We start from the raw sequence: 56,577 nt of genomic DNA, 5'->3' as shown, positions 1-56,577 counted from the left end.
GGCGGTCCGGACGGGCGCCAGCGGTTCTTCGAGCGCATGCCGCTGCGCAACCACGTCGCCGGGGTCCTCGTGCTCTCGCTCGCCCTCAGCGAGAAGGAACGCGCCCAGCTCGCCCAGATGCGCGTCCCCCTGGTCACGGTGGGGCATGACGCCCCGGGGGCCAGCTCGGTGATGATCGACGACAGGGCGGCGGCGTCCACGGCCGTCCAGCACCTCCTCAACCTCGGGCATCGGCGCATCGGTCTGATCGGCGGGCTTCCCGAGGACCCGATGCACTTCACGTCCTCGGCGCTGCGCGCGAGGGGCTACCGGGAGGCGTTGACCGCCGCCGGGGCGCCGGTGGACGAGACGCTCATCGTCCCTTCTGACTACACGATCGACGGGGGCAGGCGGGCTGCCGTCCGCCTGCTCGCCCTTCCGACCCCTCCGACGGCGGTCTTCGCCATGAGCGACGAGATGGCGATCGGGGCCATCGACGCCGCGCGCTCGATGGGGGTGCGGGTTCCGGAGGACCTCTCGATCGTCGGCTTCGACGACCACGACCTGGCGGCCTTCTTCCATCTGACGACGATCCGGCAGCCGGTCCAGGAGGAGGGACGCGAGGCCGCCCGGATCCTGCTGCGGATGCTGTCCGCACCCGACGAGGCGGAGACGGCCCACGCCGTGCTGGACACCGAGCTCATCCTGCGGGCGAGCACCGCGCCGCTGCGGCGGTGACGCCCCCGCCGGGCACGTCTACGTCTAGACGACGAGCCCGCCGTGACATAGGAGGCGGTAGACCAGACGGCCTCCGGCGAGGATCTGCTCCTCCCCGCTGAATTGGGCGAGGTCTCCCTGCGCGGTGAAGGTGTAGCGCCAGTCCCCGACGTCGAGGACCGCGGGGCCGCGCACGGGGACGGCGGCGTCGGGGTCGAGCAGAGCGGGGCGGAGCACGCGCTCGTACACCTCCGCCGCGGTCCCGGGAACCAGCGAGACGCCCAGGTAGTTCATCGCCCACACGGGCCGCTCGTCTCCGCTCTGCTCGCGGCGGTGGACGACCTCCTCCCCGATGAATCGGAGTTGGCCGATGTAGGTGTCGTGGTAGATCCAGGGCCCGTCGCCGTAGTCGTAGTCGTGGGAGCCGGGGCGCAGCGGCGGCGCCTGGGCGGCGCCCGGGTCCGCGTAGGTGGCTCGCTTGGCGCGGACGAGGAACCGCCGGAGGCCGTCGATGTCGACGCTGGTCATGACGGACAGTGTAGAAGGCGGGCGGCGTCCCCTAGGGTGGGCGTATGAGCGATGATCAGCGCCGGGACCCCGCGCCCGACGGCGCCTGCTCCTGAGCGCTGGGTGAGAACCGGGCGAACTGGGACGACCGCGCCGAGGTGCACGCGGCCTCCCGGTTCTACGACGTCGACGGGTTCGTCGCCGATCCACATCGGATCAGCGATGTGGTCCGGCGCGATCTCGCTGTGCTGTCGCCGCACCTTCCGGGCGGGTCGGTGAGGGGAGCGAGCCTGCTGCACCTCCAGTGCCACATCGGCACCGACACCGTGTCGTGGTGGCGTCTGGGCGCGCGCGACGTCCACGGTCTGGATTTCTCGCCGAACTCGCTGCGGCATGCCCGCGGGATCGCGGCGCGCGCCGGCGCGACGCCGGGGACCATCACCTTCGTCGAAGGCGACGCGCGCTTCGCCTCCCGCGTCATCCGTCGCCGCTTCGATGTGGTGGTGACGAGCACGGGGACGATCGTGTGGCTGCCTGGCCTGCGGGAATGGGCGCGTTCCATCGCCGAGCTGCTTGAGCCGGGCGGCGTGTTCATGATCCGCGACGACCATCCGCTCCTAGGGGCGCTGGACTACTCGTCGTTGACGATCGCCGAGGACTACCTGAGCGGCGGTGGTGAGAACGTCTACGAGGCCGCCGGCTCCTACACCGACGGGCCCGCCACGATCGCGCACACGACGAACCACGAGTGGCGTCACGACCTCAGCGAGGTCGTCACCGCGCTGCGCGACGCGGGATTGGCGATCGAGGCGCTGGGCGAGCATTCCGTCATGGACTGGGCGCCGATCGAGGGCATGGTCGCCACCCCGGACGGCTGGGCGCTCCCCGAGGGATCGCCCCGGATCCCCCTGACCTTCTCCGTGGTCGCGCGCCGCCCGGCTTGACGGAGGCTCTGGAGGCCATCGAGGACGCGCGGTCCACCCCGGTGGGTCGTGCGGGGCTGTCAGGAGAACGGTGGATCTGGGACTGGTCTGTGAAGTCTCATAGACTCGTGGACGGCTTCGTGGTCGGGTTGTGTGCGAGCTTGGAGCACAGCCATGTGCCCGCCTGTGGGGGCGATCGCGAAGCGGCCGGGGAACGCTGGGAGCTGGGCGATCACGTCCCAGTGTGAGCGCTGCGGGATCAGCGGTTCGGCGTTTGACAGGATTCGGCGTCAGGCCGAGGAGCAAGGCAGTTCCCGTCATGGCTGGAGGAGCTCGTCGCCGCTTCGCGTTGACGAGGCGGCGATGTCGTGCGGATCGATGAGTGCGACTCCGTTTCTCGCGGGTCCCGGCAGCAAGCGTCTGGGTCGACGGCTTGGCGTCTGTTCGGATGTGTTGCGATAGGCTCAATCGGAATGGTCGGAATCAACCAGGGACGGAGTGACCACGTGAGTGAGTCCATCGACAAGACGTCGCCCGTTCCCTACTACTTCCAGCTCAGCGAAATCCTCCTGAAGGAGATCAAGGCTTCGGCGTTGCAGCCGGGCGACCGGGTGCCGGGTGATCATGAGCTCGGCCAGCGCTATGACGTCTCGCGGTCAGTGGTCCGTCAGGCGTTGGGAAAACTCGAACGCGACGGCGTGATCCGGCGCATCAAGGGGCGAGGCACATTCGTGGCGTCGCCGAAGACGAACCAGGGCATGTTGGGTGCTCTCACCGGCCTCTACGACGACATCATGCAACGAGGTGGCACGCCGGTCCGCAGTGACGTGCTGCGTCTCGAGGTCGAACCCGCGTCCCCGGAAGTCGCAGACGCCCTGTCGCTTCCCGAGGCCACGCCGGTCATGGTCATTGAGCGCGTGCGTTTCATCGATGAACGGCCCATGGTGCGGACGACCACCTACATCGACCAGACTCTGGCCCCCGGGCTGAATCACGAGGACCTGCGCAACACCTCCCTCTACGGCGTCCTGAGGGACCGCTACGGCATCAAGATGGCCAGTGCTGTCCGCACGATTGAACTGGGCTACGCCTCGAAGGAGGTCGCACGGAGCTTGGGCATCTCCACAGGTGCTCCAGTGATGGTCCTGAAGAACGTCTCCTACGATGACCAGCGACGTCCGGTCGAGACCTTCGTCAGCTACCACCGTGGCGACCTTGCGCGCTTCGAGGTTCGGCTTGAGGCTGGCAGTGAGATGCGGTCGCGGCCGAGTGTGCTCGCCACGGCGCAGTCCGGGGGCTTCTAGGACGAAGCGCGGGTCGGGAGCCATCCCGTCCATGCGAGAGCGAGCGCGACACAAACGGCAGCGTCCATCGGTTGAAACTCGTATCCTAACGACTTGACATCCTGTACGGACAGGCGGATAGGATGTGATGCGTGCAGAGGAGCATCGCACCCGAGGATGACGTGCAGCGTGGAGGAACAACATGAAGGTACTGGTGACGTCGCGGTCTTTCGGTCGCGAGGCGCCCGAGGCGATCCGGCGCCTGGAGTCTGCCGGTATCGAAGTCGTCAGAGCCGCGGCGCCGAATCCCGCTCCTGAAGAACTCGCTCGTCAGATCGAGGGTTTCGACGCCCTGGTCGTCGGGAACGACACGGTGAATGAAACCGTCTTCGCCGCCGATGAACGGCTGAAGGTCGTGCACATGAACGGCACGGGCCTCGACGGCATCGACGTCGAAGCCGCCACCCGGCACGGAGTGCTCGTGTGCAATGCCCCGGGTGCCAACAGAAACGCGGTCGCCGAACTGACGGTGGCGCTCATGCTGGACGTGGCTCGTTCGGTTCACCGATATGCGTCCGCCCTCGATGACGGCCGATGGGAACGTTCCCGAGGCGTCGAGGTCACGGGGAAGACCGTGGGCATCCTCGGTCTTGGACATATCGGCAAGCGCGTCGTCGAACTGCTGACCGGTTTCGAGATCGAGGCGATCGGATTCGACTCCATCCCCGACATCGCGTGGGCGGAGGCCGCCGGCGTCGAGCTGTGCGCCAGCGCCGACGACGTCTTCGCGCGAAGCGACTTCCTCGTCCTCACCCTGCCGCTGACGGAAGAGACCCGACACATCGTCAATGAAGCGACGCTCGACCTGATGAAGCCCACCGCCTATCTCATCAACACGGCCAGAGGGGGGCTTGTGGACACGGAGGCGTTGCGCCGGGCCGTCGTCGATCGCAAGATCGCGGGCGCCGCCCTCGACGCCTACGACCAGGAGCCGTTGCCCCCGGATTCACCCCTGTTGGGCCTGGGACTACTGCTCACGCCGCACCTGGCGGCCAGCTCACGTGAATCGGCCGCGAGTGTGTCCCGAATTGTCGCAGATCACCTCATCGACATTCTCCTCACCGGAGGGACCGGCCGTGCTGTGAATGCTTCGGAGGTCGCCATCCGGCAATCGAACTGACTCGAACACACGCGTTCCGAACATGCCTTTCCACATTCACACTAGGAGGGACAACAATGATTCAGGGTTCACTGGTTCCCAACATCACGATCTTCACGGAGGACGGAGATCTCGACCTCGCCCGCACCCGCTGGCACATCGATTGGATGTTCAGCAAAGGGGTTGACGGCCTCTTCCTCACCGGGTCGTACGGCGCCGGACCGCTGATGACGAACGAGGAACGAATCCAGATCTTCGAGCTGGCCAGGGAAGCAGCGGATGCGGCCGAGGGGCATCGCATCCTCCTTCCCCATGTCGGCTGCATCGACACGAAAGACGCAGTCATTCTCGCCAAAGCGGCAGAGAAAGTGGGCGTTGACGCCGTCGGCGCCGTTCCTCCGTTCTACTACAAGCACAATGACGCATCGGTCATCGAGTACTATCGCCAGATCATCGAGGCCGTGGACGTTCCCGTCTACGCCTACAACAATCCCCAGACCTCTCGGTACACGATGAGCCTGCGAGTGGTCGACGAGTTGAAGAAGCTGGGTCTTGCCGGCCTCAAGGACAGTCCGTTGAGCCTCGGCTTCATCACGCGAGTGGCCTATGAGGCGCAGGAGAAGGGCGAGGATTTCCAGGTCATCATGGGAACCTCCACCGGGTGGCTTCCGCTCTATTACATGGGGGTGCGGGCCGCGATTGCAGGAATCAACAACTGGGCACCGGAGATCATGACGGAGCTCGTCCGCGCAACGGTGGCGGGAGAAGAGGCGCGGGCGCGCAAGGCCTACCTGGTGATGATGGATCTGTCGGAGAAGCTGCACTTCACGGACTCAACGATCGCCTCGCACATGGCCCTGTATGCTCGCGGCTTCGAGGCAGGATTCCCCCGTCAACCCATGCTCCTGCCGGAGTTCAGCGATCCGAAGTACCGCGAGCTTCACGACGTCATCAAGAGGGGATTCGACGCCCTCGATCTCGAATTTGAGACAGGAGGGCATGCGCTCGGCTGAGCCGCTTTTCTCACATCGGGCGCCCGGTCATGAGTGGATCGGGCGCCCGGGAATCCGGGCCGCGTCGAAGGGCCACGGAGTTCACCCGGCTCGGCCTGCCGCCTCGCGCACCCGCGCCCTATTCGGGACGCAGGGACGGGGCATCTACCGGTGTGAAAGCGCGACAAATTCAATGAGGAATACACGCTGAAATGCGACGGACACAGGTGTCCGGACCGGGATAAAAGGCGTCCGGTGCGGAGTTGTCTGTCTCGCGCAGATCGGCGTGAACGCAAGTCCTGGAGGATTCAATGAGTGAACGTGCGCCAATGGACGAAGTGGCTGTCGGCCTGGATGTGGGGACCAGCGGGCTGAAAGCGACGGTCTACCGTCTGTCCGACGGGGAGATCGTCGCCAACCGGAAGTTCCAGTACACGGAGCCCGAAATCGGGCCGGGCGTGTCCCGGGCCCGGCGCTACCTGGAGGTCGTGGTCGGTGCCATCCGCGCTGTGGGCGAGACCTACCGGGTCGCCAGCGTTGCGCTGTCGACCCAGATGTACTCGTTCGTGGCACTGAGAGGCGGCGAAGAGGTGATCTATCAGTGGAATTCCGTGTGGCCCGACGATGAGAACGCCTATGCGGCGCTGAGCGCCTCGACCGAGGTGTCGGGCTGCCCGCCTGCCAGCCTCTTCCCGTCCTACAAGATCCTCGTCGCCCGGCAGACACAACCTGACCTGGTCATTCTGCCCTACGGACTCCAGGAGTACCTGGCTGAGCGATTGACCGGACGCCGCGTGGTCGATCGCTGCTGCGCTTCCGCCAGCGGTTTCCGTAACGTCGTGCAGGGCGTGTGGAACGAGTCGCTCCTGGAGGCGGCAGGGCTGAAGGCGGACGCCATGCCCGAGGTCGTGGCGTTCAACCAAACGGTGGGGCCCATCACCCATGAAGGTCTCACCGATCTCGGCACGATCCAGTTCGCCACCGGACTGGGAGACGGTCCCTCCGCCTCGTATGCGACGTACGGGATCGCCAACATCACGGCGAACATCGGGACCTCGATGGCAGTGCGCTCCTTCGTCACCGACGTGTCCAATCTGGACTTCTCGAAGGTGTGGACCTTCGAGATCGCCTCAGGCATGTGGGTCGCGGGAGCCATCAGCTCCAACGGCTGCGCGGTCCTCGACAAGTTCCAAGACATCGGTTTCCTGCATGAAAACGAGATCGATCCAAGCCGAGTGGACAACTCGATCCAGTTCTTCCCCTGGGAGAACGGGGAACGCTCGCCGTACTGGTCGGCGAGCCTGCGGGAGACTCTCGTGGGCGGGCATCTGCGATCGACTGACGAAGACTACGGCGCGGCAGTGGAGCGGGGCGTCGCCTTCACCGTGACGCGAATGTTCGAAGAGATCAACGACGTCAGCACCGACTCGGAGATGATGTGCGTCGCCGGAGGCGGCGCGAACTCGGACGTGCTGATGGCCTATCTTTCCGGGTCCCTGCCCGTACGGATCGGGTTGCTCGAGGACTTCGACTACCTGGGTGCCCGGGGGGCCGCGTACGCAGCGGCCGAGGCAATCGGCGCGGAGGTGAAGCGGGTCGACGAGATGAAGAGGGTTGTCGAGCCAACCCACCGCTACCGCGAGGTCTATGAGAGTTGGCGCGCCGCCGCCGATAAGTTCGCAGCCTTCTACACAGGAAGAGAATGACCATGTCCCTCGATCTGACGGCCGGAATCGGCAAGATCATCACTATCGTCCTTCTGATCGGCGTGGGATTCCTCGCTCGGAAGAAGAACATCATCACGGCCGAATCGAAGAAAAGCATCACGGATCTCGTCCTCGGATTGATCATCCCCATTGCGGTCTTCAACTCCTTCCTCTCGGACTTCGACTGGGAGAAGTTGCGGAACTCCCTTGTCCTTCTGCTGATCGCATTGGTGTACTACCCGATCCTCCAGTTCGTTGTCTCCAAGATCTTTTTCGGGCGCTACCCGAAGGATGAAGCCAAGAGGCGTCTCTTCCAATTCGGCATCACCTACTCGAACGCGGTGTTCATGGGATTGCCATTCGCGCAGGCATTGTTCGGGAGCGACGGTTTGTTCTACGCCTCGGTGTTCAACCTGCCGTACAACGTGTATCTGTGGTCGATGGGATACGCGGCGCTCACTCGCCAGCCGATGGACAAGAAGGGGATCAAGAACACTTTCACGAACCCAGTGATCATCGCGTGCCTTCTGGGCTACCTGTACTGGCTTGTGTCGGTGTTGATTCCCGATCAGGTGATCACCGCGTTGGCGCCCGTGTTCGACGTCTTCGCCACGATCAGTGGGGCAAACACCCCGATGTCGATGATTCTGATCGGCGCGATCGTTGCTGAGGCACAGTTCATCAAGATGCTCAGGGACAAGGACATCTGGATCTTCTCTTTGGTCAAGCTGATCGTCGTCCCGGGCCTGCTCTTCGGCGTGCTGTATGCGCTCGGCTTCCGAGGCTGGATCGTGGCCGTCCCCACCGTCATCGCCGCGATGCCGGCCTGCGCCACGGGAGGGATCCTGGCGGCAAAGTTCGACATCCAGAAAGAACTTTCGGCGTCGATCATCACCTTCACCACGATGCTTTCGGCATTGACGGCGCCGATCTGGCTACTCGTCCTCCTGGCAACGGTGGTGCAATAGAGCAGGAGGCGCCCTCCTGGGGAGGAGGGGCGGCTGCGGCCCTGTTGCAGACAGGGCCGCAGCCGGCTTGTCGTCCTGATCGGCCCGGCCCACACCCAGGTCCCGGTGGTCCGGGGCGCGACCGTGAAGTTGGTCTTCGCCCGGGCGCCGTCGATGCAGTCGTCAACGGCGCCTGGAGTCGGCGCGGCGAGTTCGTCGGCCCCGAGATCCACGGTAAGACCGTCGGGGTCATCGGTTTCGGAAACATCGGTGCACGCGTCGGCGCCATCCTCCGAGAGGGATTCGGCGCTCGGATCCTCGCTCATGATCCATTTTTGGACGATGACACGATTGCCAAGCGGGGAGGAAATCCCGTCACTCTAGAGGAGCTGCTCTCGCGTTCCGATCTGATTTCCTTGAACTCGTCGGGTACGTTCGATAACCGACCGATCCTGGGGGAGACTGAGTTCTCTGTGATGAAACGCGGTGTCTTCATCGTCAACACATCTCGTGGATCGCTCATCGACGAGGCCGCACTGAGTTCCGCTCTTGATGATCAGGTGGTCGCTGGTGTCGGACTCGATGTCGTGTCGAAAGAACCTGCAGATTCTTCGTCAAATCCGCTCGTCGGTCGCGACAACGTCTTGGTGACGCCGCATATCGGAGCGTATTCGGTCGACGCACTAGGGCGCATGGGAAGCAACGTCGTCCATGACATCGTTGCGGTTTCCGAGGGCCGCCTGCCGAATGAGACTGTTCTCCCACCTCAGCGTTGAGGGCGTCTCCGGGGTCTTCGCTGGAGCAGCGGCGTAAGGCCCCTATCGCCCTGTTCCGGCAACCCCTGTGGCGATCCACATGCGTCGTGCGGAGGCGCTCGGCCGCTCGGTCGCGCCAGTCTTCGTCGGGCCTGACTTCGTTCACGGGTGGCCAACTTGCGATCGCGTAAAGGTTTGTGGCCTCCGGTTTCCCGGCTTTCGGGCTCTTCGCAGATGAGCGGATGGGTGGCTGAGTGCGTCGTTGGCGGGGTGAGAGTCGAGGCCTTTCGATGATGGGAGTTCCTACGCTGCCCATCCGGAGGACCTCGACGTGCTCCGCGCCACCTTCGCGACACCTGACCTCATCGTGTTCTCCTGCTTCGATGACGTGATGACCTGGCAGCGGCGATCGCTGGCGTCGTTCTCCCCGGTGATCTACCTGGACGCGATCATCGTGTAGGTCCGCGACGGCGCGAGCTATTGTCAAATCCTGTGGATGGGATGTGTCAGGCGGCTCGCTGTTGGTCTCCTGGTTCGAGGTCCACCGGGTGGGCAGCGTCGTGTGTGTTCTGGTCGGATCCCTTGAGGAGGGTGCCTTTCTTGAATTCGACGTCGGTGCGGACGAGGGAGATGAGTTCGGGGGCCGTGATCCGGCGCCAGTAGGATTGAGCGCCCTGCGTGAGTTTGAAGGCCATGGCGACGCCAGCGGCCCTGGCGTGGTCCTTGTCCTCGGCGTCCCAGATGTCGGCCAGCGTCTTCTTGGCCGAGGGATGCTGGGATTCCGGCAGCGCCCGCCAGAACCCCAGCGCTCCGTCCCCTACCGCCAGGATCGGGTCCTTCATGTCGCGCCTGCGGCAAGTCGCGCAGCAGGCCCCCCACGACTCAGCGGACTCGCGGAATCTTCCCGGAGGGCGACGAGCGTCCTTGACGCCGTCGCTCCTTATCCTGATTGTTCCTCCGGGATCCGATGATCTTGGTCATCTGGGCTTATAGCCTTTCCTTTCGGTCAAGCCAGTCCCAGATCCACCGTTTCCCCGACAACCCCAGTCCGGATCACGACTGGCGTCCCGCAGCCGACGCCTCGAACTGGCGACCGGTAGATCGCCACACGGACCCTGGGCAGTACCCTCATCGATGTTGACGAAGCGAAGCCGCCCCCGGAGGCAAGAACTGCGGCGCTTACTTCCGTTCCTTATCGGATACCGCCGACAAACGCCTCAACTTCTGTGCATTCTTCGTTCATGCTCGATGAGCGACACAGAGTCCGGCCGTGCAGGGAAGCCAGTAGACGCCCTCGTCAAGATCAGACGAGAGCGCCTTGGTCACAAGCTCCCGTACCCGGGTCTGTGTGGCCGGGCTCTGCGCGGCGAAACGCTCACTCCGGGATCCGATACCGGCGAGGAAACCGGTCCACAGGGAGTCGGGCGCCACCTGCCAAGTCCACGTGATCTCTTCTACCGAGTCGACGCACAGCCCCGCTGTTCGAGCGATCCCGCCCATTCCTTCGGGTGTCCGAGGAAAGTCGAGGTCGGGTGGCAGTCGCAGACCTGCTGCGGGCGGTGCCCCGACGCGGTCCAGCGCCTCGCCGAGGGCCTGGACATGGGGCGCGGCAATCTCGGTCCAGATCGTGAAGACGATGCGTCCTCCCCGATGGAGAACGCGCCGCAGTCCGCGGAGCGCCGCTCGGGGGTCGGAGAGGTGGTTGATCACGAAATTCGCGACGGCCGCGTCGAAGGTGCTGTCACCGATCCCGTCAAGCTCAGGCAGTCCAGCATCCAGGACCACGGCATTTCCGTGAGTGGTAGCGGTGGTCAAAGCCCGCATTCCGGGGTCGGGATCGCAGGCTGTCACCGACAGATCCCGGTTGATCGCGGCCTTTGCCAGGCGCCCGTCACCGCACCCGACATCGAGCAGTTTGGCTCCCGGTTGCACGCCGGCGCGGTCGAGCACCAAGGGGATCGTCCCTTCGCACAAGCCTGCAAATGAGCTGTGATACGTGAGTGCCTTATGCCGCCATATTGTCACGGCGCTTATCTTATGTGAATCCCTTTGGGTTTTGTGGGGACTCGGTCTATGGGATTGCATCCGCAAGAATGGGATTATTGGTCGCAGCATAGAACGCCGTTTCGAACTGGGTGGGCGTGGTGGCGCCGAGGCGGGCCGAACGTCATCCAGGTGATCCCCCGACCCGCACCATCCGCGACAGCGGCTCTGAGATCGTCGTCGACCCCGATGAGCACAACGGGCTCTGCTCCGTCTCCGCCGCGCAGTGCCAGCACATCCACTCTGTTGCCACGACGCGGGTGAGCGCATGGATCGGCAACGTGGACCCGGTCATGCTCCGGCAGGTCCGGAACACCGGGGCGATCCTCGTCGATGCCTGAGAGTCGGGCTGTTCAAAAAGAGAACGGTGTCGCTGCCGCAGTTGGTGACCGGCGGTGACAGGCCGTCGGCGCGCTACCGGTCCTCCGGAGTCCCGATCACCGCTCCAGCGTCACCCATTCCTCATCGCGCACGTACCCGAGGGCGCGATTGACCGCGATGATCGCCGTGTTCTCGGCGGCGCCGCCGGTGCGGAAGACACGCACGTGGCGTTCGAGCAGGGCGAGCACCGATGCCGCCTTGACGGCCCGACCCAGGCCCAGGCCCCGGTGGCCCGGGCGCACGACCGTGAAGTCGGTCTCCGCCCGCGCGTCGGCACTCACGTCGACGTAGGTGATGGCCAGCAGCAGGCCGCCCTCGTCGAACACCCCGGATCCGAACCGGTGCGGTCCCGGCGCGGCGCGCACCGGGGTGAGCGCCGGGTGACGTGTCGCATCGCCGCCTGGGTAGTCGCTGAGGGTCATCTGGTCGAGGGCGAGCAGCCCGGGCAGCCGGGGATCGGTGACGGCGACGATCTCAGTAGTGGCTGACAACGGTGGTGCCGATCTCGGCCCAGTCGTAGATCCACTTCGCCTCGTCCACGGGCATGTTCACGCATCCGTGGGAGCCGCCCGGCCCTCCCCAACCGAAGGAGGTGCGCCACGGCGCGCCGTGGAGCGCGTAGCCGCTGTAGAAGTACGTCGCCCAGGGGACGTTCGGCGTCACATAGGGCGTGCCGTCCAGGTCGTTGCCCCGCATCGTCTCGGAGGCGACCTGGCGGGTGACGTGGTACGTGCCGGTCACCGTCTCCAGCCCGGGCATGCCGGGCACCATGGACACCGGGCCGCGCACGATCGTCGCGCCCTCGTAGGCGGACACCGTGTAGTTCGACAGGTCGATGTCGATCCACTTCTCGCCGGGAGCCGCTTGGTAGACCAGGTTCTCCGCGCCGTCGGCGATGAGTTGCGTGGTGAACTCCTGCTCGACCCGGTCGTAGTCGAAATCGCCGGAGAACGACTGCCCCTTGCTCAACGAGTCGAAGACGGCCCGAGCGACGACATCCGCGTTGCTGACCTTCCAGCCGGGTTCGCCGGCCGAGGCGACCGAGACGACATCCCCGCGGGAGTTCACGTTGTTGACGCCCGCCACCGGATCCTCGTTGCTGGACTCGCCGGTCTTGAGGACCCAGGCGGCCACCTTGTCCCGGTCGAACGCCGGGGTGCCCAACGCGTCGGCGCCGCCCTCGTCACCCGGGGCGGGGATCGTCACCCAGGAGGCCTTGTCGGCGGGAGTGGCGGTGAAGTCGGTGATGCCGTCCGTCAGCGTGACGTCCAGGGCGACGAGCGCGTTGGCGGCGTCGGCGGCGGCCCGGGCGTCCTCGGTGGTGACAGCCGGCTGGACCTCCTCGGGTCGGAGGGCGACCGTCTGCGAGGCCAGGGTGGAGGCGGCGGTCCCGGCGGCGTCGGCGAGAGGCGAGGCGTCGAGGCGGATGCCGGGCGATGCGGGAGTGGCTTGGAAGGACGTGCCATCCTCGGCGAGCGCCACCGTCGCATCCTGGACAGGCGTCCCGGCCGCGGCGGAGAGGCCGTCGGCGAAGGAGGCGAGGGCCGCCTCGTCCGTTGTCGCGACGGCGGGGACGTCCCGGTGGGAGACGAGCGCGCGGAGGCGGCCGGCCACGGAGGAGTTGGGCTCGAACGCGGCGGCCGCCGTCGCCTCCGCGTCCACCGAGACGCCCAGGTCGGCCAGGGAGGCGGTGGTCGTCGTCCCGTCGACGTCGACCGCGACCGCGATGCCCTCGGCGCGCTGGCGGAGCGCGTCGGCGACCTCCTGCTGCGTCTGGCCGGTCACCGCGACCCCGGCCACCGTGACGCCCGGCAGCGCGTGGTCGGCGAAGTAGGCGGCGTATCCGGCGGTCGCCCCCGCGACGAGGACGACTAGGCCCGCAACGACCCCCAGGATCCACTTCATCCGGGTTGACAGGGTTCGCATCATGGCATCGATGGTAACGGTGAGCGGGGGCAGCAGGCGCACGGCGTCATCGACGGCCCACGGCCTCCGGGGGGCCGCAGCCGGTCAGATCTCCCTGAGAATGCCTTGTGACCTGCTAAGACGCTGCCCCCGGAGGTCGTGGCGCGATCCTGTGCGCAAACTGAGGACGCGGTCACGGACCGTCGCGATCGGGCGGGAGGGCCGCCGACGCGGGTCCCACCGGTGCGACGATGGGCCCATGAGCCCCGCCCAGACCCCCGTCCGCGTCCTCGTCGTCGACGACGAGCTGAGCATGCGCCACCTGCTGGCCGCCGTGCTCCGCGACCAGGGGTGGGAGGTCCGCACGGCCGCCACAGGCGTCGACGCAGTCCGCGAGGCGCGGGCGTTCCGGCCCCATCTCATGGTCCTCGACATCGTGCTCCCCGACGTCGACGGGGTGCGCGTGCTCAAGGCCCTGCGCGCCGAGCACTCCGATGCCATGGTCCTGTTCCTCTCCGCGAACTCCGCGCCGTCGGATCGCATCCAGGGCATCGAGGCCGGAGGCGATGACTATGTGACCAAGCCGTTCTCGGTGCGCGAGGTCGTCGCCCGACTGCACGGACTGCTCCGGCGCAGCCCCCGTCACCGGGCCGAGGCCCCTCCGACGCGCGCTCCCGACATGGTGGTCGGCGACCTCGTCCTGGACCCCGACGGCCACCGGGTCGCCCGCGCAGGGGCGGCGATCGCGTTGACGGCCACCGAGTTCCAGCTGCTGCGGATCCTCATGGAGAACGCCGGCCGTGTCCTGTCGAAGGGGGAGCTGCTGGAGGCGGTGTGGGGCGCGGACGGCGGAAGGTCGTCGAACATCCTCGAGCTCTACATCTCCTACCTGCGCAAGAAGGTCGACATCGGACGCATCCCCATGATCCACACGGTTCGCCGAGTCGGGTACGTGCTGCGAGCTGCGGGGGACGAGGGCGGCGCGCCGTGACCGGCCCGCTCACCGGGTGGCGCCGCGTGCCGTTGACCGCGCGCCTCGCGGTCATCATCGCGCTGGCGATCGCGGCGACGGTCGCGGTCATGGGCATCAACGCGGTGTCGTACCTGCGGGAGAACCTCATGACGGGCGCGAAGGAGTCGGCGCTGCTGGCCTCGCAGGCGATGCAGGGCGACGCGGGCAGCGCCCGGAGCCTGAAGGACTTCCGCTCGGCCGACGGGTCGGCGTCGCCCTCGGAGCCGAAGATCGACCTGCAGCCTCGCCCCGGCGGCTTCTATGTCGTCGTCTCGAGCGAGGACGGGCGCCGGGACCGGATCTCGCAATACCGGCTTCCGAGCCCGGACGGGGCCGACCTCGGCGGGGAGGCCGTCGAGCTCACCGACGCCCAGGTCGATCAGTTGGACGCCAGCCCGGTCCTGGGCAGCCGCCCCGTCCGCCTGGAGATCGAGGGTCTCGGAGAGTTCCTGGTGACCGCCTCCCCCCTGACCTCGACGGGCCTCCAGACGTGGGGCACCCTCTACACCGGGTCCTCTCTGGCCCCGACGGACGCGGCGATCTCCGACTTCGTGCGCCGCGACATCCTCCTGTACACGGCGCTGGGGGCGGTGGTCGTCTGCCTGGCGGTCGTCGTCGTCGCGCGGTCCCTGCGGCCGCTGCGCCAGATCGCGTCGGTCGCCGACCGCATCGCGGCGACGCCCTTGGCCGAGGGCGAGGTCGCGATCCCCCAGCGTGCGCCCGCGCCGGATCCCCGCAGCCGGTCCGAGACCGAGGGGGCGAACTGGACGCGCCTGTTCACGGTCGAGCTCGCCCAGAAGTACGGGTACCGGATGGCGCCGGACCCCGGCGACAACTTCGCGGCCGACCGCGAGGCCGGCGGCGGCGACTGGCGGACGACCAAGTCGGACGAGTACCTCAACGTCTGGGACCGATGCACGGACGAGGCCGACACGAAGGTCAACGGATGGAAACAGACGCGGATCGAGGCCGAGGACCATGCCGAATGGGAGCAGCGGCATCCGGGCGAGCCCTACCCGACGACGGAGGAGGAGACGGCCGCCTGGTACGAGGAGCAGAGGGACTCCATGGAACAGGATGCGGCCGAGGCCGCCGCCGACCCGACCAACCTCAATGTGTGGTTCGTCGACACCTCGGTACCGCGTCTGCAGGAGGCGGCCGCCCGGTGGCGGGAATGCATGGCGCCACTCGGCATCGTCGACCTCCCCTCCGAACCCTGGGACCCCGACACGCGTCCGCCCCAGTCCCTCCAAGACCGATGGGGATGGGAGAGCGCGGGCGACGCCGCCTCGGCCGACGAGATCCAGGTGGCGACCCACGACGCCCAGTGCCGTCGGGACTCCGGGTGGTTCGACACGCTGTACGACGAGTCGTGGAACCAGGAGGAGGCGTTCATCGCCGAGCACAAGGCGGAGTTGGATGCGACGGACTTGGCCCAGAATGTCGAGGCTGCGCAACGCGCCCTCCAGACGATCCGTGGCTATCTGCAGAGCGCCCAGGGCTGAGCGATGTCCGCGGATCCGGTTCCCTCCCCGCCGCTGGCGCCCCTGCCCGGGCCCCCCAGGCACGGCGGTCCCGCCCCCGCGCCTGGCTGGCCGCGGCCGCGGCCCTGGTTGCGCTCGCCCTGGTCGCAGGCACCTGGATGGCGGCCTCCCGGTTCCAGTCCCCCGCCCAGCGGGAGGCCGCCGCGCTGCCGCCTGCCGCGCAACCCGTCGTCGTCCAGGTCGCCCGCGGCGACCTGGTCAACCGCGCGACGATGATGGCCACGGCCGCCCCGGACGATCCGCGCAAGCTGGCGCTGCCGTCCGTGGACGGCGTCGCCGTGGTGACCGGAGCCGGCGTGCCGGAGGGCGGCCTGCTGACCTCCGGGTCGGTGGCGACCTGGGTGAACGGGCGGCCCGTCATCGCCCTGCGCGGCCCCTTCCCCCTTTACCGCGACATCGGGGAGGGCGACAGCGGCGAGGACGTCCGCATGCTCCAACAGGCGCTGGCCGACCTGGGCTACGGCATCTCCCCCGACGGAGACTTCGGGGCGCACACGGCGCAGTGCGTGAAGGATCTCTACGCTTCTGTGGGATCCGCGGCGCCCGAGCGGTCCGTCGAGGAGGAGGCTCCCACCGACGCCTCGGGCGCGGGTTCTCCGGCGGACAACGCCTCCGGCTCTTCCGGGACCGGAGCGCCGACGGCAGGGACGCCCTCGTCCTCGTCGACGACCCCGAGGGCGCGGACCCCGCGGACGCAGATCTACGTGCCGGCCTCGGAGGTCGCGGTCCTGCCCGGCCTGCCCGCGCGCGTGGGCGCGACCCCCGGCGTGGGCACCATCCTGGATGCGGACACAGCGACCCTCACGCTCACCGGTGACAGCCTCTCCCTCACCGGAAAGGTTCCCGGGGACGTCGCGGCCCGACTGTCGACAGGGACCACGGGCACCGCGCAGGCCGGCGACCAGCCGGTCCCCGTGCGCGTCGAGACGGTGGTCGGCCCCGCCGAGGCGACGTCCTCCTCCGAGTCCGGATCGCAGGACGCGGGGACCGATCCCTCCCAGTCCGTCGTCGTCTTCGCCCCGGTCCAGGGCGCGCTGCCCGCCGAGTGGGCGGGCAATGAGCAGGTCCTCGTCACACTGGACCTCAGCGCGCCGGTCACCGACGCGCTGCTCGTCCCCCAACGGGCCGTGGCGACCGACGCGTCGGGCGGGACCTCGGTGCTGCTGCGCCAGCCGGACGGCTCCTTCACGCAGACCCCGGTGGATGTCCGGAGCTGTGTCGGCGGAACGTGCGCACTGGCGGAGGCGACCGGCGTCTCCGAGGGCGCGACGCTCAGGGTGGATCGTTGAGATGGCGCGACTCACGCTGCTCGGTGTCTCGAAAGCCTATCCCGGTGAGATCCCCGTCCAGGCTCTGGAGGATGTCACGCTCACCATCGGACAGGGCGACTACGTCGCGATCCAGGGCCCGTCGGGTTCCGGCAAGTCGACGCTGCTCAACCTGCTCGCGCTCCTCGACCGCCCGACGGCTGGCACCTATCTCATCGACCACCAGGACGCCACCCGGCTCGACGACGCAGCGCGGGCGCGCCACCGGTCGGCGACCTTCGCGTTCGTCTTCCAGTCCTTCCACCTGTTGGACGGCCGCACGGTCCTGGACAATGTGGCGTTGGGGACCCTCTACCGGGGATTGCCGCTCGCTCGCCGCACCGAACTCGCCCGTGAGGCTCTGACGTTCGTCGGCCTGGGGCACAAGGCGGATCAGCGGGCCCAGAAGCTCTCCGGAGGGGAACGCCAACGTGTGGCGATCGCCCGGGCCATCGCGTCCCGCGCCCCCGTGGTCGTCGCCGACGAGCCGACCGGCAACCTGGACTCCGCGTCGGGCGCCCTGGTCATGGACACCCTGGAGCGTCTCAACGACGAGGGCGCCACGGTCATCGTCGTCACGCACGACCCCGGCGTGGCGGCGCGCGCCGGGAGGCGCCTGCACGTGCGCGACGGCAGGGTGAGCGAGGCACCGGCGCCGCCCTCGGCGATGATCGGGGAGAACGCCTCCCCCCGTCCCCGCCCGCCCGAGGGGCGTGACGCGACCGTGCGGATCCCCGACATGCTTCGCGACGCCTGGAGAGGCCTGTGGACCAGGGCTGGGCGCACGCTGGCGTTGGTGGCTGCGGTGGCTCTGGGCGTCGGGCTGGCGCTGACGACGACCGGCCTGTCCGACACCGCCCGTTATCAGGTGTCCGACATCTTCGACGCCCAGCGCAACCAGTGGGTGAGCATGACCGCGACTGTCCCCGACTCCGGTGCCGCCGCGGACCAGGCCGCGTCGGGGAGGTCCCTGGCGCGCGTGCGCGCGCTGGCCGGCGTGGACGCCGCCGCGGTCCTGCTCACCCACGAACAGGTGACGGTGTCCACCGGGCTGCCGGGCACGGGCCGCGGCAACGGCTCGGGCACCGGGGGCGACCAGTCCGCGGACCTCGTCGGGGTGGTCGGCGGATCACTTCCCGAGGAGCTGATGACGGTCGACACCCAGGGCGAGCCCCTGGCGTCCCTCGGCGGCGACGAGGTGCTCATCGGCTCTCAGCTGGCGGACCGGCTCCAGCTGGGACCGCTGCTCGCGTCCCCGGCGATCCTGGTCGCCGGCGAACCGAGACGGGTGGTGGGAATCCTGGAGGACGCAGGTCTCCAGATCGGGTTGCTCGACGCCGTGCTCACCACCGAGGACGCCGCAGGCTCCCTGGCCGGCGCGCGGTACGCGACGGCGCTGATCCACGTCCAATCGGGGGCGGCGGCGCAGGTGGCGGGCCAGGCGCCGGCGGCCTGGATCCCGTCTTCAACGGGGATCTCGGTGGACGCCCCGCCGGACCCGCACACCATGCGCGAGCAGATCGAGGGCAACGTCACCGCCACATTGCTCACTCTCACCGGGGTGACATTGCTGGCGGCCATGCTGTCGCTGGCGAACTCGATGACGACGGCGGTCCTCCAGAGGACCGGCGAGTTCGGGTTGCGCCGGGCGATCGGCGCGCGCCGGGCACACGTCACCGTCCTGGTTCTCACGGAGTCCGTGGCGGTCGGGGTACTGGGCGGGATCGCCGGCGCCTACATCAGCCTGCTCGCGGTGCTGGGAGTGACGATCGCGCGCCAATGGCAGCCCGTGTTCGACCCGGCGCTCGTGCCCGTCGGGATCGCGGCCGGGGTCCTGGTCGGCCTGCTCGGCGGCCTGGTCGCGGTCCAGCGCGCCTCGCGGATCCAACCCGCGGATGCGCTGAGGGCGTGAAGGACCCCGGCGAGGGCTCAGGGGACGAGGTGCCCGGAGGTCCGGAACAGCTCGTACCACTCGGCCCGCGTGAGCTCCAGGTCGGATCCCTGCGCGGCCTCGGCCACCCGCCGGGGGGTGGTCGTGCCGAGCACGACCTGCATGTGCGCGGGATGGCGGGTGATCCAGGCGGTGGCGATGGCCATGGGCGGCACCTGGTGGGCGGCGGCCATGCGGTCGATGGCCCTGTTGAGCTCCGGGTACTCGGGTGAGCCCAGGAACACGCCGTTGAAGAAGCCGGCCTGGAAGGGAGACCACGCCTGGATCGTGATGTCGTTGAGGCGGCAGTAGTCGACGATCCCCCCGCCGTCGAGCGTCGCCGACTGCGGTTCTCCGGCCATGTTCGCGGCGAGGCCCTGGGCGATGATCGGCTCGTGGGTGATGGAGAGCTGAAGCTGATTGGCCACGATCGGCTGGCGCACGTACTTGCGCAGGAGATCGATCTGGCGCGGCGTGTGGTTGGAGACTCCGAAGTGGAGGACCTTGCCGGAGGCCTCGAGATCGTCGAATGCGCGGGCGACCTCCTCGGGCTCGACGAGGGCGTCGGGGCGATGGAGGAGGAGGATGTCGATGCGATCGGTGCCGAGCGCCGCGAGCGAGCCGTCGACCGACTCCACGATGTGCTCGTAGGAGAAGTCGAAGTACGGGCCTTCCTTGACGATTCCGGCCTTGGTCTGGATCGTGATCCCGTCGCGCTCCGAGGGCGTCAGCCGCATGGCCTCGGCGAAGCGGCGCTCGCACTCGTACAGGTCATCCCCGTAGACGTCGGCGTGGTCGAAGAAGTCGATACCCGAGTCGCGCGCCTCGCGCACGAGGGCCCGGATCTCGTCGTCGGACTTCTTTGCGATGCGCATGAGCCCGAGGACGATGTTCGGGACGGTGATATCCGTTCCCGGGAGGGTGAAGGTCTTCATTGTCGGTCCCTTTCAGATGTCTGCGTCTGCCTGTCCGCCACAGTAGACACCGACGAGCCACAAGTAAAACAACTCAGAATCATCTGATTGAGAGATAGAATCGCTGAATGGAGCTGCGTCAACTGGAGTACGTCGTCACCCTGGCAGACGAGGGACAGTTCACGAGGGCGGCCGCCGTCTGCCAGGTGTCGCAGTCGGGGCTCTCCGCGGCGATCCGGAGCCTCGAGGAGGAGCTGTCCTCGCCCCTGTTCGCACGGACCACCCGACGCGTCTCGCTCACCGACGCGGGACGCGCGTTCCTCCCCTTCGCCCGTCAGACCCTCGCCCAGGCGTCGGCGGCCCGCGACGCCGTGGTGCGGGCCACACAGTCGCTCTCGGGCCGGTTGCGCGTCGGGGCGGAGCAGTGCCTCGGGCTGGTCGACGTGCCGGCTCTCCTGGAGCGCTTCCACCGCAGGTATCCGCTCGTCGAGATCCAGTTCACCCAGGCCGGGTCGCACGATCTCGTCGACCAGGTCCATGCCGGCCTCCTGGATGTCGCCTTCGTCGCCACGACCGAGCACCTGGGCGCCGTCAGCAGCGTCGAGATCGGACGCGGCCCCATCGTGGCCCTCGTCCCCCAGGGGCATCCGCTGGCCTCCCGCGCGGGCATCCGGTGGCGCGACCTGACCGGCCTCGAGTTCATCGACTTCAGGGAGTCGTGGGGGGTCCGTTCGCTCAACGATGCGACATGCCGCGCCCAGGGAGTCAGGCGCCGGGTTGGGTGCACAGTGGACGATGTGCACACGCTCCTCGACCTGATCCATCGGGGACTGGGAATCGCGCTGGTCCCCCGCCACGTCGCCGACAAGCCCCAGGCCGGCGGGCTTGTGGCCGTCCCGCTGCCCTCCGCCTTCCCGTCCTGGGTCGTCTCGGCGATCACCGGCATGCACGCCGAACCGTCTGCATCGCGGCTGCTGGAGATCCTCGACAGCGATGAGCCCGCGTGCTCCACCAGCGTCGTCGCTGTCCCGCGGGGGTGAGCCGGCGGGGATCCGCGCTCGCCGGCCGCGGGAACCCGGTGCCTCACGGCCTCCCGCCCCGGATGAGCCGCGCCAGTTCGCGCGCATAGGCGCCGCCGGGGCGGGCAGGGACGCCCTCGTGGGTCCACGTGAGGACGAGGTCAGGGCGGAAGTCCCGGGCGCAGGCGCCGCAGGCCACGACGCGGCGGGGCGCGGCGAAGAGGCGCCGCTGGGCCCCGCACCGCGGACACGTCCCGACCCAGGGCGCGGCGGGGGCGGGAAGGGAGCCGGGCAGGCGCGCGGCATCGGGGGCGCCCAGCCGGCGGGCCTCCCGCTTCCAGACGGCGTCATGGCCGTGTGCGGCGCCGACGCGCGCGTGGGCGATCTCGTGGAGGACGACGCCGCGGACCGTCTCCTCCGGGTACAGGGGGATGAGCTGCGCAGACAGGGAGATCGTGCGTCGGGGGTGACGGCAGGCGCCCGCGCGCCGGCGGGCGTGGTCGAGTTCGAGGCGCCAGTCGGCGAGGCCGTGGGCGTCCATGAGCGTGCGGGCCAGGCGCTGGGCGTCGGCGAGGTTCACGACCGCACCGCCTCGGCGCCGATCAGTCCCAGCACCCGCTTCGCCGACACCTTCTGCGGGGTGCCGAGCTGCTGGGCGAACAGGGAGACGCGCAGCTCCTGCGCCATCCACCGCGCCTGGGTGAGGGCGTGGGCGCGCGCGGCGTCGAAGGGCCGTCGCGCGGCGCGCTCCGCGGCGTCGTCGATCGCACGCTCGACCTCATGCACGGTGCGCATCGCCTCCGCGTCGCGTCGCAGCGCCGGCGCCCCGCCCGACGCGCGGCGGACCCGCACGGCCCCGGCCCGCAGGTAGCGCGCGAGATGGGGAAGCGCCCACGGCGGGGTGGCGAGGAGGAACCCCGGATGGATCAGGGACCGCGTCGTGGCCTCGACATCGTTGACGGCGGCGCGCAGGGAGACCTCCGGGTGCTCGCGGATCGCGCCCTGGACCTCGCTGAGCGCCTCCATCGCGCGGACCACGTGGCCGAGGAGGTCATGGACGCGGTCCTCGTGGAGGTCGCGGGCGCGCTCGGCCAGCTGGTCGAAGGCCTGCGGTTCGCGCACCGAGGAGGGCGACGCCGTCAGCTCGTCCACCAGCGACACCGCGGAGGCGAGCTGTGCGTCGGCCACCAGGGCGGCCGTGCCCCCATAGGGGGAGGCCGCGAGCATCAGCGCCTCGCGCCCCGTCCACCGGGTCGTCACGCGGGCGGTCGCCAGGCGAACGCGCAGGAGCAACAGCCGCGCCAGGCCCTCCCGGTGCAGCCGGTCGGCCTCGGCGGGGTTCGCCAGGATCCGGATGCCCGCGGCCGGTTCGGCGGCGTCGCCCTGCGGCACCAGCGCCGGGAACCCGCGCAGCATGAGCCCTGTGGCCGGATCGCGCGTGTCGAGGCTGCGGGGCAGCGCGGTGGAGGGGAAGGCGGTCAGCCCGTCCGCCTCCAGCGCGGGCGGAGGGACGGGGGAGACGCCGGCGGTGGGTGGCGCGGTCTGCCCCGTCGTGCCGTCTGCGAGAGGTCCGGCGATCCGCTCGCCGCGGCTTCGCCGCCCCCGGCCGCCCCCCTTCGGGGAGGACGTCCGCCGCCGGTGCTCCGCATCGGCGAAGGCCTCGGCGACAGCGCCGCGCACGGCCGTGCGCACGGCCTGGTCGGCCGTGCCGGCCAGCGTGCGCTGGAGGTAGGCCAGATCCTTGCCGGCGCCCAGCTCCGCGCCGTGCCGGTCGACGACGACGAAGGTCATCCGCAGGTGGTCGGGCAGATGGCCGGCGGCGTGGGCGAGGTCGGCCTCCGACAGCTCGACCCCGCGCAGGGTGGCCGCAGCCTGTGCCAGCGCCCGGGAGAAGGGCGGCAGAGGTCCGGTCGCATCCGGTGCGCCGGTCGTGTCCGGTGCACCGGGGCCGTCCTCGTCCCCCCGGGTCCGGACGGGACCACGCCGCCGGTCGCCCGAGGTCCGCGCGGGCGCGTCCTGCCGGTCCGGCCGGCTGGGCGCCGTGGGCGCCGCGGCGCCCACGACCTGGCCGGAGGCCCGCCCCCACCGGGCCAGCCGCGCCATCGCCGCGTCCAGGGACTGCGGATCCCCCGCCGCCGGCGCGGGCCCGGACCCGTCCGGGGCGGCGCCGGCGGCCTCCTGACCGGGCGCCTCCCCGCCGCCGATCACATGCCCGCGGATCCAGGCGACGACCTGGGTCCCGACCTCCGGAGCAGGCGCCAGCAGACGGCGTTTGGCCTTCGGCAACGCCCGGATCCACCCGGTGGCGAGCTCCTCCCGCATGCCGGGCACCAGCCAGTCGGCGCCGTCCTCGCGAACGCGGGGAAGGACCTCGACGGGCACGGTGGCCGTCACCCCGTCGCGGGGCGACCCGGGAGCGAACTCGTAGCTCAGCGCCAGGCGCAGGCCGGCGCTCGCCCAGTGGTCGGGGAACGCGTCGGGGTCGGCTCCCGTCCCGCGCGGCAGCAGCAGGCCGGGCGGGTAGACCAGGAGATCGGGGGTCTCGCGCCGCGCCCGCTTCCACCATCCGTTGAAGTGCCCGGCCGACACGACGTCCTCGGGCACGATGTCGTCGAAGAAGGCGAAGAGCGCCTCCTCGCCGGCCACGAGCCCCATCCGGCGGGAACGCCGCTCCACCTCGCGCGCCTGCTCCAACCGCTCCGCGTTGACCTGCTGGAAGCGGTGGCGCTCCCGCCACTCGCCGCCCACCAGGGCATGGCGGATGAACATCTCGCGCGCGAGCTCCCGGGCGGTGACCGCCGTGCTCGCCGGGTCCTCCGCCTCCCCCGCGTCCCCCGGAGCGGGTTCCGCCTCCCCCGCGGCGCCGGGCGCGCCGTCGCCGGCGGGTGCGTCCCCGGTATCGGTCCGGGCGCGGTCCGCGGACCCGAGGGCGGCTCCGAGGGCGGCGCCCAGCGCGTCCGCGATGGCGGTGGAGGGCGCCAGCCCGCGTTCGGCGTCCCCCCGCCGGGCGGGCCCCTCCACGGCGCCCGCTGCGACGAGTCCCTGCGCGATTCCGGCCAACGTGCCCGGCGCCGCCACACTCGACCGCGATCCCGTCCTCCCGCCGAAGGAGACGCCCTCCCCGAGGCGTCCCAGCAGCACGGGGCGGTCCGCCACGAGAGTCAGCCCGTAGAGCAGCACCTTCTCCCGGACCATCGCGGCACCCTTGGCCGAGGACCAGAACGGCTCGGAGTAGACGCGCCGGACCAGTCCGCCGGCCGCCGGCTCGATCCACTCGGGCCGGATGCGGGCGACCGTGCGGGCGAAGAGACGGGAGGTCTCGACGAGCTCCGCGGTCATCACCCAGTCGGGGTGGCTGCGCGCCAGGCCCGATCCCGGCCAGATCGTGAACCGCGTGCCGCGCGCGCCCGCGTACGTGCGGGTCTGGACGTCCCAGTTCCCCAGGTTCGACAGCAACCCCACCAGCAGCGACAGGTGGATCTCATCGGCATCCACCGTGTTCGCCGAGTCCGTGAACGCCACGACCGCCCGGGCCGTGGCGTTCGCGATCCCGCCCTGCGCGGCCGCGCGCGCGACGTCCGCGGGAGAGGGCTCGCCGATGGGGTGGAGGTCGAGGTCCAGGGGCCGGGCCATCTGCCGCAGCTGGCCCACGACATCGCGCCACTCGCGAAACCGCAGGTAGTGGAGGAACTCGGAGCGGCACATCCGCCGGAACGCGGAACCGGACAGATCGCGCGCCTGCGTGGTGAGGTAGCGCCACAGGTTGAGGTACGTGATGAAGTCCGAATGCGGATCGGTGAAACGCGCGTGGGCGGCGTCCGCGGCCTGCTGGTGCTCCAGAGGGCGCTCGCGGACGTCCTGGATGGACAGGGCGGCGACGATGACCAGGACCTCCGAGGCGCAGCCGTTCGCGTCGCCCTCGATGAGCATGCGTCCCAGCCGCGGATCGATGGGCAGCGCCGCCAGGTCGCGTCCGATCGCCGTCAGCGCGTAGCCGCCCGGGGTGGCGGACCGGTCCTCCTCCAGGGCGCCGATCTCGACGAGCAGCTGGATGCCGTCGCGCACCGCTCGGGCGTCCGGAGGATCGAGGAACGGGAAGTCTCCGACGTCGCCGAGGCCCAGGGCCGCCATCTGCAGGATGACGGAGGCCAGCGAGGTCCGCAGGATCTCCGGCTCCGTGAACTCGGGGCGCGACTCGTAGTCGGCCTGGGAGTACAGGCGGATCGCGACGCCGTCGGCCAGGCGCCCCGAGCGCCCCGAGCGCTGGTTGGCGCTGGCCTGGGAGATCCGCTCGATGGGGAGGCGCTGGACCTTCGTCCGGTTCGAGTACCGGCTGATGCGCGCGAGCCCCGGGTCGATGACGTAGTGGATGCCCGGCACGGTCAGCGAGGTCTCTGCGACGTTCGTGGCCAGGACGACGCGGCGGTGGACGTGCGGCTCGAACACGCGGTGCTGCTCGGCCGCCGTCAGTCGCGCGTAGAGGGGGAGGATCTCGATCGCGTCGGGTCCGCGCGGCGCGCGGGAGTCAGTGCGCCCGGTGATCGCGCGGGCGCCCAGGTGGTCGGCGAGGGCCTGCTCGGTGTCGCGGATGTCGCGCTCGCCGGGCAGGAACACCAGGATGTCCCCCGGGCCCTCCGCGCACAGCTCGTCCACGGCCGCGCAGATCGCCGTCTCCTGGTCGATCTCCTCCCCCAGGCCGTACCCCAGGGAGGGGAGGTCGTCGTCGGGGTCCTCCAGCACCAGCTGCTGGACCCCGGTGCGCGCGGTCCCGGGGGCGGCGACGCCCTCGTCCTCGGCCCCGTTCCCGGGCGATCCCTCCGGGGACGAGGACGACCACTGCGAGGGGGCGCCCTCCGACAGGGGGCGGTAGCGGATCTCGACGGGATACGTGCGCCCCGACACCTCGATGACAGGGGCGGGCTCGACTAGGCTGCCCTTCCCGGGGCGCCCATCCCACCGGCCGAAATGGGCGGCGAAGCGCTGGGAGTCGATGGTGGCGGAGGTGATGACGACCTTGAGGTCGGGGCGCAGCGGCAGCAGGCGCGCGAGGTAGCCCAGGAGGAAGTCGATGTTGAGGGAGCGCTCGTGGGCCTCGTCGATGATGAGCGTGTCGTAGCGGCGCAGCAGCGGGTCGGACTGGATCTCTGCCAGCAGGATGCCGTCGGTCATGAGCTTGACCAGGGTCGTGGGCCCGACCTCGTCGGTGAAGCGCACCTGGTAGCCGATGACCTGTCCGGGCTCACGGCCCACCGTCTGGCCGAGCTCCTCGGCGATGCGGTCGGCGACGCTGCGCGCGGCCAGGCGCCGGGGCTGGGTGTGGCCGATCATGCCGCGCACGCCGCGGCCCAGCTGCAGGCAGATTTTGGGCAACTGCGTGGTCTTGCCCGATCCCGTCTCCCCCGAGACGATGACGACCTGGTGGTCGCGGATCGCGGCGGCGATGTCGTCTCGGCGGGCGGACACGGGCAGGTCCGGGTAGCGGATCACGGGGATCGCAGCCGCGCGCTGGGCCAGCTGCTCGGGGGTGAAGGGGCGGAAGACATGGGGTCGGTGCGTTCGGCGCGCGCGGTGGCGGCTCCGTCCCCCGGAACGGCGGGGTTCCGGGCTTGGGGGGCGGTCAGGGCGGGGCACGCGGCCAGTGTAGTCAGGGGTGGAGGGGCGGCTCCGAGCGGGCGGATGGCGATGTGGGGTCTCGGCAGTCGTTCCGCTTCGTTGATGGACGAGAGCGCGCCGAGACCCCATCCGAGTGCCAACCGGGCGTTGTCCACAGATCCGCGCTGGCGGTCTTCGCGGCGGAGAGGATCGACTGAGATGGACGGATGGACGTCAAAGGTATCGAACGCGCACGAAACAACCTGGTCGTGGCGTCGGCTCCGACGTCGCGCGCATGCCGGCGGATGGCGGAACGCGGTGAGATCGTCCGGGTGTTCCGCCACGTGCACGTTCGTGTGTCCTACCTGCAGGACGTGGGGAGGTGGGAGTTCGCCCTTCGGGTCAACGTGATCCGGGCGATGGCCGTGGCGATCGTCCTGGGGGGCAGGCTCCGCTCAGCCACGAGACGGCGGCGGAGCTGCTCGGAGTGGAGACTCATCGCCCCCACGTCCCGATCCATGTGTGTCTTCCCCGCAAGTGGGGTGGAGGCCGGGCGGTCCTCCCGGCTCTGAGGCTTCCACGTGGTCGGTCGGCGCCGGCCGTCCCGTTGATCCGGCATGCCGCGCGCATCCCGGAGGCGCAGCTCCTCCGGGTCGCGGGCGCGCGCGTGTGCGACCTGCCGACGGCCGCGGTGCAGTGCGCGGCCTCCCTTCCCGCCTGCGATGGCGTGGTCGTCGTGTCAGGGGCCCTGCGGGCGCTGTCGAGGTTCGGCGCGGTCGGACGGGCGGAGGGCCGGCGCCGGGAGGAGACGTGGCGCCGGCACATGACGGCGCTGCTGGACCGCTCCGGTCCGGGAGCACGGAACTGCAGGCGCGCGCGGGCCGTCATCGGCGCGGCGGACGCGGCGTGCGAGTCCGTGGCGGAGCGGATCCTCCTGTGGATCCTGCGGTCCCGAGGATTCCACGTGGAGACGCAGGCCACCTACCGGGTGAACGGACGCGTCCGCCGCGTGGACTTCTTCATCCGGCGGCCAGGACGCCTGCCGGACGTCGTCATCGAGTTCGACGGGATCGGCAAGTACGGCGACACGCTTCCCCTGGTGCTGCGCAGCGTGTGGGAGGAGAAACGTCGCCAGATGGACTTGGAGTCCCTGGGGCTCGTGTTCCTGCGGTTCGTCATGCGCCGATGCGGCATGGTGCGGGCCCCGCGCGCGTGCCGGGCGCTGGCGGTGTGAGGGAACACCCGTCTGTGGTCTCAGCGGTGGTTCCGCGCCGTCCCGCCCGGAGGGCGCGCCGAGACCCCATGTGGTTGTCGGAGGCCTCGGCGACAATGGACCCATGCACGCCGTCTTCGCCGGTCTCACCACGCGCGACGAGATCCACCTCCTCGACCACGTCCCCGATCCCCGCACCAAGGCCACATCGGTCGCGCACCTCAGCGCCGCCGGCGGTCCGGCCACGAACGCCGCTGTCGCGTTCGCCGCGCTCTCGCGGGCGAGCGGGGGCATCGACGAGGGCGCCCCCGCCTCCGTGAGCCTGCTGACGGCGCTGGGGGCCTCGCCGGTGGCCGGAGCGCTGTCCGGCGAGCTCACCGGGCTCGGCGTGGACGTCATGGACGCGGCGCAGCGCTCCGGCGGCGCCGGGTCGGAGCCCGCCCTCTCCTCGATCATCGAGCACCCCGCCGGGCGCATGGTCGCCTCGACCAACCGCTCGGTGCCCACCGACCCGGCTCTCGCGCGGCAGGAGCTGGTGAGGGACCGGGAGGCCCATGGCCTGCCGGATGTCGTCCTGGTCGACGGTCATCACCCCGAGCTCGCGGACCTGGCGTTGCGCCTGGGCACGCGCGGCGCCCCCGGGACGGACCCGGACCCCTTCGCGGAACTCGAGGACAGGCCCTCCCACCTGCGCCTCCTGGACGGCGGCTCGTGGAAGCCCGCGTTCGTGCCGCTGCTCGGACTCATCGACGTGGCCGTCGTCTCGGCGGACTTCCACCCCCCGCTCCCGGGGGACGCCCCCGGGGCGGTCGCGGACTTCCTGCGCGGCTTCGGCATCGCCCGGATCGTGCGCACCGATGGGGCGAACCCCGTGCGCTGGTGGTGGGACGGAGCCAGCGGGCAGACCCCCGTCCCCGCCGTGGACGACCGGCCGGCCGTGTCCACGATGGGGGCCGGCGACGTCTTCCACGGGGCCCTCGCCTGGGCGCTCGCCCGCGCCCATGCCGCCGGCGGGGAGGCGCCCGCCGATCCGGACGCGCTGCTCGCCTTCGCCGGTTCCGTCGCCGCGCTGTCCACCCGGTCCTTCGGCACGCGGGCGTGGACGGCCGAGGGCGCCCTCGTCGATCTGGCCGCCTCGTGATCAAGTACCTGGGAAGCAAACGCGCTCTCGTCCCCGCGTTGGGGGCCATGGCCGCAGCCACCGGCGCGCGCACCGCGCTGGACCTGTTCACCGGCACCACGCGCGTCGCTCAGGAGTTCAAGCGACTCGGCATGGAGGTGACGGCCTCCGACATCGCGACCTACTCGGAGGCGCTGGCCCGCTGTTACATCGCGACCGACGCGCGCGGGGTCGACGGGGAGGCCCTCGCGGAGGAGATCGCCCGCCTCGATGCGCTACCGGGCACGCCCGGCTACGTCACGCGGACCTTCTGCGAGGAAGCCCGGTACTTCCAGCCCGCCAACGGCGCGCGCATCGACGCGATCCGCGACGCCATCGAGGCCGGGCACGGCGGCGGAAGCCCTCTGGCCTGCGCCGACGGTCCGGGCGGGGATCCGCTCTACCCGATCCTGCTCACCTCCCTGATGGAGGCCGCCGACCGCGTGGACTCCACGACCGGCCAGCAGATGGCCTACCTCAAGCAGTGGGCGCCGCGCGCCTCGAACCCGTTGCGCCTGCGCGTGCCGCAGCTCTTGGCGGGAGGCGGCCGAGCGGTCCGCGGAGACGCCCGGGACGTCGCGCGGGCGCTGGGGCCGATCGACCTGGCCTATCTGGATCCGCCCTACAACCAGCACCGGTACTTCACGAACTACCACGTGTGGGAGACGCTCATCCGCTGGGACGCGCCCCCCGCCTACGGCGTCGCCCGCAAACGCGCCGACGCCCGCGACCCCGCCACCGCCTCCGCCTTCAACCGGCGGCGGGAGATGCCGCGCGCCCTCGCGCAGGTCATCGCGGACGTGCGCGCCGAGGTCGTCATGGTCTCCTACAACGACGAGTCGTGGGTCGGCGTCCCCGGGCTGGCCACGTCCCTGCGCGAGGCGGGCCACGAGGACGTCGCCGTGGTCGGCTTCGACTCCAGGCGCTACGTCGGCGCGCGCATCGGCATCTACAACCCCGCGGGAGAGCGCGTGGGCCGCGTCGGGCGCCTGCGCAACACGGAGTACGTCTTCGTGGCCGGCCCCGGCGACCGGGTCGGGGCGGCCGTCGCGGCCGGGCGGGCGGCGGGCGGGGAGATCGTCCCCGAGCCCGCCGTCTAGAATCGCGCCCATGGAGGTGCGGGGCGGGGAGCCCGGGGCGAGCGTGGCGCTGTGGTGGCTGCCTGTGGGCGCCGGCGGCCATGTCGTCATCCACACGAGCCGGTGGTGGGAGGCCGTGCGCGCCTGGCGGGGGCGTCGCCCTCGTCGATCCCTGTTCCACGCGGCGCTCGAGGTCGAGGTCGGGTCTGCCCGGACGGTCATCGAGATGGCGCCCGCGTGGGGGAACCTCGGCACGAGCGACGCCGAGCGGGGAGTGGTCGCCACCGGCCCGGTGGGCATGCGCTGGCTGGGGGCTTCCCGCCTGTTCCGCTACGAGGTGCGCCGCTGGGAGGGCGGGGACATCCCCGACCGCGACACGGCGCCCGTCCCGCCGACGCGGCTGCAGATCGCGCCGGCGCGGGCGCAGATGGTCCTCGATCGTGTGAGCGACGTCCCCCGTCACGTCTGGGGGCGCGATGCGCTGGGGATGGGCGACATGTGGAACTCGAACTCGCTCATCGCCTGGCTTCTGGAGTCCTGCGGCGTCGGCGCGGCGTCCCGCGTGCCCCCGCCGGCGCCGGGGTCATGGCCGGGGCGGGTGTGCCGGCGGGAATCGGCCCGGAGTCGGGGGCTGGCCATGACTCGGGAGCGTGCGCGGCCTGTGCGCCATGATCTGGGAGCCCGCGTCCGCCGTTCGGCCGCGACCGGGTCTACGGAGTGGGAAGGAGACCCGCGAAGACCCGGGCCAGGTCCTCGGGAGCGTCCTCTTGGATGTTGTGCCCGGCATCCAGGCTCACCACCCGCGCCTCCGGGCGCGAGGCGCGCAGGCGTCCGACCTGGGCCTGGGAGACGACGCCGCGCGCCCCGAGGACCAGGTCGACGCGGGACGGCAGGCCGGCCAGCTCCTCCCACTGGCGCTCGGCGTCGCCCATGGACAGGTCGCCGGGTCTCAGGCGAGCCAGCTGGTGCTTCCACTCGACCCGCCCGTCGGGCAGCACCCGCGTGTTGAGCGTGACCGCGCGGCGCACCCCCTCCGGGTCCGTCCCGCCGAGCCCCAGGGACAGCGCCATCTGCACCAGCGTCTCCCGCGAGTCGAACTCGGCGGGCCCGTCGAGGATGGCGGCGAGCGCCTGGAATGAGGGCTCCGCGTCTCCCGCCTCGGGCAGGATGTCGACCAGGATCAGCTCCGCGACGTCCTCGCGCGCGGCGGCCAGCTCCAGGGCGGTGAGGCCCCCCAGGGACTGGCCGACCAGCGTGAGCGGCGCCTCGAGGGCGCCTGCGGCGAGCGCGAGGTCGAGGGCGGAGCCGACCCGGCCGGCGAGGATCCCCGGCGAGTACCGCCCGTCGGCCAGCCAGGACGACTCCCCATGGCCGGGCAGGTCGAGGGCGAGTGCGGGAACCCCCCAGTGCAGCAGCGTCGTGTCCCAGGTGTGGGCGCCCAGGCCCGCGCCGTGCAGCAGCGCGACGCGCCGGGGCGCCTCCCCCCACGCCAGCCCGGAGACGAGAGCCCCCGGACGCCCGCCGGCGTCGCCCTCGTCCCCGCCCAGGGGAACCCGACGCACGCGGGGGAGCCTCGCGTCGAGCCCCCGCGCGGCGGCCCCCTGCGCGAGGAGCGCGAACTCGTCGTCGCCCGTGCCCCCGGATGTGTCCCCGCCCGTCGTCGCGGCCATGAGCCCTCCTCCTAGATCCTCTCCTGCACCCGCGTGAACACGTCGCGCAGCGCCTGCTCGACGATGTCGAACTCAGCCTGCCCCGAGACGAGCGGCGGCGCCACCTGCACGACGACATCGCCGCGGTCGTCGGCGCGCACGTAGAGCCCGTCCTCGTAGAGCGCCGGGTTGAGGAAGGCGCGGATTCGGTCCGCCTCCTCCTCCGTGAAGCGCTCGCGGGTGGCCTGGTCGCGGGTGAGCTCGATCCCGTAGAAGTACCCGGATCCGCGCACGTCGCCGACGATGGGGATGTCGCGGAGCCGGTCCAGGGTCCTCCGGAAGGCCGGTCCCAGCGTGCGCACGCGCTCCACCAGGCCCTCCCGCTCGAAGACGTCCAGGTTCGCGAGGGCCACGGCCGCCGACACCGGGTGCCCGCCGAACGTGTAGCCGTGGCGGAACACGTGCTCGCCGGTGGCGAAGGGCTCGTAGACCTCGTCCGAGACCAGGACGGCCCCGATGGGGGCGTACCCGGAGGACAGCCCCTTGGCCGAGGTGATGATGTCCGGGTGGGCGAGCCCCTGGTCCGGAGCGGCGAAGAGCCCTCCGGTGCGCCCGTAGGCGCAGATCACCTCGTCGGAGACGATGAGGACGTCGTGGGCGTCGGCGATCTCGCGCAACCTCCGGAAGTATCCGGGCGGGGCGACGAAGCACCCGCCGGAGTTCTGCACGGGCTCGACGAACAGGGCGGCGACGGTGTCGGGCCCCTCACGTAGGATCACCTCCTCCACGGCGTCGGCCACGTGCCTCCCATAGGCCTCCTCGTCGTCCCAGTACTCCGGGTCGGAGCGGTACCAGTTCGGCGTCGGCACCTCCACGGCTCCCGGCGCCACCGGGGCGAAGGGCTCGCGGTAGGACGCGATCCGCGTGAGCGCCAGCGCGCCCAGGGTGGTCCCGTGGTAGGCGCCCGCGCGCGAGAGCACCTTGGTCTTGCCGGGCCTGCCCCGCAACGCCCAGTAGTTTCGCGACAGCTTGATCGCGGTCTCCACCGCCTCCGAGCCGCTGTTCGTGAAGAACACGTGGTCGAGGTCGCCGGGCGCCTCCTGGGCCAGCCGCTCCGCGAGGTCGATGGCCGGCTCGTGGGCGTATCCCCACACGGGGAAGAAGGACAGCGTGCGGGCCTGCCGGGCGGCCGCCTGGGCGAGCTCCTCGCGACCGTGGCCGACCTGGACGGTGAACAGCCCGGACAGCCCGTCGAAGATCCTGCGTCCGGCCGAGTCCCAGAAGTAGGTGCCCTTCGCGCGCACGACGGTGGGCAATCGGTCCTCGGCCCATCCCGACTGGTCGGTGAAGTGCCCCCACAGGTGGCGCGAGGCCGCGATGTTGCGGGGCGTGCCCAGCGGGGTCTCGCCCGCGGACGGGTGGTGCAGGACCGGGACGGCGGAGGGGCGGGTCGCGGCCGTCATGCGCGCGCTCCCTGAACGACGGACGAGGCTGTCCCCGCCCGCACGAGGCCGGCCGCCTGCGCGTGGCCTGCGGGACCGCTGCCCTGGCCTGCGGCCCGCTCGGCGGCCGCCTGGGCGGCGAGCCGGTCGGCCAACTCGCGCAGGCCCGGGTCCAGCTCGACCCCCAGGAAGGAGTTGACGATGTTGTTGCCGATCATGAGGATGCCGAACCCGACGAGGGCCACCACCGCCTCGTCGCCGTAGCGGCCGGCCAGCCGCTGCACGAGGGCCTCGTCGGAGGGGTCGTGGCGCGCGAGCGCCCGGCCGAACGCGGCGATGTCCTCCTCCTCCGGCGTGAGGTCCCCGGCGTTGATGTCCTCCCCCCGGGCGACCAGGTCGCGCCGGAAGTAGGTCGTGCACAGCAGGCACTCGTTGGTGGAGGAGATCGCGTAGGAGAAGACGATGGCGCCGCGGTCGCCGATGAAGCGCTGGACCTCCGAGTAGAGGGGGTACCAGGCCATCAGGGCGTCGTAGGAGGGCAGATGGTTGAGCAGCGCGCGCTTCATGTGCGTGGGATCGGCGCCGGACCGGACGATCTCGGCGTCCCAGCGCCGCTGCCCCTCGGGGCTGAGGCTGTCCCGGGTGCGCAGGGGAACGAATGACATGGTCGTGTCCTTTCAGGTCAATGCCGGCGGACCGGCAGATGTGTCGTGGATGCGGGAACGGGCGGGTCGCCCTCGTCGCCCACCCCGGCGGCCGCTGGGGGGCCGGGGACGGCGGGGACGGCGGAGACCAGCTCGCGGGTGTAGGGGTGGCGCGGGGCTCCCAGCACGCGGACGGCGGACCCCTCCTCGACGACCGCGCCGTCATGCATGACGAGGACGCGATCGGCGAAGTTCTGGACCAGGCCGATGTCGTGGGAGACCAGCAGGAGGGCCGTCCCCCTCTCGGCGTGGAGGCCGCGCAGCAGGTCGAGGATCTGGGCGCGCACGGTGACGTCCAGGGCGCTGAGAGGCTCGTCGCCCACCAGCAGCGTCGGGCCGTGGACGATCGCCCGGGCCAGCGCCACGCGCTGGCGCTGGCCGCCCGACAGCTCGTGGGGGTACTGGTGCGCGCGCGAGGGCGAGAGGCCCACGCGCTCCAGCACCTCCTCCACCATCGCGCGGTGGTCGCCCGGGATCCGCAGCGCCCGAAGCGGCTCGGCGACCGTCCGGCCGACCGTCATCCGCGGGTCCAGCGACCCGTAGGGGTCCTGCAGGACGATCCCCGTGCGCCGGCGCAGCCAGCGCGTCGAGCGGGCCCCGCCCGGGCGCACCGCGCGCCCCTCGAAAGCGACGGTGCCCGCGGTCGCGGCGTCGAGGGCGAGCAGGATGCGCACCAGCGTGGACTTCCCGCTGCCCGACTCCCCGATGAGGGCGACCACCTCCCCCGGCGCGACGTCGACGTCCACGCCCCGCACCGCCCGGAGGACCCCGCGGCGCCTCATGGGGCCGCTGGGGGGAAGGGGGTAGTCGCGCGTGACGCCGCGCGCGCTCAGCAGGGGGACGGCGCTCATGCGACCTCCTCCTCGCGCGGGCACCACCCGGTCGCGCGGGCGGCTCGGACCAGCCCCTGCGTCACCGGATGGTCGGGGGCGCTCAGCAGGCGGTCCGCGGGCCCGGCCTCGACCACGCGTCCGTGGGACATCACGAGGACGTCGCGGGCCATGCGCGCCACCAGGGAGATGTCATGGCTGATGAACACGAGGGACATGCCGGTGTCGGCGACCAGGTCGTCGAACAGGTCCAGGACGCCCGCCTGGACGGTGACGTCCAGCGCGGTGGTCGGCTCGTCCGCGATGAGCAGGGCGGGGCGCGCGATGACGGCCTGGGCGATGGCGACGCGCTGGCGCTGGCCGCCCGAGAGCTCGTGGGGGTAGCGGCGCAGGAGCCGCTCCGGATCGGGCAGGCGCACCTGTTCGGCCGCGCGGAGCACTCGGCGTCGGACCTCCCGGCGCCCCAGCCCGTAGTGGAGGCGCAGCGAGTCCCCGATCTGGGCGCCCACCGTGCGGATCGGGTCCAGCGCGGTGGCGGGCTCCTGGAAGACGACCCCGATGTCGCGTCCGCGGATGCGGGCGAGGTCGCGATCGTGGAGTCCCGCCAGTTCTCGGCCGTTCCACCGGATCGACCCGCCCACCTGGGCGCCGAGGGGGAGCAGGCCCACGGAGGCCAGCGCCGTGAGGGTCTTCCCGGAGCCCGACTCTCCGATGATGCCGAGGCGCTGCGCGTCGCCGACGCGCAGGTCGACGCCATCGACCACGGGCACGCCGCCGATGCGGACGGTGAGATCGGTGATCTGCAGCGTCATCGCAACCCCCGGCGTGCGCGCAGGACGGGATCGAGGGCCTCGCGCAGCGCGTCGCCCAGCTGGGTGAGGGCCAGCACCGTGAGCGTGATCGTCAGGCCGGGCCACACCACGGACAGGGGCGCGACCCCGATGAACGACTGGGCGTTGGCGAGCACGCGCCCCCACGAGGGCGTCGCGGGGGGCGCGCCGTAGCCGAGGAAGGTGAGGCCCGCCTCCGCCAGGAGCGCGACCGAGGCCGCGCCCGTGAGCTGGACGACCGCGACGGAGGCCGTGTTCGGGAGGATGTGCTGGAACAGCCGGGAGGCGGCGCCGGTGCCGGCCGCGCGCGAGGCCAGGATGTAGTCGGAGCGCGAGACGCGCAGGATCTCCGGGCGCAGGACGCGCGCGGTGGAGAATCCCGAGCCCGCTCCCACCGCGACGACGACGAGGGCCAGCGAGCCCCCGAACGGCGTGGCCAGCAGCATGGCGATGAGCAGGACCGGGATCGCGACGAGGACGTCGATGACGACCACCAGGGGCTCGGCCCACCGGGGAGGCAGGAGCGCGCTGACCGTCGACAGCCCGACGCCGAGCACGGCGGCCAGCCCGGTCGCGCCGGCCACCAGGACGACGGCGGTCCGCGATCCCGCCAGCAGCCAGGAGGCGGTGTCGCGCCCGATGGTGTCGGTGCCCAGCGGGTGCAGCGCGGAGGGGCCCTGCAGGCGGGCCGAGGCGTCGGCGGCCAGCAGGTCGTGCGGCGTCCACACGAGGGACAGCGCCGCCGCAGCGGCCACCAGGGAGAGCACGATGAGGGCATAGGCGCCCCCTGGCCGGCGCCAGACCTCCCGGAGGACGGTTCCCGCCCCGGACCCTGGGGAGGGGATCCGGGCGCGGGCCCGGATGCGGTCGGCGGCCCGGGCCGGTGCGACGCGCGCGCTCATGCGCGGGCCCCCCGCCGACGCAGCCGGGGGTCGATCAGGCGGTGGGCGACGTCAACCAGCAACCCCACGACCAGGACCAGGGACACGAGCAGCAGCACCTCGGACTGGACCTTGACGAGGTCCCGGGAGGCGACGTCGGCGACCAGCATGGACCCGACGCCGGGCAGGTCGAACAGCGTCTCCACCACGATCGCCCCGGTGATCATCGACGCGGCCTGCAGGGCGATGACCGACAGGATGGACAGGGAGACGTTGGGCAGGCCGAAGCGCAGCAGCGCCCGGGTGCGAGTCATGCCCTTGGCGGCGGCGGTGCGCAGGTAGTCGCTGGGCAGCGCCTCCAGGACCGCCGACCGCGTGAAGCGGACGATGGCGGCGCCCTCGACGATCGCGATCGTCAGCGCGGGCAGGACCAGGGACTCGAGGGCGGCTCCGGGGCGTGCCCACCCCTCGCGGGGGAACCCCTGGGTGGGCAGGGCGTCGACGAGGCCAACCCCGCGGCCGAGGAGGCCCACCAGCAGCAGCCCCGCCCACAGGACGGGCACGGCGGCCGCGGCCTGGGAGAGGAAGCCGATGGCCTGGCCATCGGCGCGCCCCGCGTGCAGGCCGGCCCAGATGCCGAGCGGCAGGCCCGCGGCCACGGAGAGGGCGACGGCGAGCAGGGTGAGCGGGAGGGTCACCTCCAGCTTCTGGAGGACCTCGCCCGCGATTGGGCTGCCCGTGAGGAGGGAGTCGCCGAGGTCGCCGCGCGCCAGCCCGGAGACCCAGGACAGGTACTGGACGGCCAGCGGCCGGTCGAGCCCGTACGCCGAGCGGATCTGCTCCAACTGCTCGGGGGTGGCCCGGATCCCCCCGATCGTCTGGGCGACGTCCCCGGGGAGGATCCGCAGGACCGCGAAGACAACCAGGGTGGTCACCGCCAGGGCGAGGAGGAACAGGCCCGCTCGGCGCAGGATGTAGGACAGCATCAGGGCGTCACGGCTCCCGTCACTCGGAGGCCGGCGCGGAGACGGCCAGGCCCGTGAGGTCCAGCCGCGCGTTGATGTTGTCGGTGGGGAAGCCCTCGACGCCCTGGCGGACCGCCGTGACCGTGCGGAAGTTGGTCAGCCAGTCCGCGGCCGCGTCCTCCGAGACGAGGCGGGCGGCCTGGGCGAGCAGCTGGTCCTGCTCCTCGGAGCTGGCGGCCACGACGGCCTTCGCGTCGAGGCCCTGGACCCCGGGATTGTCGTAGGCGAAGTAGGAGTCCGGGTTCGCCCAGGCGCCGAAGTCGTGGCTCTCGGCGTGGTCGACGAGGCTGAGCTGGTAGTCCTTGTTCGTGTAGACGTCGGTCAGCCAGGTGGTGAAGTCGACGGACTCGACCTCCAGGGCGATGCCCGCCTCAGCCAGCTGGGAGGTGAGCAGATCGGAGAACGTGGTGCCGTAGATGTTCGGCTGGGTGAGGGTGAGCGTGAGGCCGTCCTGGTAGCCGGCCTCGGCCAGCAGCTCGCGCGCCTTGGCGGGGTCGTGGGGGAAGAGGCCGGTGAGGTCCTCGTACCCGGGGTCGCCCGGAGCGATCGGGCCGCCGAGCGGGGCCTCGACGCCGCCGCGCGCCTTGATGAGGGCCTCATGGTCGATCGCGTAGCGGATCGCCTCGCGCACCCTCTGGTCCGACAGGGGGTCCGCGCCGTTGTTGAAGGCCAGGACGAACTTGTCGGATGCGGCGCCCACGGTCAGCGCCGTCGTCGCATCGGCGACCTGGTCCCTCAGGTCCGCGGAGATCGGCGCCAGGACGTCCAGGTCGCCGGCGTTCAGGGCGTTGACGGCGGCGTTCGTGTCGGTGATGTAGCGGAAGACGATGGAGGACACCTGGGCGGGATCGCCCCAGTAGTCCTCGTTGCGCGTCAGCGTGATCGAGTCGCCCTGCTTCCACTCCGTGAGGAGGAAGGGGCCGGAGCCGATCGCCGTCGTCTTGAGGTCGGCGTCGGACGCCTCCTCGTCCAGAACGAGCCCGGGACGCCCGGACAGGGCCCACAGGAGGTCCGGGTTCGGGGTGTCCAGGGTGAGGACCACCGTCTGCTCGTCCGGGGCCGTGATGTCCGCGACCTGGCCCAGGGTGGCGGCGTCGACGGCCTCCGTCCCGATGGCCTGGTCGATGCTCCACACGACGTCCTCGGCGGTGAGGGCGTCCCCGTTGGAGAACGTCACGTCCGGTTCCAGGGTGAAGGTGTAGGTGAGGGCGTCGGCGGAGACCTCCCAGCTGGACGCCAGGCTCGGCGTGATCGTCCCGTCGGCGGCGCGCGAGACGAGCCCCTCGTAGACGTTGTCGATGAGCACCTGGTCCAGCGCGACGCCGGAGGTGGCGCGGATGTCCAGGTTGGAGGGCTCCAGGGTGAGCCCGACCGTCACCGTCGCGTCGGGATCGGCGCCCGCGGCGCCGGAGGCGGCGGAGGACGAGGGGGCGCTCTGCCCGTCGGCGCCGTCGTCGCCCCCGTCCCCGGCGACCGCGCGCCCGACGCCGATGGCGGCGGCCGCCACCAGGATGATCGCGCCCCCTCCCGCGAGGATGCGGGTCCTGGTGCGGCTGGACCGGCGGTCGACCAGAGGGGCGTCGGCCCCGGCGTCGGGCGCGCGGTCCGCGGGGCCCGGGGCCGTGGGGGGAAGGTCGGAGGAGGACATGGAAAGGCCTTTCGAGAGGGGACGTGCCGGCGTGTGCCGGGGGGACAGGCGGGTCTCCCGGATGGGAAGGGAGAACGGGTGCGGCAGCGTGCAGCGGGGGCGCGGAAGCGGCGGTGCGCGAGACGAGGCGCGTCCCTCAGGCCTGGATGCGGCCCGGGTCCGCGGCGGGGACTCCGCGAGGAGGAGTCAGGAACAGCGCGGACAGGACGAGGCACGCACGCCGGCGCGCGGTCCCGCCATGGGCATTCGCCCCATCGCGGCGGCGTGCCGCGGGAGCCGTGTCCGAGCTGTCATGGGTTCATCGTCGGGGCGGAACCGGGCGCTGTCACCGGGCCTTCCGGGGGACGGACGTTTGTGAACCGCGTTCACACTCGCTCGCCCCTCGGATGACGCCGCCGCCGCAGGTCCACCGGGGGCGAGCCTGTGTCGTGAGACGCCCTGACCACAGGAGGCCGATATGAGCACCCCCGCGAGCCTGCCCCGCTCGGACTTCGCATGGGGGTTCACCACGGCCCAGGTCCACGCCGGCCAGGTGCCGGATCCGGCCACCGGGGCCAGCGCCCTGCCGATCTACCAGACGGCGTCCTACGCGCTGCCCGACGCGGCCACCGCGGTGGAGCTGTTCGCCGGGCGGGCCGAGGGGTGGACCTACTCGCGGGTCAACAACCCGACACTGGCGGTCGTCGAGGAGCGCCTGGCCGCCCTCGAACACGGGGTGGCCGGGATCCTGGTGGCGTCCGGCCAGGCCGCGGTGAGCGACGCGGTGATGACGCTGGCCGACGCCGGCGACCACGTGGTGGCCAGCTCCAGCCTCTACGGCGGCACGCGCACCCTGCTCGCCCACAACCTGGCCCGCAAGGGGATCGCCGCCACCTTCGTCGACCGACCCGGGGACCCCTCGGCGTGGGAGGCCGCGATCACCCCGCGGACGAGGCTCCTGTTCGGGGAGTCCATCCCCAATCCGCGCGGCGACCTGCTGGACATCGAGGCGGTCGCCGAGGTCGCCCACCGGCACGGCGTCCCCCTGGTCGTCGACAACACGGTGGCGACTCCTTACCTGATCCGGCCCCTGGACTGGGGGGCGGACGTCGTGGTGCACTCGGCCACGAAGTACCTGTCCGGGCACGGCGCGGTCATCGCCGGGGCGGTGGTGGACGGCGGTCGTTTCGACTTCGGCGCGGACCCGGCTCGCTGGCCGGGATTCACCACGGCGGTGCCCGGGTACGGGGACCTCGTGATCGCCCGGGATTTCGGGCCCGGGGGCGCGCGTGCGCCGGAGGGGGTGAACCTGGGCTTCGCCGCGAAGCTCAGGCTGGAGCAACTCCACGACCTGGGGGCCTGCCTGTCGGCGCACTCGGCTTTCCTGCTGGCGCTGGGCCTGGAGACCCTGTCGCTGCGCATGGATCGCCACGTCTCGAACGCGGCGGCTGTGGCGGACTGGTTGGCGCGGCGCCCCGACGTCGCGTCCGTGACGTACTCCGGGCTGCCGGACTCTCCCTGGAGACCGCTGGCGGACAGGTACTCCGACCACGGGGCGGGGGCGATCGTCGCGTTCGACCTGCCCGGCGGGGCGCCCGCGTGCCACCGGTTCCTCGACGCGTTGCGTCTGCACTTACAGCTGGCCAACATCGGGGACGTCCGCTCCCTGGCCATCCACCCGGCCACGACCACGCATGGGCAGATCTCGGCCGCCGACCAGGCCCAGGCGGGGATCGGCCCGGGGACGATCCGCCTGTCGGTGGGCATCGAGGACCTCCCGGACGTGCTGGCCGACCTGGAGCTCGGATTCGACGCGGTGTCCAGGGCGGGGCTCCGATGAGCGGGGACCGCTCCCGGTCCGGCGAGGGAGGGAGAGGGGGCTCCCTCGCCGATGTCGCGGGCATCCGGGTGGGCCACGCGGGACGCGCCGGAGATGGCTGGCTGACCGGCGTCACCGTGGTCCTGCCTCCCCCGGGCACGCGGGGCGCCGTGGACGCGCGCGGCGGCGCCACGTGCACGTCGGAGACCGACGCCCTGGGTTCCGGCTCCGTCAACGCCTGGCCGACGGCCCTCATGCTCGCCGGAGGCTCCGCGCTGGGGCTGCCCGCGGTGTCCGGGGTCCACCGGTGGTGCCTCGAGCACGGGCGCGGATTCCCCATCGGCCCACTGCCGGGCCAGGTCGTGCCCGTCGTTCCCGCAGCCGGCATCTTCGACCTGGGGAGGGGAGGCCGCGCCGACGCCGTGCCCGATGCGGCGCTCGCGTACGCCGCGGCCCAGGATGCCTCGGGCCCGCGGGGGGTCCTCGCGCAGCGCGGGCGGATCGGCGCGGGTCTCGGCGCGCGCGTCGACGACGAGGGCGGCCTCGGCGGGATCGGGGCCGCCTCCGTCCGCGTCCCGATCGAGGGAGCGGTCGGTGGCGCCACGGTGGCGGCCCTGGCGGTCGTCAACGCCTTCGGGCGCCCGGACGTGCCCTATGCCCGGTCCCCGCGTGGAGCCCGCGCCGGGGGCGCGCCCCTCAACACGACGCTCGTGGTCGTGGCGACCGATGCCGACGTCGGCCGCGGCATGCTCACCCGTCTGGCGACGATGGGGCATGACGGGATGGCGCGCGCGTTGGACCCGGTGCACACCCTGGCGGACGGCGACGTCGTGTTCGCCCTGTCCACGGGCGCGGTGGTCCTCCCGCCGGAGGGCGGCGGCTTCGTGGGCGGGAGGGCCTGGCGCGCCGCTCATCTGGCCCTCCAGGCGGCCGTCGCCCGGGTGTGCGCGGCCGCCATCCGCGATGGGGTGACCGCCGCGGCGAGGACGGCGGCAGGGACGCGCCCCGTCTGAGCGGCCCTACCGCATGATCGGCAGGTGCGTGCGCGCCCAGGCCAGCGACAGGTCGGACAGCGCCTTGGGATTCTCTCCGGCGCCGAAGCGCGCGCCGTGCACGACCTCGACATGGGAGCCGGCGGGCAGGCGCGGGAAGTTCTCCTCGGTCATCTGGACGAGGCCGAGCTGCTCGTCGTCGGCGTCGTGGATGACGAGGACGGGGCGCCCCAGCCCGTCGAGCACATCGTGCGTGCTGATCATCGACAGGTCGACCAGGGTCTGCTTCGAGATCGTGAAGTTGCGGCGCGGGCCCGGCGAGTCGTCGGGGATGGTGGTGACGCCGTGGGCCTCGAGCTCGTCCAGCTGGACGGGGGAGAAGATGGCCTCCCAGTCGTAGTTGAGCGGCCCGGTCACGGCGCCGGAGAGCACCATCGTCGCGGCGGCGGGCGGGCGGGCGAGGAGGGCGGTGACGGCGCCGAAGGAGTGGCCGTGGATGAGTTGGCGGTCGAAACCCTGGTCGGCCAGCCAGCCGGACGCGGCGCGCAGGTCCTCGACCTGGGACTCGGAGGTGATGATGTCGTCGTCGGACTCGCCGTGCCCCGAGTAGTCGAACTCGAGCGTGGCGTACCCGGCGGCGCGGTAGACGCGCGCGAGCCGGTCGAAATGGTCCCCGGAATGCCGGTTCGCCAGGAACGAGTGAGAGAAGAGCACCGCTGCGTCGACGGCGTCGACGGGGTTGGTGAAGGTCCCCGCCAGCGTCAGCCCGCGGGGCGTCCGGATCCGCACGTCACTCACCCCACCAACCTAGTTCGCGCCAGGGCGGTGTGTCAGGAGCCATCTCGGTGTTCGTCCGTGAGTGAACGGGGTGGCGCTGGGGCGACAATGGTGCCCATGGGCATCATCGACGAGGGCGGCGCCGGCCCGGCCGGCGCGGACGGGCGGTCCGGGGCGCGTGAGGGCCGGCGGGCGCGGCCCGACGGCGAGGTTCCGCCTCCGGATCAGCGGGCGGTGGGGCTGTTCTGGGAGGAGGCGCGCAAGGCGATCGGGTTGAACGACCTGGACGTCTACCTGGGGGAGAGCCCGGTGGCCGCCGTTCCGCCGCCCGCCTGGCAGTTCGGCGACTCGGCGCGGCTCGCCGACGACCTCGTGGACCTGGTCGTGGCCGGGGCGAAGACCGCGACGGCCGGCGCCCTGTGGGAGTACGAGGAGGAGGGCGAGTCCCTGCCCGAGCCCGGGGCGCTCGGCATCGCCTGCGACGGGACCGGCCGGCCCCGCGCCCTCGTGCGCACCGACGCCGTCGACGTCGTCCCCTTCGACGCGGTGGACGAGGAGCACGCGGCCGCCGAGGGGGAGGGCGATCTCTCGCTCGGCTACTGGCGGCGGGTCCACGTCCGCTTCCTGCGGGGGTACGAGGGGCGCGACCAGAACGAGCCCTGGCCCGAGGGGGCGCCGTGGCCCCCGGACCCCATGGTGCTCGAGCGCATCACCTGCCTGTATCCGAGGCCGCCGCGCCGCCCGGCCCTCTGACGCCGGGTCCGGCGCGCCGTCCTCGCGGTGGGGCCGATACTCTAGGGTGGGCCGCGGACGAGGGCAACACCAGCCGGAGGGAAGGCGCGGATGGCGAACAAGATGGGTCTGGTCATCGGGCTCGGCATCGGGTACGTCCTGGGTGCGCGCGCCGGACGGGAACGCTATGAGCAGATCCGGGCGGCGCTGTGGCGCCTGCGGGACACGCCCGTGGTGGCCCGGCCGCTGGATGCGGCGGGGGAAAGGATCGCGGGCGCCGTTCGCGCCGAGGGCATGAGGATCACTGACACGGTCGCCGACTCCGTGAGGGACCGTCTCCTGGGCGCCCGCCGGCGCGAGGAGTATGTCGACGTGGAGGTCGAGGAGATCGACTGAGCTGCGGACTGCGGGCTCCCGAACCGACATGTTCGGGGGCTCTCGTGGACACGCCGGAGCCCCGGTGGCACGGTGTGGGGGTGCCAGACGTGACCCCGACGAACCAGCCGCCAGCCCCCGTCCCCCACGGTTCCGGGAACGGCGGCCCCGGTGACGGGCGGGACGCTCATCTGCGCTATCCCCCGCCTCCCGACCTGTCCAGGTACGCGTGGCTGTCCGTCGCGGCGGCGGTCGTCACGATCCTGCTCAAGGGCAGCGCCGCGGCGCTGACCGGGTCCGTGGGGCTCCTGTCCGACGCCGCGGAGTCGCTGGTCAACCTCGTGGCGGCCGTCGTCGCCGTCATCGCGCTCAAGGTGTCGATCCGCCCGCCGGACGGCAACCACCCCTTCGGGCACTCCAAGGCCGAGTACTTCTCCGCTGTCGTCGAGGGCGTCATGATCTTCGTCGCGGCGGGGTTCATCATCGTCTCCGCTGCGGAGCGCATCGTCCACCCCCGGATGCCGGAGCAGCTCGGGATCGGCCTCCTGATCTCGGTGGCCGCCTCCCTCATCAACGGCGCGGTCGGCCTGCTCCTCCGGAGGCAGGGGGCGCGGTACCGCTCGGCCACGCTCAGCGCGGATGGCGCCCACCTGCTCACCGACGTCGTCACCTCCATCGCCGTCCTCATCGGCGTCGGGCTCGTGGCCCTGACTGGCTGGCAGGTGCTGGACCCCGTCGTCGCGATCCTGGCGGGAATCAACATCCTGTGGACGGGATGGGGGCTCATCCACCATGCGGTGGACGGGCTGATGGACATCGCCCTGCCCGATGACGTCCACGACCGGCTGGTGGCCGTGCTCGACCGGTACCGCGATCCGGGCGCCATCGACATGCACGCCGTGCGCACCCGCCAGGGCGGGAACCGCGAGTTCATGGAGTTCCACCTGCTGGTGCCCGGCGCCTGGCCCGTCCAACGCGGGCACGACCTCAGCGAGGAGATCATCGACGCGCTGGTGGCCGAGGTCCCCGACATCCGCGTGTCGGTCCACCTCGAGCCCATCGAGGACGCGAAGTCCTACCAGGATCAGGCAGACTACTGACCGTGCCCACCGAGCTGTCCTCCGTCGACCCGTCCCACGTCTTCCGGGCCGTCGATCTGCTGGGGGTCCTGATCAACGGCATCCTGGGCGGCCAGCTCGCCCGGCGCAAGGGCTTCGACGCCGTGGGGTTCGCGGTGCTGGCGGTCCTGTCGGGGCTGGGCGGCGGCATGATCCGCGACGTCCTGCTCCAGGCCGGCCAGCCCGTGGCGCTCACGGACCCCTGGTACCTGCCCACCGCGCTCGTCGGCGCCGGCGTGGCGCTGCTGTGGAAGCTCGAGTCGCGCCCGTGGCGCGTCGCCCTCGTCCTGGCCGACGGCACGGCCCTGGGCTGCTGGGCGGCGACCGGGGTGATCAAGGCCCTGGTCGCGGGCCTGGGCGTCGTGCCGGCGCTGCTGCTGGGGATCATCACGGCGGTGGGCGGGGGCATGGTCCGCGACGTCTGCGCGGGCAACGTGCCGCGCGTGTTCGGCGGAAACACCCTGTACGCGACGCCCGCCCTCGTCTCCGCCGGGCTCATGGCGGTCCTGGCCCGCACGGGTCACCCGACCGTCGGGATGGTCGCGGCGACGCTGGTCGGCGCCTGCTTCACCCTCATCGCCCATCGGCAGCGCTGGACGCTTCCCCAGGATTCCGAGTGGACGCTCACCCTCACGCCCACCCAGCTGCGGCGTCTCCTCGCCATCCGGGAGCGGCGCGGGAGATCATGAGGGGACGACCTGGAGGAGGTCCGGATGTGCGGCCGGTTCGCCCTGTTCGCGGACGACGATGAGCTGATGTCCCTGTTCGACATCGACGTGCTGGAGGGCGAGCACGCTCCCACGTGGAACCAGGCGCCCTCCCAGCAGATCCGCGTCGTCATGGAGCCCTCTGCGCGCGCCGTGCCCGTCCGGCGCAAGATGCGCCTGCTGCAGTGGGGCCTGGTCCCCGGATGGGCCAGGACCCCCTTGCGGCCGATGATCAACGCGCGCGCCGAGACCCTCGCCGAGAAGCCCAGTTTCCGGGCCGCCGCCGCGCGCCGGCGCTGCCTGGTCCCCGCGAACGGGTACTTCGAGTGGCAGGCCCCGGTCCCGGGCGCGGGGTCGCGGGCGAAGCAGCCGTGGTTCCTCTCCGCGGGCTCAGGGAGCGGGGACGAGGGCGATCCCGTGCTCGCCCTCGCCGGGATCTATGACGCCTGGCGGGCGCCGGACGCGGGACGGGGCCCGGGATCGTCCGACGGGTGGTTGCTGACCTGCGCGATCGTCACGCGTGCGGCGACCGACGCGCTGGGTGTGGTCCACGACCGCATGCCGGTCGTCGTCCCGCCCGCCCTGTGGGACGCCTGGCTGGATCCGGCGATGACGGACCTCGACCAGGTGTCGGCGCTGCTGCGCTCGATCTCGGATCCGGTGCTGTCCCCGCGGCGGGTGGGGCCCGCCGTGGGCGATGCCCGCAACGACTCCCCCGGTCTGATCGCGCCCCTGCCCGGCCCCGGTGAGGTCCGGCCGGACGGCGCAGGAGATGACCCTCTTTGAGGCGCCGAGCGCCCGGCAGGTAGCCTGAGGGCTGGCCGACGACCCGGCAGGGCCGCCCTCGCCCCCCTTGGAAGGACATCTGTGGACACCGCGCGCGCATCCGCCCCCACCCGCCGCTTCAAGACGCGGCACCTGTCGATGATGGCGCTGGGCTCGGCGATCGGGGCCGGGTTCTTCCTGGGGACCGGGCAGGCGGTCGCCCAGGCGGGGCCGGCGGTCCTGGTGTCCTACGCGATCGCGGCCGGCATCGCCGTCGTCGTGATGTACGCCCTGGCGGAACTGGCCTCCGCGATGCCCTCGAGCGGCTCCTTCTCGACCTACGCGGAGTCCGGGATCGGGCGGTGGGCCGGGTTCACGGTCGGGTGGCTCTACTGGTTCACCCTGATCATGGTGCTTGGCATGGAGTCCACGGGCGCCGCCGAGATCGTCACCGGGTGGTTCCCCGAGGTTCCCCAGTGGACGGTCGCCCTGGTCATCGTCGTCATCCTGGGCGGGGTGAACCTGCTGGCCGCAGGCGACTTCGGGGAGGTGGAGGCCTGGCTGGCCGGCATCAAGGTCGCGGCCATCGTCATGTTCCTCCTGGTCGGCGTCGGCCTGGTCGTGGGGCTGATCCCCGGCCGTGAGGAGGCGGTCGGCCAGACGCTGCTCGGCCACGGCGGGTTCGCGCCGCGGGGCCTGGCGGGCGTGGCGGCGGGGCTGCTGGCCATCATCACCTCCTTCGGCGGCCTGGAGATCGTCACCATCGCCTCCGCGGAGGCCGAGGATGCCCAGCGCGCGATGGGGCGGGCCATCCGCTCGGTGATCTGGCGGATCCTCGTGTTCTACGTCGGCTCGGTCGTCCTCATGGTGTGCCTGCTGCCCTGGGACTCCGAGGAGATGGAGACGAACCCCTTCGGGTCGATCCTGGGGATGGCGGGGGTGCCCGCCGTCGCGCGCATCATGGAGGCCGTCGTCCTGGTGGCGCTGGTCAGCGCCTTCTCCGCGAACATCTACGCGTCCTCGCGGATGGCATACTCCCTGTCCGCGCGCGGGATGGGTGTGAGGTGGCTGCTCGGCGGGGACGCGGCGCCCTCCGCCCCTCCCGTCCGCCCCTCGGGCGACGAGGACGGCGCCCGCCCCTCGCTGGCCGCCGCGGTGCGCGAGGAGACGGCCACGGGCGACATCGCCCGTGGGCGCACCCCCCGGCGCGCCGTGTGGGTGTCGATCGTGCTGGCGCTCGTGTCGGTGGCGCTCAACTGGCTGCTGCCGGAGACCCTGCTGGGCCTGCTCATCAACGCGATCGGCATGACGCTGCTCATCGTGTGGGTGTTCATCATCGTCTCGCAGCTCAGGCTGCACGAGTCCCTGGACCGTTCGCACGCCCTGGTCATCCGGATGCCGGGCGGGAAGGCCGGCGGGCGGATCGCGCTGGTCGCCCTGGCCGGGATGGGCGTGCTGATGGCGTGGAGCCCCGTGGCCCGCCCCCAGCTGGTCTCCATGCTCGCCCTCACAGGCGTCATCGTCGTGATCTACGTCGTGCGCCAGCAGGTGGCGCTCACGACCCGCTAATCGCGAATTGCTCTCGGCGGATGTGCTCCGAGGTCATGGCTGGGTGGGCGTTTCTGCGCGGATCCGGCGGGAACCGCGAGCTGGCCATGACCTGGGAGCCGGTGATCGGCCTGTCGGCCGTCTGGACCTGTGGATGGGCCGACCAGGTGCCCACGCCCCGTCGGAGGATGGTCGCGAGGGGGGGATGGCGATGAGCGGTCGCAGCAGACGGTGGTCCGTCGGGGACACGCTGGCCGTCGTGGTCGCGGCGGCGATCCTGGCCTGGGCGTTCGCACCGGGGGCGGGGCCCGACCTGCTGCGGCTCCAGCAGCGATGGGGGTGGCCGGCGCCGTCCGGCGGCGACGCCCTCGTCGCGCTGGGGGACGCCGACGTGGCGGAGGCGCTGCGGGCGCTGCCGGTGCGCGACGCGGACGAGACCCCCGGCTACCAGCGCTCCTCCTTCGGGCAGGCGTGGGCGGACACCGACCGCAACGGGTGCGACACGCGCAACGACATCCTCGCGCGCGACCTCGCGCGGCCGGTCCTCAAGCCGGGGACGCACGGCTGCGTCGTCCTCTCGGGCACGCTGGCCGAGCCCTACACAGGCGCCGTCATCGAATTCCGTCGGGGGGAGGGCACCTCGGCGGAGGTCCAGATCGACCACGTCGTGGCGCTGGCGGACGCGTGGCGCGCTGGCGCCTGGGAATGGGAGGCGGGGCGGCGCCAGGAGCTGGCCAACGATCCGCTCAATCTGCTCGCCGTGGACGGGGAGGCGAACCAGGACAAGGAGGCCGGCCGGGCCGACCAGTGGCTGCCTCCCGAGAAGAGCTTCCGATGCCCCTACGTCGCCCGCCAGGTGGCGGTCAAGACGAAATGGGGGCTCTCGGTGACCCTCGCGGAGCGCGACGCGATGGCCCGCGTCCTCAGCGGATGCCCGGACCAGGATCTCCCGGAGTCCTGAGCACGGCGTCGCCCGTGCTCTCCCTGGCCACGACCTCGGTCCCGAGGACCTCGACGACGGGCGGCTCGCCGGCGAGCATCGCCTCGGCGATCTCGACGGATCGACGTCCTTGCAGGTGGAACGGCTGATGGACGGAAGTGATGGAGGGCTTGGCGGCGGCCGCGATGGGATGGTCGTCGAATCCGATGATGAGGACATCGTCGGGGACCCGGAGGCCGCCGACCTGGAGGCGCCGGATCGCGCCGACGGCGATACGGTCGTTGCCGCAGGCCAACGCGTCGAAGGAGAGGCCCGAGCGGACCAGGTCGTCCGCCATGCGGAAACCGGACTCCTCCTCCCAGTTCCCGAATCCGGGGCGCTCCCGGAGGCGGGTGCCCAGGACGTCGCGCAGCCCGGTCAGCCGGTCGGCGGTGGCCGGGTTGTCCGCGGGACCCATGAGCGCGCAGACGCGGTTCGCGCCGCGTCCCGCGAGATGGCGGGCAGCCCGCCTGGCGCCCTCGACGTCGTCGGAGTAGACGCGGGAGAATGCCGAGGGGCGGTCGTCGCGGGAACCGGCCTGGCCGCAGAGGACCGTCGGGATGCCGATCTCAGCGAGGTCGTCGAGGAGGCTGTCGTGCGTGTAGGGAGAAAGGTGGACGATGGCGTCGACCGCTCCCCTGCGGAACAGGCGGAGGCTCTTCTCGCGCTCCTGGTCCGTTGCCATCATGTAGAGGCTGGGGGTCAGGGGGGTGTCGGCCAGGCCGTCCATGATCCCCTTGAGGACCGTGGCATAGGTGGGATCGATGAGGAGCTCGTCGATGGGCTCCGTGAGGATGACGGCGAGGGAGTCCGTCCGGCCGGTGGCGAGCTGGCGCGCCGACTTGGAGACCAGGAAACCCGTCGACTCGACGGCCGACCTGACGGCTGCGGCCTTGTCGGGGCTGACGCCGGCGGTGCCGTTCAAGACGCGCGAAACGGTGGCTCGTGACACGCCAGCCAGGTTCGCGACGTCCTTGATCGTCACTTTTCCCGAGCCGCCCACAAACCTCCGTCCGCGTTCAGGTCGTCGTGACGGTGTCCTTGTCATGTCAGACAGGCTAGTGCTATCTTCCATCTGAAACCGGTTTCAAAACTGTGTGCGGCAGGACGGTCTGCCGCTGACGCCGACGGGGGAGCACACGTTGACACATGAGTGGGAGACACCCGGTCTGACGGGGGAGAACAGGCTTCGCGCCCACGCCGACCTCACGGCGTTCGGGGACCGGGCCTCCGCCGCGCTCGGGCGGCGCGAGGACGGACGGGGCTTCGTCCCGCTCAGCGGCACCTGGGACTTCGCGCTCTTCGACTCGCCCTCGCGTGTCTCCCCGGATCTCCTCGGTCCCCTCGCCCCGGAGCGGAGGTGGGAGCAGGTGGCCGTTCCCCACGTCTGGCAGGCCGACGGCTTCGGACAGTGGCAGTACACCGACGAGTCCTACCCTTTCCTGGTCGATCCCCCGCATGTGCCGGCTCTGAATCCGACCGCCGTGTACCGCCGCGAGGTCGACTTCGACGCCCTGGCGCCCGGAGATCGGCGGATCCTCCGCTTCGACGGCGTCGAGACCTACTTCGAGGTCTGGGTGAACGGAGTGCGGATCGGCTCCTCGAAGGGCTCCAGGATCCCCGCGGAGTTCGACATCACGGACGCCGCTGTCCCGGGAGGGAACCTCATCGCGGTCGAGGTCCTCCAATATGCGGACTCCACCTACCTGGAGGACCAGGACATGTGGTGGAGCGGCGGCATCATCCGCGACGTCTACAGCTTCACGCGCCCGGAGCTGCACGTGGAGGACGTCGTCGTCGACACCTCCATGGATGACAGGGGCGCAGCGGTGCTGGAGTGCTCCGTGCGCCTGTCACGCGCGGAGGCGGACCTCGCCTGGCGGGTGGAGGAGCCCTCGGGATCCGTCATCGCCTCCGGGTCGGAGCCCGCGGTCGACGGCTCGGTGCGTCTGCGCCGACGGCTGGACGACGTGGCCTGGTGGCACCCCGAGCATCCGGTCCTCCACCGGCTCGTGCTGGAGGTCCATGACGCGACGGGAGGGACGACGGAGATCGTGCCCGTGCGGGTCGGGTTCCGGGACGTGCGGATCGAGGACGGAGTGCTGCTGCTGAACCGCCGCTACATCGAGCTGCACGGCGTCAACAGGCACGACTTCGACCCGGATCGTGGAAGGGCGGTGCCCCTCGAACGGGTGCGTGAGGACCTGCTCCTCATGAAGCACTTCAACATCAACGCGGTGCGCACCTCCCATTACCCGAACGACCCGCGCTTCTACGACCTGTGCGACGAGCTGGGGATCATGGTCGTCGCCGAGACCGACCTCGAGACGCACGGCATGGCGTTGGTGGGCGACATCGCGGCGCTGTCGGATGATCCCGGCTGGACCGCCGCCTACGTCGACCGGATCGACCGCCATGTCCGCCAGATCCGCAACCACCCGAGCGTCCTGGTGTGGTCGCTGGGCAACGAGTCGGGATGGGGGCGGAACTTCCGCGCGATGTACGAGCACTGCAAGGAGCTCGACCCCCGTCGTCCCGTCCTCTACGAGGAGGACCGGGATGCGGGCACCGTGGACATCGTCTCGACGATGTACTCCCGGGTGTCCCAGATGGACGACCTGGGGAGCCACCCCCATCCGAAACCGCGTTTCGTCGTCGAGTACGCCCATGCGATGGGCAACGGGCCCGGAGGGCTGGCCGACTACCAGGCGGTGTTCGACCGCTATGACGGCATCCAGGGGCACTTCGTGTGGGAATGGTGCGACCAGGCGGTGAGGGCCGTCCGGACGGACGGTTCGGCGGAGTTCCTCTACGGCGGCGACTTCGGCGACCGGCCGAACAACGGCAGTTTCTGCGTCGACGGCCTCGTCCTGCCCTGGCTGGAGCCGAGCCCGGGCCTCGTCGAGTACGGCCAGGTGATCTGCCCCGTCCGCGTGGGCGACGGGCATGACGGCTCTCTCGTCGTCACGAACCGGCGTTACGACTCCACGCTGTCGGGCCTCGCGCTGGAGGTCGTCGACTCCCGTGACGGCGTGGCGCAACGGCGCTGCCTCGTCCACGCCGGGGGCGTGGCCCCCCGGTCCACCGCCCGGATCGCGCTGGAGGGATGGCGCGACGCCGGAGGCCGGGGGGCTTCGGGGCCTCTCGAGCGCACGGTGAGGGTCGTCGTCGAGCAGGGGACGCTCTGGTGGGCGCCGGGCGACGTCATCGGCCGATACCAGTTCGCGATCGACCCCCTCTCCGCGGATGCCGCCCGGGGCGGGGAGTGCGACTCCCCGGCCGCTTCCCTCCCGGTTGCCGCCCGCGGCCGGCGGACGCCCCCCACCGTCGTCGAGAGGGGGAGGGACGGCGTCGAGATCTCGGCCGGGGGACGCACCTGGACCTTCGACCCGGTGACCGGACGCCTCGCCGGCGCCTCGATCGAGGGGAGGCCTGTGATCGCGCGCGGCCCCCGTGTGCGAGTGTGGAAGCCGCCGATCGACAATCACGCTCGGCTCGCCGAGGAGGAGTGGCGCCCCGCGCTCCTCGACCTCTTCCGGGAGGACGCCCGATCGGTGACATGGCGCTCGGAGGGCCCCGATGCCATCGTGGAGGCGGACGTGGTGGTCGGCCCCCCTGGGCGGGCGTACGGGCTGCGGTGCCACTACGGATGGGTCATCTCCGACGAGGGCGCCGCGCGGCTCGATCTGACGGCGATCCCCTTCGGCGGCTACACGGGCACCGTGCCCGCCCGAGGCCTCGATCTGGAGATCCCGAGCCGATACCGCAACGTGAGCTACCTGGGACTCGGGCCCGGTGAGAACTATCCGGACTCCCGCGCCGCCGCCGTTCGCGGGGTCTATCGGAGTGACGTCGCCTCGCTCCAGACGCCGTACCTCGTCCCCCAGGACCATGGGGCTCGCTGCGCGACGTCCTGGGTGCGCCACACGGACGACGCGGGAGCGGGTCTGCTCATCGTCAGCGAGCCCGCGTGCGTCTGGTCGACGTGGACGTGGACGGGGGAGCAGATCGAGCGCGCGCGGCACCTGGACGAGCTCCCCTCCGCCTCCGCGGCCTTCACGGTCAATCTCGACCAGGCCGTCCTCGGCCTGGGCTCGAACTCCTGGGGCGCGGAGGTCTCTGAGACCTACCGGACGAGGCTCGAGGCGTTCCGGATGAGCCTGCGCCTCGTCCTGGACGAGGGCGCGTCTCCGCGGGAAGGAGGACGGCCGTGACCACGTGCGTCTTCGCCGATCCCGAGGAACTCGTCGTGCTCAATCCGTCCGTGAAATGGTCAGGGCTCGGCGACGTCCTCACGGGTGTCGCTCCGTCGGACCCCGGTCACATGCGCTCCCGCGGCGACACGATCACGTTCCGCACCGGAGGGGCGCGGACGTGGTCGCAGCCGCATCTCACCGCGCACCGCCTGTACCAGACGGTCTTCATGGTCCTGCGGGGAGAGGCGACGATCGAGATCGCGCCGCGCAGGGATCTGCGGGTCGTCCGCCGCTACTGCGACCTGGATGACTGCGAGCACCTCGAGGGGGTGGGGCGCCCGATCCGTCTGGGTGCCGCCCGGGTCGTCTGCGTCGGCCTCGACGACGCCTGGCGGGTCCGAGACGGAGACGCCGTTCTGTGCCAGGCGCGCATCACCATCGAGGGCGCCCCCCTCGTCCCACCCGCGCAGCGCGGAGCACGCGGGGAACCGGCGGCGATGGAGGGGAGAGCATGATGCGGCGGACCGAGCCCCGCGCCGTGCTGGCGCTCGTCTGCGTGACCGCCGTGTGGGGATCCACCTTCTTCCTCATCAAGGAGATCGTCGACGTCATCCCTCCCATCGACTTCCTGGGGGTGCGGTTCCTCATCGCCGGCGCAGTCATCGCGGTGGTCCGGGCGCGCAGCCTGTTCCGGTGCCCGCGCCCGGTCTGGATCAGGGGGGCGGTCCTCGGCCTCGTGTACGCAGGCGCCCAGGTGCTCCAGACTGTCGGCCTCCAGCACACCCACGCCTCGGTGTCGGGCTTCATCACCGGGATGTACGTCGTCCTCACACCCGTCGTGCTGTTGGCGGTCTTCCGGGTCCGCGTCTCCCGGAGAGGATGGGCCGCGATCCTCATGGCCACCGTCGGGCTGATGGTGCTCAGCCTCCGCGGCCTCGACCTCGGCGTCGGTGAGGCGGTCACCCTGGCCGGCTCCCTGCTCTACGCCGTCCACATCGTCCTCCTCGGGCACTGGGCGCCTCGGGGGCATGTGCTCGAGCTCGGCGCGATCCAGGTCATCACCGTCGGCGTCGTGTGCACGCTGGCGGCCCTGCCGGGAGGTGTCGCGGCTCCTCAGACGGCCGCCCAGTGGGCGCAGATGCTCTACATGGCCTTGGTGGCCGGGCTCGCCGCGATCGTCGTCCAGACCTGGGCGCAGGCTCGGATGAGCCCGACTGCGGCAGCCATCGTCATGACCACGGAGCCTCTCTTCGCGGCCCTCTTCGCCGTCCTCCTCGGAGGCGAGCATCCGACCGTCCGACTCATCGTCGGCGGGAGCCTGATCGTCGGCGCGATGCTCGTCTCCGAGACCGCGCCGTCGACGGACCCCACAGCAACACCCCCAGTCACATCCCTCATCAAAGGAGATCAATCATGAGAAAGCGGGCCTGCAAGGCGGGAGCGGTCGCCGCCGCCTCCCTCCTCGCCGCCACGGGCATGGCGGGCTGCTCCGACGCAGACGCCTCGGGATCCGCGGGCGCGTCGACGGTCACCTGGTCAACGTGGGGAACCCCCGACGAGCTGGCCGTCTTCCAGCAGTTCAACACGGAGTTCGAGTCGCGTCATCCCGACATCACGATCGACTTCCAGCCCGTGTCGTCCTACTCGGACTATCAGTCGAAGCTCTCGACGCAGCTGACCTCGCATACGGCCCCCGACGTGTTCTATGTCGGCGACGACAACATCGCGGCGATGGTCGACAACGACGTCCTCGCCCCCCTCAACGACAGGCTCTCGGCCGCTGACTCGGCGATCTCGTCCGACGACTTCAGCGAGGACATCTACCGCGTGGCTTCCCGGGACGGGCAGATCTACGGCCTGCCCAACGACGTCAACCCGGACGCCTTCTGGTACGACAAGACGGCCCTCGCGGCGGCGGGGATCACGGAGGACCCGGCTGAGCTCGCCCGGGAGGGCAAGTGGACCACCGGTGCCTTCTTCGACATGGTCGACAAGCTCAAGGCCGCCGGCCTCGACGGGGCGGCCTTCTGGAACTACTGGTCGACGACCGACTCGATCATGGTGAGCCAGGGGGGAACCGTCTATGACGACTCCGGCCAGTACGTCGCGGACAAGGACCAGACGAGCGTCGACGCGCTGCAGAAGTGGGCCGACGAGTTCGCGTCCGGGTCTCTGATCGTCGCCGACGAGCTCCCCTCGGGTTCGGACTCGGACACGCTCTTCGTCACGCACAAGCTGGGCTTCCTCGTCCAGGGTCGCTACACCGTGTCGACGGTGGAAGGCGCAGGGCTCTCGATGGACGACTACGACGTCGTCGGCTGGCCGACCCCGGACGGGGCGGAGGGGTCCGGCGGCGTCGCCTCGAGCTTCCTCGCCATCAACAAGGAGGCGAAGGACGCGGATGCCGCCTACACCTTCTTCGAGGAGTTCCTCTCCAAGGACGGTCAGACCCTGCGGTTGAAGGACTCCGGGAATGCGCTGCCCTCGATCAGCGGGATCGACTCGATCGTCACGGACTCGGCGAAGCCCGCGAATGTGGCGGCGCTGATCTCGATGCGGGACAAGGGCTTCGCGAACTTCCCGACGGAGGCGGCGGTGCCCGACCTCTCGAATTCCATCAGCACCGACATCATGCTGCCCCTCTACCAGGGCACGACGAGCGCGCAGGACGCCCTCGACGCGACGGCCCAGCTCGTCGCCGAACAGGTCGAGAAGTAGGAGGCGGGTCGAGGAATGGATGCCGCCGCATCACGCCGGGCGGAACTCCCGGCGAACGGGACACCGCGCTGGAAGGTCCGCGACCGATGGTGGGCGGCATTCTTCCTCGCCCCCCAGGGACTCGGAATCGCCCTGTTCACGGTCCTTCCCTTTGCCTTCAGCCTCGTGCTGGCCTTCTACGACTGGAACGGGCTCGGCCCGATGGAGTTCGTGGGCTTCGACAATCTCCGCGCCCAGCTCACCGATCCGCTCTTCGGGCGCGCCGTGCTCAACACGCTGCTCATCGCCCTCGTCACGGTCCCGGTCGGGTTGTTCCTCGCCATCGTCGTCTCGGTCATGCTCAACGCGCTCCGGCGCCGGACGCTCTACATGGTGATGTTCTTCGCGCCGGTGGTGACGAGCTCCGTCGCGGTCGCCCTGATCTGGCAGCAACTGCTGCGCTCCGACGGGCTGCTGTCGACCGTCGTCGCGAAGGTCTTCCACGTCGCCGCCCCGGACTGGCTCAACGACCCGCGCCTCGCGCTGCTCGCGCTGTGCGCCGTGACGATCTGGTCCTCGCTCGGGCTCAACGTGGTGATCTTCCAGGCCGGGCTCCAGAACATCAGCGCCTCCGTCGTCGAGGCGGCGGAGATCGACGGGGCGGGGAAGGTGCGCGCCTTCTTCTCCGTCATCCTTCCCATGCTCTCCCCGACGATCTTCTTCCAGTCGGTGATCGCCTTCATCTCGTCGCTGCAGACGTTCGACCTCGTGTTCGTCCTCGTCAAGAACGCGGGTCCCGACAATGCGACGAGGACGAT

Annotated in this window: 50 protein-coding genes (2 of these 50 only partly in view); 32 read left to right on the top strand and 18 right to left on the bottom strand. The window is 71.2% G+C overall.

The window, feature by feature from the left end; genetic code table 11:
- Nucleotides 1-717 carry the 3' portion of a LacI family DNA-binding transcriptional regulator gene (locus ACFQWG_RS10920; RefSeq protein WP_380975232.1) on the top strand. 291 nt of this gene lie to the left of the window's left edge, so only the last 717 of its 1,008 coding nucleotides appear in the window; its start codon lies off the left edge, out of view; its stop codon occupies nt 715-717.
- A 24-nt stretch (nt 718-741) separates the two neighbouring features.
- Here the strand turns inward: ACFQWG_RS10920 and ACFQWG_RS10915 are convergent, their stop codons facing one another.
- Nucleotides 742-1,224 carry a DUF5680 domain-containing protein gene (locus tag ACFQWG_RS10915; RefSeq protein ID WP_380975231.1) on the bottom strand — a complete coding sequence of 161 codons (483 nt, stop codon included), beginning with the start codon at nt 1,222-1,224 and terminating at the stop codon, nt 742-744.
- Between the two features lie 137 nt (nt 1,225-1,361).
- Here ACFQWG_RS10915 and ACFQWG_RS10910 point away from each other — a divergent pair, with 137 nt between their 5' ends.
- From ACFQWG_RS10910 to ACFQWG_RS10875, 8 genes are all read left to right on the top strand, one after another.
- Nucleotides 1,362-2,147, top strand: coding sequence for a class I SAM-dependent methyltransferase (locus tag ACFQWG_RS10910; protein ID WP_380975229.1), 786 nt, complete (start codon nt 1,362-1,364; stop codon nt 2,145-2,147).
- A 485-nt stretch (nt 2,148-2,632) separates the two neighbouring features.
- Nucleotides 2,633-3,430, top strand: coding sequence for a GntR family transcriptional regulator (locus tag ACFQWG_RS10905; RefSeq protein WP_380975227.1), 798 nt, complete (start codon nt 2,633-2,635; stop codon nt 3,428-3,430).
- 181 nt (nt 3,431-3,611) lie between these two features.
- A complete protein-coding gene (locus ACFQWG_RS10900) occupies nt 3,612-4,589 on the top strand; it encodes a phosphoglycerate dehydrogenase (RefSeq protein WP_380975225.1) in 978 nt (325 codons plus the stop codon).
- Between the two features lie 56 nt (nt 4,590-4,645).
- Entirely contained in the window at nt 4,646-5,581 is a 936-nt protein-coding gene (locus ACFQWG_RS10895) for a dihydrodipicolinate synthase family protein (RefSeq protein WP_380975223.1), read from the top strand.
- Between the two features lie 290 nt (nt 5,582-5,871).
- A complete protein-coding gene (locus ACFQWG_RS10890; RefSeq protein WP_380975221.1) occupies nt 5,872-7,266 on the top strand; it encodes an FGGY family carbohydrate kinase in 1,395 nt (464 codons plus the stop codon).
- Between the two features lie 2 nt (nt 7,267-7,268).
- Nucleotides 7,269-8,234 (top strand): AEC family transporter, encoded by a 966-nt coding sequence (locus ACFQWG_RS10885; protein ID WP_380975219.1) that lies wholly within the window; start codon nt 7,269-7,271, stop codon nt 8,232-8,234.
- A gap of 44 nt (nt 8,235-8,278) precedes the next feature.
- Nucleotides 8,279-8,989, top strand: a complete 711-nt coding sequence (locus ACFQWG_RS10880) for an NAD(P)-dependent oxidoreductase (RefSeq protein WP_380975217.1) — start codon at nt 8,279-8,281, stop codon at nt 8,987-8,989.
- Nucleotides 8,990-9,299: 310 nt separating this feature from the next.
- Nucleotides 9,300-9,428, top strand: a complete 129-nt coding sequence (locus ACFQWG_RS10875) for a hypothetical protein (RefSeq protein ID WP_380975215.1) — start codon at nt 9,300-9,302, stop codon at nt 9,426-9,428.
- Between the two features lie 46 nt (nt 9,429-9,474).
- Here ACFQWG_RS10875 and ACFQWG_RS10870 read toward each other — a convergent pair whose 3' ends face one another.
- Both ACFQWG_RS10870 and ACFQWG_RS10865 read right to left on the bottom strand, forming a co-directional pair.
- Nucleotides 9,475-9,810, bottom strand: a complete 336-nt coding sequence (locus ACFQWG_RS10870; protein WP_380975213.1) for a hypothetical protein — start codon at nt 9,808-9,810, stop codon at nt 9,475-9,477.
- Between the two features lie 397 nt (nt 9,811-10,207).
- Nucleotides 10,208-10,918: a class I SAM-dependent methyltransferase gene (locus ACFQWG_RS10865; protein ID WP_380975211.1), complete on the bottom strand. Its 711-nt coding sequence runs from the start codon at nt 10,916-10,918 to the stop codon at nt 10,208-10,210.
- Between the two features lie 194 nt (nt 10,919-11,112).
- Between ACFQWG_RS10865 and ACFQWG_RS10860 the strand changes: the two genes are divergently transcribed.
- Nucleotides 11,113-11,352: a hypothetical protein gene (locus tag ACFQWG_RS10860; protein ID WP_380975209.1), complete on the top strand. Its 240-nt coding sequence runs from the start codon at nt 11,113-11,115 to the stop codon at nt 11,350-11,352.
- A 96-nt stretch (nt 11,353-11,448) separates the two neighbouring features.
- Here the strand turns inward: ACFQWG_RS10860 and ACFQWG_RS10855 are convergent, their stop codons facing one another.
- Together ACFQWG_RS10855 and ACFQWG_RS10850 are read right to left on the bottom strand one after the other, a co-directional pair.
- Nucleotides 11,449-11,883, bottom strand: a complete 435-nt coding sequence (locus ACFQWG_RS10855; RefSeq protein ID WP_380975207.1) for a GNAT family N-acetyltransferase — start codon at nt 11,881-11,883, stop codon at nt 11,449-11,451.
- The gene (locus ACFQWG_RS10850; RefSeq protein WP_380975205.1) at nt 11,867-13,321 is read right to left on the bottom strand and encodes a L,D-transpeptidase family protein; all 1,455 of its coding nucleotides are present in this window, start codon (nt 13,319-13,321) and stop codon (nt 11,867-11,869) included. The genes ACFQWG_RS10855 and ACFQWG_RS10850 overlap by 17 nt, the downstream gene beginning before the upstream one ends.
- Before the next feature lie 235 nt (nt 13,322-13,556).
- On the opposite strand from ACFQWG_RS10850, the gene ACFQWG_RS10845 reads away from it, so the two are divergent.
- The 4 genes from ACFQWG_RS10845 to ACFQWG_RS10830 all read left to right on the top strand — a co-directional run bounded on the left by ACFQWG_RS10845 (nt 13,557) and on the right by ACFQWG_RS10830 (nt 19,072).
- Entirely contained in the window at nt 13,557-14,288 is a 732-nt protein-coding gene (locus ACFQWG_RS10845; protein WP_380975203.1) for a response regulator transcription factor, read from the top strand.
- On the top strand, nt 14,285-15,814 hold the full coding sequence (locus ACFQWG_RS10840; protein ID WP_380975201.1) for a hypothetical protein: 1,530 nt from the start codon (nt 14,285-14,287) through the stop codon (nt 15,812-15,814). Before ACFQWG_RS10845 ends, ACFQWG_RS10840 begins: the two co-directional genes overlap by 4 nt.
- A gap of 137 nt (nt 15,815-15,951) precedes the next feature.
- Nucleotides 15,952-17,142 carry a peptidoglycan-binding domain-containing protein gene (locus ACFQWG_RS10835; RefSeq protein ID WP_380975199.1) on the top strand — a complete coding sequence of 397 codons (1,191 nt, stop codon included), beginning with the start codon at nt 15,952-15,954 and terminating at the stop codon, nt 17,140-17,142.
- A gap of 1 nt (nt 17,143) precedes the next feature.
- On the top strand, nt 17,144-19,072 hold the full coding sequence (locus tag ACFQWG_RS10830) for an ABC transporter ATP-binding protein/permease (protein ID WP_380975197.1): 1,929 nt from the start codon (nt 17,144-17,146) through the stop codon (nt 19,070-19,072).
- Between the two features lie 17 nt (nt 19,073-19,089).
- Here the strand turns inward: ACFQWG_RS10830 and ACFQWG_RS10825 are convergent, their stop codons facing one another.
- Nucleotides 19,090-20,025 (bottom strand): aldo/keto reductase, encoded by a 936-nt coding sequence (locus tag ACFQWG_RS10825; protein ID WP_380975195.1) that lies wholly within the window; start codon nt 20,023-20,025, stop codon nt 19,090-19,092.
- A 107-nt stretch (nt 20,026-20,132) separates the two neighbouring features.
- Here ACFQWG_RS10825 and ACFQWG_RS10820 point away from each other — a divergent pair, with 107 nt between their 5' ends.
- The gene (locus ACFQWG_RS10820; protein ID WP_380975193.1) at nt 20,133-21,044 is read left to right on the top strand and encodes a LysR family transcriptional regulator; all 912 of its coding nucleotides are present in this window, start codon (nt 20,133-20,135) and stop codon (nt 21,042-21,044) included.
- Between the two features lie 43 nt (nt 21,045-21,087).
- Here the strand turns inward: ACFQWG_RS10820 and ACFQWG_RS10815 are convergent, their stop codons facing one another.
- Nucleotides 21,088-21,564 carry a SprT-like domain-containing protein gene (locus tag ACFQWG_RS10815; protein ID WP_380976319.1) on the bottom strand — a complete coding sequence of 159 codons (477 nt, stop codon included), beginning with the start codon at nt 21,562-21,564 and terminating at the stop codon, nt 21,088-21,090.
- Nucleotides 21,565-21,599: 35 nt separating this feature from the next.
- Nucleotides 21,600-26,654, bottom strand: a complete 5,055-nt coding sequence (locus tag ACFQWG_RS10810) for a DUF3418 domain-containing protein (protein ID WP_380975191.1) — start codon at nt 26,652-26,654, stop codon at nt 21,600-21,602.
- A gap of 568 nt (nt 26,655-27,222) precedes the next feature.
- Here ACFQWG_RS10810 and ACFQWG_RS10805 point away from each other — a divergent pair.
- From ACFQWG_RS10805 to ACFQWG_RS10795, 3 genes are all read left to right on the top strand, one after another.
- A complete protein-coding gene (locus ACFQWG_RS10805) occupies nt 27,223-27,849 on the top strand; it encodes a hypothetical protein (protein WP_380975189.1) in 627 nt (208 codons plus the stop codon).
- A gap of 103 nt (nt 27,850-27,952) precedes the next feature.
- Entirely contained in the window at nt 27,953-28,969 is a 1,017-nt protein-coding gene (locus ACFQWG_RS10800; protein ID WP_380975187.1) for a PfkB family carbohydrate kinase, read from the top strand.
- Nucleotides 28,927-30,087, top strand: a complete 1,161-nt coding sequence (locus ACFQWG_RS10795) for a DNA adenine methylase (RefSeq protein WP_380975185.1) — start codon at nt 28,927-28,929, stop codon at nt 30,085-30,087. The genes ACFQWG_RS10800 and ACFQWG_RS10795 overlap by 43 nt, the downstream gene beginning before the upstream one ends.
- 689 nt (nt 30,088-30,776) lie before the next feature.
- On the opposite strand, the gene ACFQWG_RS10790 is transcribed toward ACFQWG_RS10795, so the two are convergent.
- From ACFQWG_RS10790 to ACFQWG_RS10755, 8 genes are read right to left on the bottom strand one after another with little or no spacing between them, the layout of a single operon-like run.
- Nucleotides 30,777-31,736, bottom strand: a complete 960-nt coding sequence (locus ACFQWG_RS10790) for an alpha/beta fold hydrolase (RefSeq protein ID WP_380975183.1) — start codon at nt 31,734-31,736, stop codon at nt 30,777-30,779.
- Nucleotides 31,737-31,747: 11 nt separating this feature from the next.
- Nucleotides 31,748-33,178, bottom strand: a complete 1,431-nt coding sequence (locus tag ACFQWG_RS10785; protein WP_380975181.1) for an aspartate aminotransferase family protein — start codon at nt 33,176-33,178, stop codon at nt 31,748-31,750.
- Nucleotides 33,175-33,822, bottom strand: a complete 648-nt coding sequence (locus tag ACFQWG_RS10780) for a hypothetical protein (RefSeq protein ID WP_380975180.1) — start codon at nt 33,820-33,822, stop codon at nt 33,175-33,177. The genes ACFQWG_RS10785 and ACFQWG_RS10780 overlap by 4 nt, the downstream gene beginning before the upstream one ends.
- Nucleotides 33,823-33,839: 17 nt before the next feature.
- Nucleotides 33,840-34,712: an ABC transporter ATP-binding protein gene (locus ACFQWG_RS10775; protein WP_380975178.1), complete on the bottom strand. Its 873-nt coding sequence runs from the start codon at nt 34,710-34,712 to the stop codon at nt 33,840-33,842.
- Nucleotides 34,709-35,503 (bottom strand): ABC transporter ATP-binding protein, encoded by a 795-nt coding sequence (locus ACFQWG_RS10770; RefSeq protein WP_380975177.1) that lies wholly within the window; start codon nt 35,501-35,503, stop codon nt 34,709-34,711. The genes ACFQWG_RS10775 and ACFQWG_RS10770 overlap by 4 nt, the downstream gene beginning before the upstream one ends.
- Entirely contained in the window at nt 35,500-36,423 is a 924-nt protein-coding gene (locus ACFQWG_RS10765; protein ID WP_380975175.1) for an ABC transporter permease, read from the bottom strand. Before ACFQWG_RS10765 ends, ACFQWG_RS10770 begins: the two co-directional genes overlap by 4 nt.
- Entirely contained in the window at nt 36,420-37,388 is a 969-nt protein-coding gene (locus ACFQWG_RS10760; protein ID WP_380975173.1) for an ABC transporter permease, read from the bottom strand. Before ACFQWG_RS10760 ends, ACFQWG_RS10765 begins: the two co-directional genes overlap by 4 nt.
- Nucleotides 37,389-37,407: 19 nt before the next feature.
- Nucleotides 37,408-39,075 carry an ABC transporter substrate-binding protein gene (locus ACFQWG_RS10755; protein ID WP_380975171.1) on the bottom strand — a complete coding sequence of 556 codons (1,668 nt, stop codon included), beginning with the start codon at nt 39,073-39,075 and terminating at the stop codon, nt 37,408-37,410.
- A 457-nt stretch (nt 39,076-39,532) separates the two neighbouring features.
- Here ACFQWG_RS10755 and ACFQWG_RS10750 point away from each other — a divergent pair, with 457 nt between their 5' ends.
- A complete protein-coding gene (locus ACFQWG_RS10750) occupies nt 39,533-40,894 on the top strand; it encodes an O-acetylhomoserine aminocarboxypropyltransferase/cysteine synthase family protein (protein WP_380975169.1) in 1,362 nt (453 codons plus the stop codon).
- Nucleotides 40,891-41,886 (top strand): P1 family peptidase, encoded by a 996-nt coding sequence (locus ACFQWG_RS10745; RefSeq protein ID WP_380975167.1) that lies wholly within the window; start codon nt 40,891-40,893, stop codon nt 41,884-41,886. The genes ACFQWG_RS10750 and ACFQWG_RS10745 overlap by 4 nt, the downstream gene beginning before the upstream one ends.
- Nucleotides 41,887-41,892: 6 nt before the next feature.
- Here the strand turns inward: ACFQWG_RS10745 and ACFQWG_RS10740 are convergent, their stop codons facing one another.
- Complete coding sequence (locus tag ACFQWG_RS10740; protein ID WP_380975165.1) at nt 41,893-42,663, bottom strand: alpha/beta hydrolase family protein; 771 nt, start codon at nt 42,661-42,663, stop codon at nt 41,893-41,895.
- Between the two features lie 96 nt (nt 42,664-42,759).
- On the opposite strand from ACFQWG_RS10740, the gene ACFQWG_RS10735 reads away from it, so the two are divergent.
- From ACFQWG_RS10735 to ACFQWG_RS10705, 7 genes are all read left to right on the top strand, one after another.
- Nucleotides 42,760-43,395 (top strand): ASCH domain-containing protein, encoded by a 636-nt coding sequence (locus ACFQWG_RS10735; RefSeq protein WP_380975163.1) that lies wholly within the window; start codon nt 42,760-42,762, stop codon nt 43,393-43,395.
- Nucleotides 43,396-43,485: 90 nt separating this feature from the next.
- Nucleotides 43,486-43,770, top strand: coding sequence for a YtxH domain-containing protein (locus ACFQWG_RS10730; RefSeq protein ID WP_291500051.1), 285 nt, complete (start codon nt 43,486-43,488; stop codon nt 43,768-43,770).
- Nucleotides 43,771-43,940: 170 nt separating this feature from the next.
- On the top strand, nt 43,941-44,849 hold the full coding sequence (locus ACFQWG_RS10725) for a cation diffusion facilitator family transporter (RefSeq protein ID WP_380976317.1): 909 nt from the start codon (nt 43,941-43,943) through the stop codon (nt 44,847-44,849).
- Complete coding sequence (locus ACFQWG_RS10720) at nt 44,846-45,556, top strand: trimeric intracellular cation channel family protein (RefSeq protein ID WP_380976315.1); 711 nt, start codon at nt 44,846-44,848, stop codon at nt 45,554-45,556. Before ACFQWG_RS10725 ends, ACFQWG_RS10720 begins: the two co-directional genes overlap by 4 nt.
- Nucleotides 45,557-45,580: 24 nt before the next feature.
- Nucleotides 45,581-46,360 (top strand): SOS response-associated peptidase, encoded by a 780-nt coding sequence (locus ACFQWG_RS10715; protein ID WP_380975162.1) that lies wholly within the window; start codon nt 45,581-45,583, stop codon nt 46,358-46,360.
- A 138-nt stretch (nt 46,361-46,498) separates the two neighbouring features.
- Nucleotides 46,499-47,908, top strand: a complete 1,410-nt coding sequence (locus tag ACFQWG_RS10710) for an amino acid permease (protein ID WP_380976313.1) — start codon at nt 46,499-46,501, stop codon at nt 47,906-47,908.
- Nucleotides 47,909-48,098: 190 nt separating this feature from the next.
- The gene (locus ACFQWG_RS10705) at nt 48,099-48,848 is read left to right on the top strand and encodes an HNH endonuclease family protein (protein WP_380975160.1); all 750 of its coding nucleotides are present in this window, start codon (nt 48,099-48,101) and stop codon (nt 48,846-48,848) included.
- On the opposite strand, the gene ACFQWG_RS10700 is transcribed toward ACFQWG_RS10705, so the two are convergent.
- Entirely contained in the window at nt 48,811-49,851 is a 1,041-nt protein-coding gene (locus ACFQWG_RS10700) for a LacI family DNA-binding transcriptional regulator (RefSeq protein ID WP_380975158.1), read from the bottom strand. The two genes, ACFQWG_RS10705 and ACFQWG_RS10700, sit on opposite strands and share 38 nt — an antisense overlap.
- Nucleotides 49,852-50,008: 157 nt before the next feature.
- Here ACFQWG_RS10700 and ACFQWG_RS10695 point away from each other — a divergent pair, with 157 nt between their 5' ends.
- The 5 genes in view from ACFQWG_RS10695 to ACFQWG_RS10675 are tightly spaced (at most 15 nt apart) and all read left to right on the top strand, a layout consistent with a single transcriptional unit that may run on beyond the window.
- Nucleotides 50,009-53,080, top strand: a complete 3,072-nt coding sequence (locus ACFQWG_RS10695; RefSeq protein WP_380975156.1) for a glycoside hydrolase family 2 TIM barrel-domain containing protein — start codon at nt 50,009-50,011, stop codon at nt 53,078-53,080.
- Nucleotides 53,077-53,577 carry a hypothetical protein gene (locus tag ACFQWG_RS10690; RefSeq protein ID WP_380975154.1) on the top strand — a complete coding sequence of 167 codons (501 nt, stop codon included), beginning with the start codon at nt 53,077-53,079 and terminating at the stop codon, nt 53,575-53,577. The genes ACFQWG_RS10695 and ACFQWG_RS10690 overlap by 4 nt, the downstream gene beginning before the upstream one ends.
- Nucleotides 53,574-54,479, top strand: a complete 906-nt coding sequence (locus tag ACFQWG_RS10685) for a DMT family transporter (protein WP_380975152.1) — start codon at nt 53,574-53,576, stop codon at nt 54,477-54,479. Before ACFQWG_RS10690 ends, ACFQWG_RS10685 begins: the two co-directional genes overlap by 4 nt.
- Entirely contained in the window at nt 54,476-55,780 is a 1,305-nt protein-coding gene (locus ACFQWG_RS10680; RefSeq protein ID WP_380975150.1) for an ABC transporter substrate-binding protein, read from the top strand. The genes ACFQWG_RS10685 and ACFQWG_RS10680 overlap by 4 nt, the downstream gene beginning before the upstream one ends.
- 15 nt (nt 55,781-55,795) lie before the next feature.
- Nucleotides 55,796-56,577: the 5' portion of a carbohydrate ABC transporter permease gene (locus tag ACFQWG_RS10675; RefSeq protein ID WP_380975148.1), read on the top strand. 145 nt of this gene lie beyond the right edge of the window; only the first 782 of its 927 coding nucleotides appear in the window; the start codon lies at nt 55,796-55,798; its stop codon lies beyond the right edge, outside the window.

Source organism: Schaalia naturae (assembly GCF_042665795.1).
Classification (GTDB): Bacteria; Actinomycetota; Actinomycetes; order Actinomycetales; family Actinomycetaceae; genus Pauljensenia; species Pauljensenia naturae.
The sequence above is the reverse complement of the archived record's forward strand: the minus strand, read 5'-3'. Positions and strand labels throughout refer to the sequence as shown.

What these genes read in the sequence shown, in the direction of transcription:
- ACFQWG_RS10915 (WP_380975231.1), bottom strand. Translation starts at nt 1,224, where the DNA reads ATGACCAGCGTCGACATCGACGGCCTCCGGCGGTTCCTCGTCCGCGCC.
- ACFQWG_RS10900 (WP_380975225.1), top strand. Translation starts at nt 3,612, where the DNA reads ATGAAGGTACTGGTGACGTCGCGGTCTTTCGGTCGCGAGGCGCCCGAG.
- ACFQWG_RS10895 (WP_380975223.1), top strand. Translation starts at nt 4,646, where the DNA reads ATGATTCAGGGTTCACTGGTTCCCAACATCACGATCTTCACGGAGGAC.
- ACFQWG_RS10890 (WP_380975221.1), top strand. Translation starts at nt 5,872, where the DNA reads ATGAGTGAACGTGCGCCAATGGACGAAGTGGCTGTCGGCCTGGATGTG.
- ACFQWG_RS10885 (WP_380975219.1), top strand. Translation starts at nt 7,269, where the DNA reads ATGTCCCTCGATCTGACGGCCGGAATCGGCAAGATCATCACTATCGTC.
- ACFQWG_RS10870 (WP_380975213.1), bottom strand. Translation starts at nt 9,810, where the DNA reads ATGAAGGACCCGATCCTGGCGGTAGGGGACGGAGCGCTGGGGTTCTGG.
- ACFQWG_RS10850 (WP_380975205.1), bottom strand. Translation starts at nt 13,321, where the DNA reads ATGATGCGAACCCTGTCAACCCGGATGAAGTGGATCCTGGGGGTCGTT.
- ACFQWG_RS10845 (WP_380975203.1), top strand. Translation starts at nt 13,557, where the DNA reads ATGAGCCCCGCCCAGACCCCCGTCCGCGTCCTCGTCGTCGACGACGAG.
- ACFQWG_RS10835 (WP_380975199.1), top strand. Translation starts at nt 15,952, where the DNA reads ATGGCGGCCTCCCGGTTCCAGTCCCCCGCCCAGCGGGAGGCCGCCGCG.
- ACFQWG_RS10830 (WP_380975197.1), top strand. Translation starts at nt 17,144, where the DNA reads ATGGCGCGACTCACGCTGCTCGGTGTCTCGAAAGCCTATCCCGGTGAG.
- ACFQWG_RS10825 (WP_380975195.1), bottom strand. Translation starts at nt 20,025, where the DNA reads ATGAAGACCTTCACCCTCCCGGGAACGGATATCACCGTCCCGAACATC.
- ACFQWG_RS10820 (WP_380975193.1), top strand. Translation starts at nt 20,133, where the DNA reads ATGGAGCTGCGTCAACTGGAGTACGTCGTCACCCTGGCAGACGAGGGA.
- ACFQWG_RS10815 (WP_380976319.1), bottom strand. Translation starts at nt 21,564, where the DNA reads ATGGACGCCCACGGCCTCGCCGACTGGCGCCTCGAACTCGACCACGCC.
- ACFQWG_RS10800 (WP_380975187.1), top strand. Translation starts at nt 27,953, where the DNA reads ATGCACGCCGTCTTCGCCGGTCTCACCACGCGCGACGAGATCCACCTC.
- ACFQWG_RS10790 (WP_380975183.1), bottom strand. Translation starts at nt 31,736, where the DNA reads ATGGCCGCGACGACGGGCGGGGACACATCCGGGGGCACGGGCGACGAC.
- ACFQWG_RS10785 (WP_380975181.1), bottom strand. Translation starts at nt 33,178, where the DNA reads ATGACGGCCGCGACCCGCCCCTCCGCCGTCCCGGTCCTGCACCACCCG.
- ACFQWG_RS10780 (WP_380975180.1), bottom strand. Translation starts at nt 33,822, where the DNA reads ATGTCATTCGTTCCCCTGCGCACCCGGGACAGCCTCAGCCCCGAGGGG.
- ACFQWG_RS10775 (WP_380975178.1), bottom strand. Translation starts at nt 34,712, where the DNA reads ATGAGCGCCGTCCCCCTGCTGAGCGCGCGCGGCGTCACGCGCGACTAC.
- ACFQWG_RS10770 (WP_380975177.1), bottom strand. Translation starts at nt 35,503, where the DNA reads ATGACGCTGCAGATCACCGATCTCACCGTCCGCATCGGCGGCGTGCCC.
- ACFQWG_RS10765 (WP_380975175.1), bottom strand. Translation starts at nt 36,423, where the DNA reads ATGAGCGCGCGCGTCGCACCGGCCCGGGCCGCCGACCGCATCCGGGCC.
- ACFQWG_RS10760 (WP_380975173.1), bottom strand. Translation starts at nt 37,388, where the DNA reads ATGCTGTCCTACATCCTGCGCCGAGCGGGCCTGTTCCTCCTCGCCCTG.
- ACFQWG_RS10755 (WP_380975171.1), bottom strand. Translation starts at nt 39,075, where the DNA reads ATGTCCTCCTCCGACCTTCCCCCCACGGCCCCGGGCCCCGCGGACCGC.
- ACFQWG_RS10750 (WP_380975169.1), top strand. Translation starts at nt 39,533, where the DNA reads ATGAGCACCCCCGCGAGCCTGCCCCGCTCGGACTTCGCATGGGGGTTC.
- ACFQWG_RS10745 (WP_380975167.1), top strand. Translation starts at nt 40,891, where the DNA reads ATGAGCGGGGACCGCTCCCGGTCCGGCGAGGGAGGGAGAGGGGGCTCC.
- ACFQWG_RS10735 (WP_380975163.1), top strand. Translation starts at nt 42,760, where the DNA reads ATGGGCATCATCGACGAGGGCGGCGCCGGCCCGGCCGGCGCGGACGGG.
- ACFQWG_RS10730 (WP_291500051.1), top strand. Translation starts at nt 43,486, where the DNA reads ATGGCGAACAAGATGGGTCTGGTCATCGGGCTCGGCATCGGGTACGTC.
- ACFQWG_RS10715 (WP_380975162.1), top strand. Translation starts at nt 45,581, where the DNA reads ATGTGCGGCCGGTTCGCCCTGTTCGCGGACGACGATGAGCTGATGTCC.
- ACFQWG_RS10710 (WP_380976313.1), top strand. Translation starts at nt 46,499, where the DNA reads ATGATGGCGCTGGGCTCGGCGATCGGGGCCGGGTTCTTCCTGGGGACC.
- ACFQWG_RS10705 (WP_380975160.1), top strand. Translation starts at nt 48,099, where the DNA reads ATGAGCGGTCGCAGCAGACGGTGGTCCGTCGGGGACACGCTGGCCGTC.
- ACFQWG_RS10685 (WP_380975152.1), top strand. Translation starts at nt 53,574, where the DNA reads ATGATGCGGCGGACCGAGCCCCGCGCCGTGCTGGCGCTCGTCTGCGTG.
- ACFQWG_RS10680 (WP_380975150.1), top strand. Translation starts at nt 54,476, where the DNA reads ATGAGAAAGCGGGCCTGCAAGGCGGGAGCGGTCGCCGCCGCCTCCCTC.